The 54039-nt window shown below is 66.1% G+C and carries 62 protein-coding genes and 1 tRNA gene (1 of these 63 running past the window's edge); 45 read left to right on the top strand and 18 right to left on the bottom strand.

Going from position 1 to position 54039, the window contains the following annotated elements; translation table 11 throughout:
* On the top strand, positions 1-218 hold the final stretch of the coding sequence (locus ACVMK0_RS07690) for a carbohydrate kinase family protein (protein WP_250961084.1). The gene continues 670 nt to the left of window position 1, outside the view; only the last 218 of its 888 coding nucleotides appear in the window; its start codon lies off the left edge, out of view; the stop codon is at positions 216-218.
* A 37-nt stretch (positions 219-255) separates the two neighbouring features.
* Here the strand turns inward: ACVMK0_RS07690 and ACVMK0_RS07685 are convergent, their stop codons facing one another.
* The 3 genes from ACVMK0_RS07685 to ACVMK0_RS07675 all read right to left on the bottom strand — a co-directional run bounded on the left by ACVMK0_RS07685 (position 256) and on the right by ACVMK0_RS07675 (position 5074).
* On the bottom strand, positions 256-627 hold the full coding sequence (locus tag ACVMK0_RS07685) for a histone (protein ID WP_476463438.1): 372 nt from the start codon (positions 625-627) through the stop codon (positions 256-258).
* Between the two features lie 195 nt (positions 628-822).
* On the bottom strand, positions 823-1998 hold the full coding sequence (locus tag ACVMK0_RS07680; RefSeq protein ID WP_250961085.1) for a ribonucleotide-diphosphate reductase subunit beta: 1176 nt from the start codon (positions 1996-1998) through the stop codon (positions 823-825).
* Between the two features lie 133 nt (positions 1999-2131).
* Positions 2132-5074 carry a ribonucleoside-diphosphate reductase subunit alpha gene (locus ACVMK0_RS07675; RefSeq protein WP_476463437.1) on the bottom strand — a complete coding sequence of 981 codons (2943 nt, stop codon included), beginning with the start codon at positions 5072-5074 and terminating at the stop codon, positions 2132-2134.
* A gap of 271 nt (positions 5075-5345) precedes the next feature.
* Here ACVMK0_RS07675 and hisI point away from each other — a divergent pair, with 271 nt between their 5' ends.
* The 7 genes from hisI (at position 5346) to tatC (ending at position 8831) form a co-directional block, all read left to right on the top strand.
* Positions 5346-5774, top strand: a complete 429-nt coding sequence (gene hisI, locus ACVMK0_RS07670) for a phosphoribosyl-AMP cyclohydrolase (RefSeq protein WP_476463436.1) — start codon at positions 5346-5348, stop codon at positions 5772-5774.
* A gap of 14 nt (positions 5775-5788) precedes the next feature.
* A complete protein-coding gene (locus ACVMK0_RS07665; RefSeq protein WP_476463435.1) occupies positions 5789-6226 on the top strand; it encodes a phosphoribosyl-ATP diphosphatase in 438 nt (145 codons plus the stop codon).
* Entirely contained in the window at positions 6223-6597 is a 375-nt protein-coding gene (locus tag ACVMK0_RS07660) for a DUF4870 family protein (protein WP_250961089.1), read from the top strand. Before ACVMK0_RS07665 ends, ACVMK0_RS07660 begins: the two co-directional genes overlap by 4 nt.
* 30 nt (positions 6598-6627) lie before the next feature.
* Positions 6628-6987, top strand: coding sequence for a histidine triad nucleotide-binding protein (locus tag ACVMK0_RS07655; protein WP_476463434.1), 360 nt, complete (start codon positions 6628-6630; stop codon positions 6985-6987).
* 178 nt (positions 6988-7165) lie between these two features.
* Positions 7166-7432, top strand: a complete 267-nt coding sequence (tatA, locus tag ACVMK0_RS07650; RefSeq protein WP_045536053.1) for a Sec-independent protein translocase subunit TatA — start codon at positions 7166-7168, stop codon at positions 7430-7432.
* Between the two features lie 59 nt (positions 7433-7491).
* A complete protein-coding gene (tatB, locus tag ACVMK0_RS07645; protein WP_250961091.1) occupies positions 7492-8022 on the top strand; it encodes a Sec-independent protein translocase protein TatB in 531 nt (176 codons plus the stop codon).
* A 17-nt stretch (positions 8023-8039) separates the two neighbouring features.
* Positions 8040-8831 carry a twin-arginine translocase subunit TatC gene (tatC, locus tag ACVMK0_RS07640; RefSeq protein WP_476463433.1) on the top strand — a complete coding sequence of 264 codons (792 nt, stop codon included), beginning with the start codon at positions 8040-8042 and terminating at the stop codon, positions 8829-8831.
* A 30-nt stretch (positions 8832-8861) separates the two neighbouring features.
* On the opposite strand, the gene ACVMK0_RS07635 is transcribed toward tatC, so the two are convergent.
* Positions 8862-10025, bottom strand: a complete 1164-nt coding sequence (locus ACVMK0_RS07635; RefSeq protein ID WP_476463432.1) for a S1C family serine protease — start codon at positions 10023-10025, stop codon at positions 8862-8864.
* A gap of 109 nt (positions 10026-10134) precedes the next feature.
* Here ACVMK0_RS07635 and ACVMK0_RS07630 point away from each other — a divergent pair, with 109 nt between their 5' ends.
* From ACVMK0_RS07630 to ACVMK0_RS07560, 15 genes are all read left to right on the top strand, one after another.
* Positions 10135-10320 (top strand): DUF3149 domain-containing protein, encoded by a 186-nt coding sequence (locus ACVMK0_RS07630; RefSeq protein WP_045536045.1) that lies wholly within the window; start codon positions 10135-10137, stop codon positions 10318-10320.
* Between the two features lie 57 nt (positions 10321-10377).
* A complete protein-coding gene (locus ACVMK0_RS07625; RefSeq protein WP_476463431.1) occupies positions 10378-11178 on the top strand; it encodes a Nif3-like dinuclear metal center hexameric protein in 801 nt (266 codons plus the stop codon).
* Complete coding sequence (gene pdxA / locus ACVMK0_RS07620; RefSeq protein WP_476463430.1) at positions 11175-12197, top strand: 4-hydroxythreonine-4-phosphate dehydrogenase PdxA; 1023 nt, start codon at positions 11175-11177, stop codon at positions 12195-12197. The genes ACVMK0_RS07625 and pdxA overlap by 4 nt, the downstream gene beginning before the upstream one ends.
* A gap of 160 nt (positions 12198-12357) precedes the next feature.
* Complete coding sequence (gene petA, locus ACVMK0_RS07615) at positions 12358-12954, top strand: ubiquinol-cytochrome c reductase iron-sulfur subunit (RefSeq protein WP_045536039.1); 597 nt, start codon at positions 12358-12360, stop codon at positions 12952-12954.
* A gap of 20 nt (positions 12955-12974) precedes the next feature.
* The gene (locus ACVMK0_RS07610; protein ID WP_476463429.1) at positions 12975-14399 is read left to right on the top strand and encodes a cytochrome b; all 1425 of its coding nucleotides are present in this window, start codon (positions 12975-12977) and stop codon (positions 14397-14399) included.
* A gap of 37 nt (positions 14400-14436) precedes the next feature.
* On the top strand, positions 14437-15189 hold the full coding sequence (locus ACVMK0_RS07605; protein ID WP_476463428.1) for a cytochrome c1: 753 nt from the start codon (positions 14437-14439) through the stop codon (positions 15187-15189).
* A 119-nt stretch (positions 15190-15308) separates the two neighbouring features.
* Complete coding sequence (locus ACVMK0_RS07600; protein ID WP_045536033.1) at positions 15309-15920, top strand: glutathione S-transferase N-terminal domain-containing protein; 612 nt, start codon at positions 15309-15311, stop codon at positions 15918-15920.
* 12 nt (positions 15921-15932) lie between these two features.
* Positions 15933-16430: a ClpXP protease specificity-enhancing factor gene (locus ACVMK0_RS07595; protein WP_045536031.1), complete on the top strand. Its 498-nt coding sequence runs from the start codon at positions 15933-15935 to the stop codon at positions 16428-16430.
* A gap of 14 nt (positions 16431-16444) precedes the next feature.
* Positions 16445-16520: transfer RNA gene (locus ACVMK0_RS07590), tRNA-Thr, on the top strand.
* 73 nt (positions 16521-16593) lie between these two features.
* Positions 16594-16905 (top strand): 50S ribosomal protein L21, encoded by a 312-nt coding sequence (gene rplU, locus ACVMK0_RS07585; protein WP_029462341.1) that lies wholly within the window; start codon positions 16594-16596, stop codon positions 16903-16905.
* A 13-nt stretch (positions 16906-16918) separates the two neighbouring features.
* On the top strand, positions 16919-17194 hold the full coding sequence (rpmA, locus tag ACVMK0_RS07580) for a 50S ribosomal protein L27 (RefSeq protein WP_250961098.1): 276 nt from the start codon (positions 16919-16921) through the stop codon (positions 17192-17194).
* A gap of 167 nt (positions 17195-17361) precedes the next feature.
* The gene (cgtA, locus tag ACVMK0_RS07575) at positions 17362-18420 is read left to right on the top strand and encodes an Obg family GTPase CgtA (RefSeq protein WP_476463427.1); all 1059 of its coding nucleotides are present in this window, start codon (positions 17362-17364) and stop codon (positions 18418-18420) included.
* 48 nt (positions 18421-18468) lie between these two features.
* On the top strand, positions 18469-19650 hold the full coding sequence (gene proB / locus ACVMK0_RS07570) for a glutamate 5-kinase (RefSeq protein WP_476463426.1): 1182 nt from the start codon (positions 18469-18471) through the stop codon (positions 19648-19650).
* A gap of 290 nt (positions 19651-19940) precedes the next feature.
* The gene (locus ACVMK0_RS07565; protein WP_476463425.1) at positions 19941-20102 is read left to right on the top strand and encodes a DNA-binding protein; all 162 of its coding nucleotides are present in this window, start codon (positions 19941-19943) and stop codon (positions 20100-20102) included.
* Between the two features lie 11 nt (positions 20103-20113).
* Positions 20114-20275 (top strand): hypothetical protein, encoded by a 162-nt coding sequence (locus ACVMK0_RS07560; protein ID WP_476463424.1) that lies wholly within the window; start codon positions 20114-20116, stop codon positions 20273-20275.
* Between the two features lie 7 nt (positions 20276-20282).
* Here the strand turns inward: ACVMK0_RS07560 and ACVMK0_RS07555 are convergent, their stop codons facing one another.
* Positions 20283-20855 carry a CNP1-like family protein gene (locus ACVMK0_RS07555; protein ID WP_476463423.1) on the bottom strand — a complete coding sequence of 191 codons (573 nt, stop codon included), beginning with the start codon at positions 20853-20855 and terminating at the stop codon, positions 20283-20285.
* A complete protein-coding gene (locus ACVMK0_RS07550) occupies positions 20852-21577 on the bottom strand; it encodes an RNA pyrophosphohydrolase (RefSeq protein ID WP_250961110.1) in 726 nt (241 codons plus the stop codon). Before ACVMK0_RS07550 ends, ACVMK0_RS07555 begins: the two co-directional genes overlap by 4 nt.
* 156 nt (positions 21578-21733) lie before the next feature.
* Between ACVMK0_RS07550 and ACVMK0_RS07545 the strand changes: the two genes are divergently transcribed.
* The gene (locus tag ACVMK0_RS07545; RefSeq protein ID WP_476463422.1) at positions 21734-23479 is read left to right on the top strand and encodes a proline--tRNA ligase; all 1746 of its coding nucleotides are present in this window, start codon (positions 21734-21736) and stop codon (positions 23477-23479) included.
* 61 nt (positions 23480-23540) lie between these two features.
* A complete protein-coding gene (locus tag ACVMK0_RS07540) occupies positions 23541-24131 on the top strand; it encodes a lytic transglycosylase domain-containing protein (protein ID WP_476464663.1) in 591 nt (196 codons plus the stop codon).
* A gap of 32 nt (positions 24132-24163) precedes the next feature.
* Here ACVMK0_RS07540 and grxD read toward each other — a convergent pair whose 3' ends face one another.
* The 4 genes from grxD to ACVMK0_RS07520 all read right to left on the bottom strand — a co-directional run bounded on the left by grxD (position 24164) and on the right by ACVMK0_RS07520 (position 28048).
* On the bottom strand, positions 24164-24499 hold the full coding sequence (gene grxD, locus ACVMK0_RS07535; protein WP_476463421.1) for a Grx4 family monothiol glutaredoxin: 336 nt from the start codon (positions 24497-24499) through the stop codon (positions 24164-24166).
* 83 nt (positions 24500-24582) lie between these two features.
* Complete coding sequence (locus ACVMK0_RS07530) at positions 24583-25827, bottom strand: BaiN/RdsA family NAD(P)/FAD-dependent oxidoreductase (protein ID WP_045536012.1); 1245 nt, start codon at positions 25825-25827, stop codon at positions 24583-24585.
* Positions 25828-25858: 31 nt separating this feature from the next.
* Positions 25859-26815, bottom strand: coding sequence for an ornithine carbamoyltransferase (argF, locus tag ACVMK0_RS07525; protein WP_476463420.1), 957 nt, complete (start codon positions 26813-26815; stop codon positions 25859-25861).
* Positions 26816-26842: 27 nt separating this feature from the next.
* On the bottom strand, positions 26843-28048 hold the full coding sequence (locus tag ACVMK0_RS07520; protein WP_476463419.1) for an acetylornithine/succinylornithine family transaminase: 1206 nt from the start codon (positions 28046-28048) through the stop codon (positions 26843-26845).
* A 245-nt stretch (positions 28049-28293) separates the two neighbouring features.
* On the opposite strand from ACVMK0_RS07520, the gene ACVMK0_RS07515 reads away from it, so the two are divergent.
* Positions 28294-28638 (top strand): DUF3579 domain-containing protein, encoded by a 345-nt coding sequence (locus ACVMK0_RS07515; protein WP_476463418.1) that lies wholly within the window; start codon positions 28294-28296, stop codon positions 28636-28638.
* Positions 28639-28823: 185 nt separating this feature from the next.
* Here ACVMK0_RS07515 and rpsT read toward each other — a convergent pair whose 3' ends face one another.
* Positions 28824-29129 carry a 30S ribosomal protein S20 gene (gene rpsT / locus ACVMK0_RS07510; protein WP_250960108.1) on the bottom strand — a complete coding sequence of 102 codons (306 nt, stop codon included), beginning with the start codon at positions 29127-29129 and terminating at the stop codon, positions 28824-28826.
* A gap of 226 nt (positions 29130-29355) precedes the next feature.
* On the opposite strand from rpsT, the gene ACVMK0_RS07505 reads away from it, so the two are divergent.
* Together ACVMK0_RS07505 and ACVMK0_RS07500 are read left to right on the top strand one after the other, a co-directional pair.
* Entirely contained in the window at positions 29356-30498 is a 1143-nt protein-coding gene (locus tag ACVMK0_RS07505) for a fatty acid desaturase (RefSeq protein WP_476463417.1), read from the top strand.
* 150 nt (positions 30499-30648) lie between these two features.
* Positions 30649-32127 (top strand): DEAD/DEAH box helicase, encoded by a 1479-nt coding sequence (locus ACVMK0_RS07500; RefSeq protein ID WP_476463416.1) that lies wholly within the window; start codon positions 30649-30651, stop codon positions 32125-32127.
* A 12-nt stretch (positions 32128-32139) separates the two neighbouring features.
* On the opposite strand, the gene ACVMK0_RS07495 is transcribed toward ACVMK0_RS07500, so the two are convergent.
* A complete protein-coding gene (locus ACVMK0_RS07495; protein WP_476463415.1) occupies positions 32140-32979 on the bottom strand; it encodes a symmetrical bis(5'-nucleosyl)-tetraphosphatase in 840 nt (279 codons plus the stop codon).
* 11 nt (positions 32980-32990) lie between these two features.
* Here ACVMK0_RS07495 and ACVMK0_RS07490 point away from each other — a divergent pair, with 11 nt between their 5' ends.
* From ACVMK0_RS07490 to ACVMK0_RS07465, 6 genes are all read left to right on the top strand, one after another.
* On the top strand, positions 32991-34376 hold the full coding sequence (locus ACVMK0_RS07490; protein ID WP_476463414.1) for a hemolysin family protein: 1386 nt from the start codon (positions 32991-32993) through the stop codon (positions 34374-34376).
* A gap of 47 nt (positions 34377-34423) precedes the next feature.
* Positions 34424-35215, top strand: a complete 792-nt coding sequence (locus tag ACVMK0_RS07485) for an SDR family oxidoreductase (protein WP_045535994.1) — start codon at positions 34424-34426, stop codon at positions 35213-35215.
* A 127-nt stretch (positions 35216-35342) separates the two neighbouring features.
* Positions 35343-36359, top strand: a complete 1017-nt coding sequence (locus tag ACVMK0_RS07480; RefSeq protein WP_045535992.1) for an NADP-dependent oxidoreductase — start codon at positions 35343-35345, stop codon at positions 36357-36359.
* A gap of 87 nt (positions 36360-36446) precedes the next feature.
* Positions 36447-37274: an HDOD domain-containing protein gene (locus ACVMK0_RS07475; RefSeq protein WP_476463413.1), complete on the top strand. Its 828-nt coding sequence runs from the start codon at positions 36447-36449 to the stop codon at positions 37272-37274.
* 17 nt (positions 37275-37291) lie between these two features.
* Complete coding sequence (locus tag ACVMK0_RS07470) at positions 37292-38104, top strand: HDOD domain-containing protein (RefSeq protein WP_476463412.1); 813 nt, start codon at positions 37292-37294, stop codon at positions 38102-38104.
* Between the two features lie 11 nt (positions 38105-38115).
* On the top strand, positions 38116-39186 hold the full coding sequence (locus ACVMK0_RS07465; protein ID WP_476464662.1) for a phospholipase: 1071 nt from the start codon (positions 38116-38118) through the stop codon (positions 39184-39186).
* 16 nt (positions 39187-39202) lie between these two features.
* Here ACVMK0_RS07465 and ACVMK0_RS07460 read toward each other — a convergent pair whose 3' ends face one another.
* Complete coding sequence (locus ACVMK0_RS07460) at positions 39203-40354, bottom strand: iron-containing alcohol dehydrogenase (protein WP_476463411.1); 1152 nt, start codon at positions 40352-40354, stop codon at positions 39203-39205.
* 32 nt (positions 40355-40386) lie between these two features.
* A complete protein-coding gene (gene moaA / locus ACVMK0_RS07455; RefSeq protein ID WP_476463410.1) occupies positions 40387-41529 on the bottom strand; it encodes a GTP 3',8-cyclase MoaA in 1143 nt (380 codons plus the stop codon).
* Positions 41530-41755: 226 nt separating this feature from the next.
* On the opposite strand from moaA, the gene ppa reads away from it, so the two are divergent.
* From ppa to ACVMK0_RS07435, 4 genes are all read left to right on the top strand, one after another.
* Positions 41756-42295 carry an inorganic diphosphatase gene (ppa, locus tag ACVMK0_RS07450; protein ID WP_476463409.1) on the top strand — a complete coding sequence of 180 codons (540 nt, stop codon included), beginning with the start codon at positions 41756-41758 and terminating at the stop codon, positions 42293-42295.
* A gap of 93 nt (positions 42296-42388) precedes the next feature.
* Entirely contained in the window at positions 42389-44287 is a 1899-nt protein-coding gene (locus ACVMK0_RS07445) for an NAD+ synthase (RefSeq protein WP_476464661.1), read from the top strand.
* Positions 44288-44453: 166 nt separating this feature from the next.
* Complete coding sequence (locus ACVMK0_RS07440) at positions 44454-44792, top strand: P-II family nitrogen regulator (protein ID WP_045535980.1); 339 nt, start codon at positions 44454-44456, stop codon at positions 44790-44792.
* Positions 44793-45037: 245 nt separating this feature from the next.
* The gene (locus ACVMK0_RS07435; RefSeq protein WP_476463408.1) at positions 45038-45280 is read left to right on the top strand and encodes a hypothetical protein; all 243 of its coding nucleotides are present in this window, start codon (positions 45038-45040) and stop codon (positions 45278-45280) included.
* 73 nt (positions 45281-45353) lie between these two features.
* Here the strand turns inward: ACVMK0_RS07435 and ACVMK0_RS07430 are convergent, their stop codons facing one another.
* The 3 genes from ACVMK0_RS07430 to ACVMK0_RS07420 are packed head-to-tail and all read right to left on the bottom strand — an operon-like array spanning position 45354 to position 47016.
* Positions 45354-45980 (bottom strand): LOG family protein, encoded by a 627-nt coding sequence (locus ACVMK0_RS07430; protein ID WP_476463407.1) that lies wholly within the window; start codon positions 45978-45980, stop codon positions 45354-45356.
* 56 nt (positions 45981-46036) lie between these two features.
* Positions 46037-46444 carry a diacylglycerol kinase gene (locus tag ACVMK0_RS07425; protein WP_045535977.1) on the bottom strand — a complete coding sequence of 136 codons (408 nt, stop codon included), beginning with the start codon at positions 46442-46444 and terminating at the stop codon, positions 46037-46039.
* Positions 46445-46461: 17 nt separating this feature from the next.
* Positions 46462-47016 (bottom strand): RDD family protein, encoded by a 555-nt coding sequence (locus ACVMK0_RS07420; protein ID WP_476464660.1) that lies wholly within the window; start codon positions 47014-47016, stop codon positions 46462-46464.
* A 299-nt stretch (positions 47017-47315) separates the two neighbouring features.
* Here ACVMK0_RS07420 and ACVMK0_RS07415 point away from each other — a divergent pair, with 299 nt between their 5' ends.
* From ACVMK0_RS07415 to ACVMK0_RS07395, 5 genes are all read left to right on the top strand, one after another.
* Complete coding sequence (locus ACVMK0_RS07415; protein ID WP_476463406.1) at positions 47316-49094, top strand: acetolactate synthase 3 catalytic subunit; 1779 nt, start codon at positions 47316-47318, stop codon at positions 49092-49094.
* Positions 49095-49117: 23 nt separating this feature from the next.
* Positions 49118-49609: an acetolactate synthase small subunit gene (ilvN, locus tag ACVMK0_RS07410; RefSeq protein WP_045535975.1), complete on the top strand. Its 492-nt coding sequence runs from the start codon at positions 49118-49120 to the stop codon at positions 49607-49609.
* Between the two features lie 64 nt (positions 49610-49673).
* Positions 49674-50690, top strand: a complete 1017-nt coding sequence (gene ilvC, locus ACVMK0_RS07405) for a ketol-acid reductoisomerase (RefSeq protein ID WP_045535974.1) — start codon at positions 49674-49676, stop codon at positions 50688-50690.
* A 34-nt stretch (positions 50691-50724) separates the two neighbouring features.
* Positions 50725-51480, top strand: coding sequence for a ComF family protein (locus ACVMK0_RS07400; RefSeq protein WP_476463405.1), 756 nt, complete (start codon positions 50725-50727; stop codon positions 51478-51480).
* Between the two features lie 86 nt (positions 51481-51566).
* Entirely contained in the window at positions 51567-52076 is a 510-nt protein-coding gene (locus ACVMK0_RS07395) for a tRNA (cytidine(34)-2'-O)-methyltransferase (protein ID WP_045535971.1), read from the top strand.
* A 19-nt stretch (positions 52077-52095) separates the two neighbouring features.
* Here the strand turns inward: ACVMK0_RS07395 and ACVMK0_RS07390 are convergent, their stop codons facing one another.
* Positions 52096-52713, bottom strand: coding sequence for a ParA family protein (locus ACVMK0_RS07390; RefSeq protein ID WP_034110270.1), 618 nt, complete (start codon positions 52711-52713; stop codon positions 52096-52098).
* A 68-nt stretch (positions 52714-52781) separates the two neighbouring features.
* On the opposite strand from ACVMK0_RS07390, the gene ACVMK0_RS07385 reads away from it, so the two are divergent.
* Positions 52782-53420, top strand: a complete 639-nt coding sequence (locus tag ACVMK0_RS07385; RefSeq protein WP_476463404.1) for a trimeric intracellular cation channel family protein — start codon at positions 52782-52784, stop codon at positions 53418-53420.
* Between the two features lie 43 nt (positions 53421-53463).
* Positions 53464-53916, top strand: a complete 453-nt coding sequence (locus tag ACVMK0_RS07380; RefSeq protein ID WP_476463403.1) for a DUF1841 family protein — start codon at positions 53464-53466, stop codon at positions 53914-53916.
* Positions 53917-54039 lie beyond the last annotated feature (123 nt).

Raw genomic sequence — 54039 nt, 5'->3', positions numbered from 1 at the left:
GCTGCGACCTGTGGCAGCAGGGCCAGTGCAGCCGCGTACCCGGGGTGCCCGCGCGCGCGGTGCTGGACCCGACCGGCTGTGGCGACGCCTTGCGCGCCGGCTTGCTCTACGGCTTGGCGCAGGGCTGGGACTTGCGCCGCAGCGCCGAACTCGGCAACCGCATGGGAGCCGAAAAAATCGCCTCCCGGGGCGGCCAGAACTACCGCTTCAGCCTCTGAGAAGCTGAGCGCCGCCTCCCCGCCTCTCAGCGCTCGTTCAGGGTTTCTTGCCGGTGGGGAAGGGCCAAGCCGCCTTGGGGTTGGGTGCTGGCGGCTGGGCCAGCGGCTCTGCTTTGGGTGTTTTAGGGGCCTTCGAGGCTTTTTCAGCTTTGGGCTCGGTTGGCGCCGCCTTGACCACTTTCTCCGCCTTCAATGCCTTGGCGGGTTTGGCGGGTTTGGCGGGTTTGGCGGGTTTGGCGGCCGGCACCGCCTGATCGGTTGTTGCGCCAGAGGCCGGCTTTGCCGCTTTGTCCGCTTTGTCCGACTTATCGGATTTGACAGGCTTGTCGGACTTGGCTTTGGTTTTGGCGGCCGTTTTTTTGCTGGTTGCCGCAGCCAGTGCCCCCGTTGTGGCGGGTGCCGCTGCCACGCTGGCTTTGGGCACGGTTTTGCGCGCTGGCCGCGGCGCGCTGGCCGCAGGGGTCGCAGGTGCAGTAGGTGCCTCGGGTGCCGCAGCGGCGGTCTTTTTTGCAGGGGCCATTCTTTACTCCTCTTTGGTTTATTGCCGTTTGACTAGGGCGCTGCGCCTGCGGCGAACCGACGCAGCCAGCGGGCTAAAGCGGCGTCAATCCCACGACAGGGCGCCGCCCGTCTGGTACTCGATCACGCGCGTCTCGAAGAAATTGCGTTCCTTCTTCAAGTCTATCATTTCACTCATCCACGGGAAGGGGTTTTCTTCGCTGGGGTAGAGGGCATCGAGTCCGATCTGGGTCGCGCGCCGGTTCGCGATGTAGCGCAGGTAGCCCTTGAACATCGAGGCGTTGAGCCCGAGCACGCCGCGCGGCATGGTGTCTTCGGCGTAGCGGTATTCGAGCTCCACGGCTTGCTCAAACAGCGCCTTGATCTCGGCCTTGAAGGCTGGCGTCCAGAGGTGCGGGTTTTCCAGCTTGAGCTGGTTGATCAGGTCGATGCCAAAGTTGCAGTGCATCGATTCGTCGCGCAGGATGTACTGGTACTGCTCGGCGGCACCGGTCATCTTGTTTTGCCGCCCCATGGACAGGATCTGGGCAAAACCGACATAGAAAAACAGCCCCTCCATCAGGCAGGCAAAGACGATCAGGCTCTTGAGCAGCTTCTGATCCGCCTCGGGCGTGCCGGTGTGAAAGGCCGGGTCCATGATGGTGTCGATGTAGGGCAGCAGGAACTCGTCCTTGGCGCGAATCGATGGCACCTCGTGGTAGGCGTTGAAAATCTCGCCCTCGTCCAGCCCCAGGCTTTCGACGATGTACTGGTAGGCGTGGGTGTGGATGGCTTCTTCGAAAGCTTGGCGCAGCAAAAACTGGCGGCACTCGGGCGCGGTGATGTGGCGGTAGGTGCCGAGCACGATGTTGTTGGCGGCGAGCGAGTCGGCAGTGACAAAAAAACCCAGGTTGCGCTTGATGATGCGGCGCTCGTCCTCGCTCAGGCCCTTGGGGTCTTTCCAGAGGGCGATGTCGCGGCTCATGTTGACCTCTTGCGGCATCCAGTGGTTGGCGCACGAGGCCAGGTACTTTTCCCAGGCCCATTTGTACTTGAAGGGCACCAGCTGGTTGACGTCGGTCTGGCCGTTGATGATGCGCTTGTCGGCGGCGTTGATGCGCTGGTGCGTGGGGCGCTCGCTTGGGGCAGCGGGCTGCGCGGCCACGGCGGCTACCGCCGCTTCATAGAGGCTGGCTTTGGCCGCCGCCAGAACGGCGGGCTTGATGGGGGTGGATGGCACCGGCTGCAGCGCCACTTCGGGTTGATCGTCCCAGTTCAGCATGGGGTTTTCCTGTTTGGTGGATTATGAAAGGTTGAGCGAAAAAAGCAAGCGCCAACGCGGCTTTTGTGCACCACCGAGGCCGCCGTGTGGGGTCTGGGCATCGGCGTTGTCATCGGCGGCTGCATGGGCGGCCTCATTGGCAGGCTTCGCAGCCCGGGTCGTCGATGGCGCAGAACTTGACGTCGGTGACCGGGCCGGCCGCAGTCAAGGCGCTTGGGCCACCCAGCTCGGAGGCTTGGCCGCTGCCGTGCGCGCCCGCAACCTGCATCGACACCGCGCTCGACGCCGCGCTCGACACGGCGTTGAGCTGGCCCACGCGGCCGGTCGATTTCTCGGCCTGGGTGGCGCTGGTGGTGCGCAGGTAGTAGGTGGTTTTGAGCCCGCGCAGCCACGCCAGTTTGTAGGTCTCGTCGAGCTTCTTGCCCGAAGCCCCGGCCATGTAGAGGTTCAGGCTTTGCGCTTGGTCGATCCACTTCTGGCGCCGCGCGGCGGCATCCACCAGCCACGCCGGCTCCACTTCGAAGGCGGTGCGGTAGAGGTTTTTGAGTTCGGCCGGCACCCGGTCGATGGCCTGCAGCGAGCCGTCGAAGTGTTTCAGGTCGAGCAGCATCACCTCGTCCCAGAGCCCGAGGCGCTTGAGGTCGCGCACCAGGTAGCTGTTGACGATGGTGAACTCGCCCGAGAGGTTGCTCTTGACCGACAGGTTGCCAAAGCAGGGTTCGATCGAGGCATCGACGCCGACGATGTTGGAGATTGTGGCCGTGGGGGCGATGGCCACGCAGTTGGCGTTGCGCATGCCGTCGCGGGCGATTTTTGCGCGCAGCGCGTCCCAGTCCAGCGTCTGGCTGCGATCGACTTCGAGGTAGCCGCCGCGCGCCTGCGCCAGCAGCTCGAGCGAGTCCAGCGGCAGCACACCGCGCTGCCACAGCGAGCCTTGGTAGCTCGAATAGCGCCCGCGCTCGGCCGCCAAATCGCTGCTGGCCCAGTAGGCGTGGTAGCAGACGGCTTCCATGCTCTGGTCGGCAAAGGCCAGCGCCGCTGGGCTGGCGTAGGGCGTGCGCATTTGGTAGAGCGCGTCTTGAAAGCCCATGATCCCAAGCCCCACCGGGCGGTGGCGCAGGTTGGAGTCGCGCGCTTTTTTCACCGCGTAGTAGTTGATGTCGATGACGTTGTCGAGCATGCGCATGGCGGTGGCCACGGTGCGGCGCAACTTGTCGTGGTCGAGCACCCGGGTACCCGAGCCGTCGGCGGCGTCTTTGAGGTGTTGCGCCAAGTTGACCGAGCCGAGGTTGCAGACCGCGATTTCGCTGTCGCTGGTGTTGAGCGTGATTTCGGTGCACAGGTTGGACGAATGCACCACGCCCACGTGCTGCTGCGGGCTGCGCAGGTTGCACGGGTCTTTGAAAGTGATCCAGGGGTGCCCGGTTTCGAACAGCATCGACAGCATCTTGCGCCACAGGTCGGTGGCGGGCAGCTTTTTGTAGGGCGTGATCTCGCCGCGCGCGGCCTTTTCCTCGTAGGCCACGTAGGCGCGCTCGAACGCTGGGCCCACCAGATCGTGCAGATCGGGCACGCTGTGGGGCGAAAACAGGCTCCAGTCGCCCTTTTCCAGCACCCGTTTCATGAACAGGTCGGGTATCCAGTTGGCGGTGTTCATGTCGTGCGTGCGTCGCCGGTCGTCGCCGGTGTTTTTGCGCAGCTCCAGAAACTCCTCGATGTCCAGGTGCCAGGTCTCGAGGTAGGTGCAGACCGCCCCCTTGCGCTTGCCGCCTTGGTTTACCGCCACGGCGGTGTCGTTGACCACTTTCAAAAACGGCACCACCCCTTGCGATTCGCCGTTGGTGCCCTTGATGTGGCTGCCCATGGCGCGCACGCGCGTCCAGTCGTTGCCCAAGCCGCCAGCGAACTTGGACAGCAGCGCGTTTTCCTTGATTGCATCAAAGATGCCCTCGAGCTCGTCGGGCACCGTGCTCAGGTAACAGCTCGACAGCTGCGAGCGCCGGGTGCCGCTGTTGAACAGCGTCGGCGTGCTGCTCATGAAGTCAAAGCGCGACAGCACCTCGTAGAACTCGATCGCCCGCGCCTCGCGCTCGATTTCGTTCAGCGCCAGCCCCATGGCCACGCGCATGAAAAACACCTGCGGCAGCTCGATGCGGCGCTTGTGCTGGTGCAAAAAGTAGCGGTCGTACAGGGTTTGCAGGCCCAGGTAGTCGAACTGCAGGTCGCGCTCGGGCTTGAGCGCCGCCGCCAGCCGCGCCAAGTCGAATTGCAGCAGATCGGGGTTGAGCAGCTCAGCCTGCACCCCTAGCCGGATGCAAGCCGGGAAGGCGTCGGGGTAGTGGCTGGCCAGCTCGGATTGCCTCAAATCCTGCCCCAGCACCTCGAGGGCGATGGTGTGCAGCAGCAGCCGGGCGGTGGCATAGGTGTAGTCGGGGTCGGACTCGATGCGCGTGCGCGCCGCCAAAATGGTGGCTTTGTAAACCTCGTCCAGCGGCACGCCGTCGTAGAGGTTGCGCAGCGTTTCGGCCACGATCGGCTCGGGCCGCACCGCCTCGCCCAGTCCGGCGCAGGCGTTTGCCACCAAGGCGCGCAAGTGTTCCAAGTCCAGCGGTTGGCGCTGGCCGCCGATGCTCACGTGCAGCACCGGGGCCGCTGGCGCGGCGCTGGCTTGTTTGGCGGCACGCTCCTGGGCGCGGCGCTCGCGGTACAGCACATAAGCCCGCGCCACCTCGTGGTGGCCGCCGCGCATCAGCCCCAGCTCCACCTGGTCTTGCACGTCTTCGATGTGAAAGGTGCCGCCGGCCGGCCGCGAGCGCAGCAGCGCCCGCACCACGGCCTGGGTGAGTTGCTCCACGTCTTCGCGCACGCTGGCCGAGGCGGCTCCGTGGGCCCCGCGCACCGCCAGAAATGCTTTCATCAGCGCCACCGCGATCTTGCTCGGTTCGAACGGCACCACGGAACCGTTGCGCCGAATGATCTGGTAATGCGGCAGGCTGCCGCCTAGGGGGGCGCGGGTGGCCTCGGGGGCGGCGACATGGGGGCGCTCGGTGGATGCAGTAGAGGGGGCAATGGACATGGGTGTTCCTTGTGGGTGCGCAATGGGTGCAGCCGTGCGGCTGGCGGTGCTTGGGTGCGTAGCAGCCACTACCTGTAGTGTTAAATGGCCAAGCAAGACACTAGCGCTAGTGTAGCGGCGAAATTCGGGGCTCGGTCACCCAAACCCTAAATCTTGTGGTTATTGGCCTTGCAGTCTAGGGAAAACACCGATTCCTCTGGCTGTGCCAAAATGGGACACAGCCGCCCCCGCCACCGTGGCTGCGGCCCCTTTGAAACGGAGATTTGCGTATATGACCGATTGGCTCGACGCCGTGCGCTGGGACGCCCATGGGCTGGTGCCGGTGATTGCCCAAGAGGCCAGCAGCGGCGACGTGCTGATGCTGGCTTGGATGAACCGCGAGGCGCTGGCGCAAACCGCGGCCTTGGGGCGCGCCGTTTATTACAGCCGCTCGCGCGCCAAACTCTGGTACAAAGGCGAAGAATCGGGCCATGTGCAGCAGGTGCACGAAATCCGGCTCGACTGCGACGCCGACGTGCTGCTGCTCAAAGTCACCCAGCTCGGGCACGAGCCCGGCATCGCTTGCCACACCGGCCGCCACAGTTGTTTTTATCTGCGCTGGCAAGCGGCTGAGCTAGCGGGGCCGGGCGGGCAGGGCGGTGGCGGACGCTGGCTGACGGTGGAGCCGGTGCTCAAAGACCCCGAATCGATCTACCGCTAAACTCTATTTTGTACATGAGCACCACCCCTACCGCCTCCAGCCCGGCCCCGGCCCCCGCACCCGGCGCCGACGACACCCTGCTGCGCCTGGCCGCCCTGATCGAGACCCGCAAGCCCGCGCACGGTGGCGACCCGGCGCGCAGCTACGTGGCACGCCTGTTGCACCAGGGGCAGGATGCGATTTTGAAAAAAATCGCCGAAGAAGCCGGCGAAACCCTGATGGCGGCCAAGGACTTGCAGCACGGCCACGGCAGCGCGCAGGCGCTGGTGGGTGAAGTGGCCGATCTGTGGTTTCACAGCCTGATCGCGCTGGCGCATTTCGGCCTCTCACCCGCCGACGTAACGGCCGAGCTGGCGCGCCGCGAGGGCCTGAGCGGCCTAGAAGAAAAAGCGCTGCGCAAGCTGCAGCAGCGCCAGCAGGATGCGCACCAGCAACAAGGGGAAGCCGCTTGAACGACACCTTTGGTTTGGACACCGGCGGCCACCCCGGCGGCAAAACCCCCGACGAGCTCGCCAGCCTGCGCCAGCTCACGCTCATCATCTACGTCCTCTACGCCCTGTCGTGGTTGCTGGGGGTGACGGCGATCATCGCCATCGTCATCAACTACGTCAAGCGCGAAGACACCTTTGGCACCCTGTACGAGAGCCACTTCCGCTGGCAAATCCGCACCTTCTGGTGGGGCCTGTTCTGGTTCGTGCTGGGGGCCTTGACGATGGTGCTGCTGGTGGGTTTTGCCATCCTGTTTGTGGCCAGCGTCTGGGTCATCTACCGCCTGGTCAAAGGGCTTTTATACTGGAACGACCGCAAGCCGCTGCCGCTTTGAAGCCTACGCCCCCCACTGTACGCAAGCCCCATGAGCCACGACCCCAACTGCCTGTTTTGCAAAATCATCGCCGGCCAGATTCCCAGCCGCAAGGTCTATGAAGACGACGACCTGTACGCCTTCCACGACATCCACCCTTGGGCCCCGGTGCACTTCTTGATCGTGCCCAAGCTGCACCTGCCATCGATGGCCCAGCTCGGGCCCGAGCACGAGCGCCTGATGGGCAAAATCATGTGCCTAGCCCCCAAGCTCACGCTCGAGCAAGGCTGCCGCCCTTGGCCCGAAGGCGGCTTTCGCATTGTCTGCAACAACGGCGCCGAGGGCGGGCAAGAGGTGCAGCACCTGCACGTGCACGTCATGGGTGGGCCGCGCCCTTGGCGCAAGGGTTGAGCAGCAGGGCTCCGACCGTCAGCGCATTCAGCTAAGATTTACACCGTGTGACCTTGTGGTCTGGGCTTGGTCGCCCCCGATCGGCGACAATAGCCGTTTGGGCCGATGGTGAACCATCGGCCGGCCTTCTAATCAATCAAATCCGGGGCATTTTTTGGCCCCGACGCAGGAGTTTGCTATGGGTACCTTGTCGATTTGGCACTGGCTGATCGTTTTGCTGGTGGTGATCTTGGTGTTTGGCACCAAAAAGCTCAAAAACATCGGTTCCGACCTCGGTGGGGCCGTCAAAGGCTTCAAGGATGGCATGAAGCAGCAGCAGGCGGATGGGCCGGCCTCCGAAGACGGGGCAGGCGCTGCCGCCTCGACGACCACTGCGCAGGTCGGGCAGGCCCCGGCTGCAACCGACAAAAACACCATCGACGTCGAAGCCAAGACCAAGCTTTGATCAAAGCGCCGCGCCCGCCGTCGGCTTGGGTCTGCGGCAGGCTGCACTGAAAGCCCTGCATGCTGGATTTTGGAATTTCAGAGCTCGCCCTGATTGCGGTCGTGGCGTTGGTGGTCATCGGGCCCGAAAAGCTGCCCCGCGTGGCGCGCACCGTGGGCACCCTGCTGGGCAAGGCGCAGCGCTACGTGGCTGATGTCAAGGCCGAGGTCAACCGCTCGATGGACCTCGAAGAGCTGAAAAAAATGAAAGAATCGGTCGAGGGTGCGGCGCGCGAGGTGCAATCCGGCGTCGGCAGCTTCGAGAAAGATTGGATGGAGGCCACGGCGGGGCTCGAGGGCTCCGGTGCGCCTGAAGCATCCGAGACCACGCCGCGCATCGACCCCCACACCGCTTACTCGCTCGGGCACTCGGTCTATCCGCCGTTTTCGCGCCCCAAAAAGAGCTTCAGGTTGCGCCAGCAAGCGGTGCCCAAGTGGTACAAGGCGCGCACCGGCCAGCGCAGCTTCGTGCAGTCGGGCGCGGCGCGGGTGGCGCGCCACCGGCCCAAAACCTACCCAGTCGCCTCCAGCGCCATGACGCCCTCGCGTTGATCCCACTCGAGCACCCCATGGCAGACCCCACACCCAAGGCCGATGAGCTCGCCGGCACCGAACAACCCTTCGTGCAGCACCTGGTCGAGTTGCGCGACCGCATCCTCTACGGCTTGGCCGGCGTGGTGCTGTGTGCCATCGGGCTGGCGATCTGGCCCGGACCGGGTGGCTTGATCGACTTCATCGCCGTTCCCATCCGCAACCACATGCCGCCCGACGCCAAGCTGATCGCCGTCGGCGTCTTCAGCCCGTTCTTTGTGCCGCTCAAGGTGTTGTTGATGTCGGCCATGATCGTCGCCTTGCCTTGGCTCATGTACCAGATGTGGGCCTTTGTGGCTCCGGGTTTGTACAGCCACGAAAAGCGCTTTGCCCTGCCGCTGATCTTCATCGGCAGCATGCTGGCCTACGTGGGCATCGCGTTCGTGCAGTTTTTTGTGCTCGACCAGATGTTCTTTTTCATCCAGGGCTTCACCCCGGACAGCGTCGCCGCCACGCCCGACATCGCCTCCTACGTGCAGGCGATTTTGTCGCTCTACTTGGCCTTTGGGCTGGCGTTTCAGGTGCCGGTGGTGGTCATGCTGCTGGTGCGCTTCAACCTCGCGACCATTCAGCAGCTCAAGGATTTTCGCGGCTATTTCATCGTCTTGGCCTTTGTCATCGCTGCCATCGTCACACCGCCCGATGTGATTTCGCAACTGGCGCTAGCGATACCGATGTGTCTGCTGTATCAGGTGGGCATTTGGGCGTCGCACTGGTTCAGCAAGTTCAGTCGGGCGCCCGAAGAACCCGAGGCGGCGGACAAAACTTGAACCAAGCGAGCGGTACTTAGAGCGCCGCAGCTAGCGCGCATTGTCCGGTGCATTCGAAGCGGGCGGTGGAGGGCGCCGCCCCGGCGTCACTTGCAGTGCCAAGCGCTCGCCCCGTCGCTCAATTTCCAACTGCGCTGGCTGCCCCGGGGGCAAAGCCGCCACAGCCGCCAGCAAAGCCGCGACATCCGGCACCGGTTGCCCGGCCACGCTCAACACCACATCGCCGGGCCGCACTCCAGCTTGCGCCGCCGGGGCGTCGCGCAGCACGCCGATGATGATCACGCCGCGCTCCTGTCGCAGACCAAAATGCTGTGCCAAGTCCGGGGTGATGGCTTGCGGTTCGACCCCGATCCAGCCGCGCGTCACCGCGCCGTCGCGCACGATCTCCTTGAGCACATCGCGCGCGGTGGAGGTGGGAATGGCAAAACCGATGCCCATGAACCCGCCCGAGCGCGTGAAGATGGCGGTGTTGATGCCGATCAGGTGGCCTTGCACATCGACCAGCGCGCCGCCCGAGTTGCCGGGGTTGATGGCGGCGTCGGTCTGGATGAAATCCTCGAAGATGTTGATGCCCAGTTGCGTGCGCCCCAAGGCGCTGACGATGCCACTGGTGACCGTCTGCCCGACGCCAAAGGGGTTGCCGATCGCCAGCACCGCATCGCCCACGCGCAGCGCGTTGGAGTCGCCCAGCACCGCCACCGGCAACTCGGGCAGATCGATCTGCAGCACCGCGAGGTCGGTGTCGGGGTCGGTGCCCACCACCCGCGCAAAGGCTTGGCGGCCATCGCTGAGCTGGATTTCGATTTCCTCGGCCCCGTCGATCACGTGGTGGTTGGTGAGCACGTGGCCGGCGCTGCTCACGATCACGCCAGAGCCCAGCCCGGTTTGGGGCGAGCGCGGCGCCTGTTCGCCAAAAAAGAAGCGAAACCACGGGTCGTCGGCGTGCGGGTGGCGCTGTGGGGCCTGACGGGCGCTGATGCTCACCACCGCCGGCGCCGCCAGTTGGGCCGCAGCGCTCAGGCTGGCAGCGGCCACCGCTTCGCTGCGGGCCGCGCCGGGGGCGGCTTCGAGCAGCGGCACGGTGCGTAGCTGCGCCTGGCCCTGCAACCACTGCGGCTGCAAGGTGGCCACCACGAACCAAGCCGCCAGCAGCACGGTCACGGTTTGGGAAAACAACAGCCAGGTTTGTTTCATATTGGAATCGGTTTGTCTTTTGCGTACAGTTTGACCTGCGTCAAGGCGCCGGCGATCGAGCTGGCTTCCAATCGAAGCTGTCTGTTAATCCCGCATGAAAGGAGGGGTCATGGAGGCTTGGAATGAACTGTTCTCTACCACCTACGGTTTGCTTAGCATCGTCACCATCGTCGGTGTGATCGTCATGGCGGCGTGGTTTTACCGCTATTTTGTCACCAAGATGGACGAGTCGGAGCGCGAAGAAAAGCAGCGCCAAAAACAAAGCCCGCTGGGCCGCCCGTCTGGGCAGTCTTAAGCCCGTGCGCGGCTGGTGCGACAATCGGGCACCTTGTGTGTCCGGACGGGTTGCGCCATGCTTACATCTTTAGCTCCCAGCGCTTGCGCTGCACCGGCCGTCGAGCGCAGCGTGTTGCTGCAGCGCCTCGACGCCACGCTGCAACCCGAGCGCTTTCAAGACTACGGCCCCAACGGCTTGCAGGTCGAGGGTCGGGCGCAGGTGCGGCACTTGGTCAGCGGCGTCACGGCCAGCCGCGAATTGATCGAGCGCGCCATTGCGACCGGGGCCGACGCCATTCTGGTGCATCACGGCCTGTTTTGGCGCGGCCAAAGCGCCTGCGTCACCGGCTGGATGAAGCAGCGGCTGGCGCTGCTGCTGGCGCACGACGTGAGCCTGCTGGCCTACCACCTGCCGCTCGACGCCCACCCCAGCTTGGGCAACAACGCCCAGTTGGCGCAGCGCTTGGGCTTTAGCCCCCTGGCCGACGGCTGGGGCCGCTTTGGCGAACAAGATCTGGGCTTTGTGGGCCACACCGATTGCCCCGACGCCCTTTCCTTGGCGGCACACGTGCAGCAGCAACTGGGGCGGCCCGTGACGCTCATCGACGCCGCCCCCGGTCGCCCCTTGCGCCGCATTGCGTGGTGCAGCGGCGGGGCGCAAAGTTATTTCGAGGCGGCCATCGCTGCCGGGGCCGATGCCTTTATCACCGGCGAACTGTCCGAGCCGCAAACCCACCTGGCGCGCGAGTGCGGGGTGGCCTATCTGGCATGCGGCCACCACGCCACCGAGCGTTACGGCGCCCCGGCGCTGGGGGCGGCCGTGGCGGCCGAGCTGGGCCTGACGCACCAGTTCATCGACATCGACAACCCGGCATGAACGCGCCGCGCCCCATCGCCATAAGCATGGGCGACCCGGCCGGTGTGGGGCCGGAGCTGATCGCTCAGGTGTTTCGTTTGCAGCCTAGCTGGTCCAGCCGCTGCGTGGTGGTGGCCGATTTGGCCGTGATGCGCCGCGCCGTGGCCCTCAGCGGTGGCTTGTTGCCGCTGGCCGTGCTGGAGCACTGGCAGCAGGCGGCCGATCTGCCACCGCGCTGTGTGCCGCTGCTGCCGCTGCCGGCCATGGCCGAACTGCCGCCACTGGGGCAAGTGAGCGCTGCGGCTGGGCGCGCTGCGGCCAGAGCCGTCGAAGTGGCTACGGCGGCGGTGTTGCGTGGCGAGGCGGCGGCGCTGGTGACCGCCCCCATCCACAAAGGGGCGTGGCACGCCGCCGGCATCCACCACCCCGGCCACACCGAGATGCTGCAGGCGCTGGCGGCGGCGCACGTGGGCTGCACCGTGGCGCAGTTGCCGGTGCGCATGATGCTCTCCAACGCCGAGCTGCACACCGTGCTGGTGAGCGTGCACCTGCCCTTGCGCGCCGCCATTGACGCCGTGACCCACGCGCAGGTGTTGCAAACCCTGCAGCTCACGCACCGGCATTTTGCTCAAGTGCTCGGGCGCTCGCAGTGCCGCATCGCGGTGGCGGGCCTGAACCCACACGCGGGCGAGGGCGGGCTGTTTGGGCGCGAAGAGATCGAGCACATCGCGCCGGCCATCGCGGCCGCGCAGGCGGAGGGCATTGACGCCCAAGGCCCCTTTGCCCCCGACACCGTGTACATGCGCGCACGCCGTGGCGAGTTCGACGTGGTGCTGGCCATGTACCACGACCAAGGGCTGATCCCGGTCAAGTACCTGGGGCTGGAGCAGGGCATCAACACCACCTTGGGCTTGCCTTTTTTGCGCACCAGCCCAGACCACGGCACCGCCTTCGATTTGGCCGGCAATGGGAACGCCGACCCGTCCAGCCTGCTGGCCGCGCTGCGCGCCGCGCTGGCGCACCCAGACTGCCTCCCGTAGGCGGGTCCGTGCCATAGGCGGTCGGTCACCTAGTGCTGCCAAGGGTCTTGGGTGTGGGCTGGTTTCAATCCCTTACAATCCGGTGTGTTTTGGGGCGTTGAAGCGGCTGCGCTGGTTTTTCGCCCCGACTCCCGAGTCCTCACGTCACAGAAAGATTCCCATGAGCGAAGCCGCCGTAGACAACGGTCGCCGTGTTTGGCTGATTTCCACCTGCGCCATGGGCGGCGTGGGGGCAGCTGCGGTCGCCGTCCCCTTCGTCAGTTCCTTTCAACCCTCTGCGCGTGCGCGCGCCGCCGGGGCCTCGGTTGAGGTGGATATTTCCCGCTTGGCCCCGGGCGAAAAAATGGTGGTCGAGTGGCGTGGGCGCCCGGTTTGGGTGCTGCACCGCACGCCCGAAATGATCGCCTCGCTTGAGGTCGTCGAGCCGCGTCTGGCCGACCCCGAATCCGAGCGCCGCGTCTTCCCCACGCCCGAATACGCACTCAACCGGCACCGCTCGATCAAGCCCGAGTTTCTGGTGGCTGTCGGCGTGTGCACACACTTCGGCTGTTCGCCCACCTCGCGTTTTGCCACGGGCGACCAACCCGGGTTGCCGGCCGATTGGCCGGGCGGTTTTTTCTGCCCCTGCCACGGCTCGGCCTTTGATCTGTCGGGGCGCGTCTTTGCCAACATGCCGGCGCCCGACAACCTCGAAATCCCGCCCCACATGTACCTGAGCGACACCATGATTTTGGTGGGCGAAGACCAACAAGCCTGAAGGCGCGCACAAGGAAGATCATGGCTGCCGAATACAAAGAAATCTCCCCCAACGCCCCAGCGGGCGAGCAGTTGCTCAACTGGATCGACAACCGCTTTCCGCTGACCAAACTCTACAAAGAGCACCTGTCGGAATACTACGCGCCCAAAAACCTCAATTTTTGGTACTTTTTTGGCTCGCTGGCGCTGCTGGTGCTGGTGATCCAGATCATCTCGGGCATCTTTTTGGTGATGCACTACAAGCCCGACGCGACGCTCAACGCCGCCGGGGTGCCGGTGGCCTTCGCCTCGGTCGAGTACATCATGCGCGAAGTCGAGTGGGGCTGGCTGATCCGCTACATCCACTCGACCGGGGCCTCGTTCTTTTTCATCGTGGTCTATCTGCACATGTTCCGTGGCCTGATCTACGGCTCGTATCGCAAGCCGCGCGAGCTGATCTGGCTCTTTGGCTGCGGCATTTTGCTGGTGCTGATGGCCATCGCCTTCACCGGTTACCTGCTGCCTTGGGGCCAGATGTCGTTCTGGGGTGCGGCGGTGATCGTCAACCTGTTTGCCGCCATCCCCATCATCGGGCCCGATCTGGCGCTGCTCATCCGCGGCGATTTCGTGGTCGGCGACGCCACCCTTAACCGCTTCTTCAGCCTGCACGTGATCGCGCTGCCGCTGGTGCTGCTGGGCTTGGTGGTGGCACACATCATCGCGCTGCACGAAGTCGGCTCCAACAACCCCGACGGCATCGAGATCAAGAAGCACAAAGACGCCAACGGCAAGCCGCTCGACGGCATCCCGTTTCACCCCTACTACTCGGTGCACGACCTGATGGGCGTGGGCGTGTTCCTGATGATCTTCTCGGCCGTGGTGTTCTTTGCGCCCTCGGGTGGCGGCTTCTTCCTCAAGTACACCAACCTGATCCCGGCCGACCCGCTGGTCACGCCGGCGCACATCGCCCCGGTCTGGTACTTTGCGCCCTACTACTCGATGCTGCGCGCCGTGACCACCGAGTTCATGTACGTGCTCGTGGCCGGCGTCTGGTTGGCGGCCTTCATCGGCATCTTCCGCTCTGGTTTTGGCACGGTGGGCAAGGGCTTGGTGCTGGGTGGCGCCGTGGTCGGTACGCTGGCCATGCTGGGGCTCGACGCCATGTTCTGGGGCGTGGTGGTGATGGGCGCGGCGGTGGTGATCCTGTGCTTCTTGCCTTGGCTCGACCGTGCGCCCGTGGCCTCCATCCGCTACCGCCCGACCTGGAACAAGTACCTGTATGGCGCCTTTGTCGTCAACTTTGCCATCATGGGCTACTTTGGGGTGTTGCCGCCGTCGGTCATCAGCACCCGCTTCTCGCAGTTCGGCACCTTGTTCTACCTCGGCTTTTTCTTGCTGATGCCGTGGTGGAGCCGCTTGGGTGAGTTCAAGCCGGTGCCTAGCCGCGTCAGCTTTACCCCACACTGATCAGCCGATCCGTACGCATACGCTGGAGTCAACGAATATGAAAAAATGGATTGTGGCTGGCCTGTTGGCGTTTGGTCTGGTCTCGGGTGCGGTGGCGGCCAAAGGTGCCTTTCCGCTGGACCGTGCCCCTGACCTGAGCAACGACGTCGAGGCCTTGCAACGCGGCGGCAAATTGTTCGTCAACTACTGCCTGAGCTGCCATGCGGCCTCGTTCGAGCGCTACAAGCGTTTCAAAGAACTGGGCCTGACCGAGCGCCAGATTCGCGAGAACTTTCTGTTCACCGATGGCCGCGTGGGCGACCTTATGCAAGTCGCCATCAGCCCGGCTGACGCCAAGGTGTTTTGGGGCAAAGCCGCCCCTGATTTGACCATGATCACGCGCTCGCGCGCAGGTTCGGGCGGTACCGACTACATCTTTACCCTGCTGCGTTCGTACTACCGCGACGACATGATCGCCCATGGTTGGAACAACCTTGCATTCCCCAACATCGCCATGCCCAACCCGCTGTGGTACCTGCAAGGCGAGCGCCGTCCGATCATCGAAACCGTGGCCAACGCCGACGGCAGCAGCACGCAAGTGCTGCGCGGCTGGGAGCAGGTCACGCCCGGCACCATGAGCCCCGAGGAGTTCGATCGCTCGGTAGCCGAACTGGTGGCCTTCCTCGACTGGTTGGCCGAGCCGCACCAAGACCAGCGCCAGCAGCTCGGGATTTTTGTGCTGCTGTTCCTCGCCGGCTTCACCGTTCTGGCGTGGAAGCTGAACAAGGAATACTGGAAAGACATCAAGTAAATCCTGCATGCACGCCGCCCGCAGCCGGGCCTGCTTGTGACAGTGGTCTGCCTTGTCCCCGTTGGGGGCTCCAATGGGCACGCCACTGTTTGTTTTTTTGTATCTAGGATCTGACAACCATGATGGTTTTGTACTCGGGCACCACCTGCCCTTTCTCGCACCGCTGCCGTTTCGTGTTGTTCGAAAAGGGCATGGACTTTGAGATCCGTGACGTCGATCTGTACAACAAGCCCGAAGACATCGCACTCATGAACCCCTACGCGCAGGTGCCCATATTGGTCGAGCGCGACCTGATCCTGTACGAGTCCAACATCATCAACGAGTACATCGACGAGCGCTTCCCACACCCGCAGTTGATGCCCGGCGACCCGGTGGAGCGCGCGCGTGTGCGCCTGTTTTTGCTCAACTTCGAGAAAGAACTGTTCAGCCACGTCTTGGTGCTCGAAAATCGCAGCCTCAAGGCGGGCGACAAGTCAATCGACAAAGCCCGCAACCACATCCGCGACCGCCTGACCCAATTGGCCCCAGTGTTCCTCAAGAACAAATTCATGCTCGGCGACAACTTCTCGATGCTCGACGTGGCGATCGCGCCGCTGCTGTGGCGGCTGGACCACTACGGCATCGAGCTGAGCAAAAATGCCGCGCCGCTGCTCAAGTACGCCGAGCGCATTTTTTCGCGTCCGCCCTACATCGAGGCGCTCACGCCCTCCGAAAAAGTGATGCGCAAGTAAGCGCCCTTCGCTATGAGCCAGGACAACCCACCGCTGCCCTCAACCCGGCCCTACCTGATTCGGGCCCTGCATGAGTGGTGCAGCGACAACGGTTTCACTCCCTACCTGGTGGTGGCGGTGGACTCTAGGGTGCGGGTGCCGCAAGAGTTTGTGCAAGACGGGCAGATCGTGCTCAACACCAGCTACGAGGCCACCAGCCACCTGCAACTGGGCAACGACACGATCGAGTTCAAAGCCCGCTTTGGCGGGGTGCCGCGCGACGTGTGGGTGCCGATCGACCACGTGCTGGCGATTTACGCGCGCGAAAACGGCAGCGGGATGGCTTTTGATCCGCCCGAGCCTGAGCCCGAAGATCAAGCCGCACCTGCAGGCTCGGTGTCCGGGCTCAAGCTGGTGCCCTCGTCTGTGCCTGAGCCCGAAGGCGCTGCACCCAGCGAGGGTTCTGGCCCCCCCCCGTCTGGCCCCAAGCCGAGCAAGCCGCGCCAGCCCGTGCTCAAGCGCGTGAAGTAGAATACGCACCCATCGCCGCCTTAGCTCAGTTGGTAGAGCAACCGCCTTGTAAGCGGTAGGTCGTCAGTTCGAATCCGACAGGCGGCACCATCCCCACCCGTTTTTGGTACAATGCGCGATTCTTTGGGAATCAGCCCAGAGAAATCACCATTTGAGGTTTCCAATGTACGCGGTCATAAAAACCGGCGGCAAGCAGTATCGCGTTGCCGTTGGCGAAAAACTTAAAGTAGAACAGATTGCTGCGGACGTGGGCCAAGAAATCGTGATCGACCAGGTGTTGGCCGTCGGCAGCGGCGACAGCATCCAGGTTGGCACGCCCTTGGTCAGCGGCGCAACGGTCACAGCCACGGTGGTCTCGCACGGTCGTGGCGACAAAATCCGCATCTTCAAGATGCGCCGTCGCAAGCACTACCAGAAGCGCCAGGGCCACCGGCAAAACTTCACCGAGCTGCAAATCGGCTCGATCCAGGCATAAGGAGCGGCACACCATGGCACAGAAAAAAGGCGGCGGCTCAACCCGCAACGGCCGCGACTCACAACCCAAGATGCTGGGCGTCAAGGTCTTTGGTGGCCAAGAAGTTTCGGCCGGTGCGATCATCGTGCGCCAGCGCGGCACCAAATTCCACCCCGGCACCGGCACCGGCATCGGCAAAGACCACACCATTTTTGCCACTGTCGATGGCACGGTGGGTTTTGCGGTCAAGGGCGCCTTGAACCGCAAGGTGATCAGCGTCGAGGCTGCCGCAGCGCCCGAGACGGTCTGATCGGCTTGCTCGGTTTGCGCCAGCGGCCACGGCGGGCTTGCCCAGTTAGCTTAGCAGCGCAACGCCCCCACAGCCACCTAGAGGCCCGCTTGCGGGCCTTTGTTTATTGCCCATCATGTTGCCTACTTAGGCTCCGTTGACCCCACATTGGCCTCACAATTGCCCCCATGAAGTTTGTTGACGAAACCACGATCGAGGTGGCGGCGGGCGATGGTGGCAGTGGCTGCGCCTCGTTCCGGCACGAAAAGTACAAAGAATTCGGCGGCCCCGACGGCGGCGACGGCGGCCGTGGCGGCCACGTCTATGCCTTGGCCGACGAAAACCTGAACACGCTGGTGGACTTTCGCTACACGCGCAAGTTTGAGGCCCAGCGCGGCGAGCACGGCAAGGGCTCCGACATGTTCGGCCACAAGGGCGAAGACATCGTGCTCAAAATGCCGGTCGGCACCTTGGTGCGCGACGCCGACACCGGCGCCCTGTTGCACGAACTGCTGCAACCGGGCCAGCTGGTGCTGCTGGCCAAGGGCGGCGACGGCGGCTTTGGCAACCTGCGCTTCAAGAGCGCGATCAATCGCGCCCCGCGCCAAAAAACCCCAGGCCACCCCGGGCAGCGCTTCAACTTGCAGCTCGAGCTCAAGCTGCTGGCCGACGTCGGCCTGCTGGGCCTGCCCAATGCCGGCAAATCGACCTTCATCACCGCGGTGTCCAACGCCCGGCCCAAGATCGCCGACTACCCCTTCACCACCTTGCACCCCAATTTGGGTGTGGTGCGCGTGGGGCCTGAAAAGAGCTTTGTGATCGCCGACCTGCCGGGCCTGATCGAAGGCGCAGCCGAAGGCGCGGGGCTCGGGCACCTGTTTTTGCGTCATCTGCAGCGCACCCGGCTGCTGCTGCACGTGGTCGATCTGGCCCCCTTCGACGACGCGGTCGATCCGGTGGCGCAGGCGCGGGCGATCGTCAAAGAGCTGAAAAAATACGACCCGGCGCTCCACGCCAAGCCGCGCTGGCTGGTGCTCAACAAGCTCGACATGGTGCCCGAAGCCGAGCGGGCGCAGCGCGTGCGCGACTTTGTGCGCCGCTTTCGCCACAAGGGGCCGGTGTTCGAGATCTCGGCCCTCACCCGCGAGGGCTGCGAGCGCTTGGTGCAGCAAATCTACCAGCACATCGCCGCCAGCCAGCAGGCCGAACGGCCACCAGCCGAGGTCGATCCGCGCTTCGAGCCTTAAAACTGTCGCGCTGCGCCGCCTCATCCTGCCCGCTCATCTTTTTTACACATGGATCAACCAGCCAGCTTGGCGCCTGAATGGCGCGTCCCCGAGGCCGCCGTGGCCGAGCGGCTGCGTGCGGCGCGGCGCATTGTGGTCAAGGTCGGCTCCAGCCTGGTCACCAACGAAGGCCGCGGCCTAGACGAAGCCGCCATCGGGCAGTGGAGCGCGCAGCTCAGCAAGCTGGTGGGGCAGGGGCGCGAGGCGATCGTGGTCAGCAGCGGCGCCATTGCCGAGGGCATGAAGCGCTTGGGCTGGGCCGTGCGCCCCAAAGCCATCAACGAGCTGCAAGCCGCCGCCGCCGTGGGCCAGATGGGGCTGGTGCAGATGTACGAAACCAAGCTGCGCCAGTTGGGGCTGGGCAGTGCACAAGTGCTGCTCACCCATGCCGACCTGGCCGACCGCGAGCGCTACCTCAACGCCCGCTCGACCCTGCTCACGCTGCTGGCGCACCGGGTGCTGCCGGTGATCAACGAGAACGACACCGTGGTCACCGACGAGATCAAGTTCGGCGACAACGACACCTTGGGCGCGTTGGTGGCCAACTTGGTCGAGGCCGATTTGCTCGTCATCCTCACCGACCAAAAAGGGCTCTACAGCGCCGACCCGCGCCGCGACCCGCAAGCCCGCTTTGTCCAGGCCGCGCGCGCCGGCGACCCAGCGCTCGAAGCCATGGCCGGTGGGGCCGGCTCGCGCATCGGCACCGGGGGCATGATCACCAAAATTTTGGCCGCCAAGCGCGCCGCCAGTTCGGGCGCCAGCACCGTGATCGCTTGGGGGCGCGAGCCCGACGCGCTGTTGCGCCTGCTCGAGGGCGAGCCCATCGGCACCTGCCTGCTGGCCGATACGCCCAAGCTGCAAGCGCGCAAGCAGTGGATGGCCGACCACCTGCAACTGCGCGGCGCGGTGCGCCTAGACGCCGGCGCCGCCGCCAAAATCGTGCAAGAAGGCAAGAGCCTGCTGCCCATCGGCATGACGGCGGTCGAGGGCGAGTTTGCACGAGGCGACGTGATCGCCCTGCGCGGCCCCAACGGCAGCGAGCTCGCACGCGGCTTGGCCAACTACAGCGCCGCCGAAGCGCGCCTGCTGTGCCGCAAAGCCTCGACCGACTTCGAGCGCCTGCTCGGATACGCCGCCGAACCCGAAATGATCCACCGCGACAACCTGGTGCTGACGCAGCGCGGGGGGTGAGGGTGGCGTGGGGAACGCATGGGTAGGTGTGGCCGGCCCAAGATTGTGTGCCCTAGCTCACGCTTGCAGAAATATAATAGCTCCGACGAAAGCATTTATACTACGTAAACATCCTCATGGAGCTTTTATATGGACGAACCGTTGCCCCTTCCGGTCCAGCGTGCCATGCACAAGCTCGGCGCCGACATCTCGCTGGCGCGTCGTCGGCGCCACTTCACGCAGGCGTCGTTGGCCGAGCGCATGGGCGCCTCCCTGAGCACAGTACGCCGCATCGAAAAGGCGATGCGCGCGTGCCTATCCACTTTATCGCCCGGGCCTTGCACGTTTTTGGCGAGATCCAGGCACTCGAGAACCTGCTCGATAGCGCCCATGACGACATCGGCCTGACGCTGATGGACGCGCGCCTGCCCAAGCGCGTTCGCACCAAGCCCGGCACCTCGGGGGCGCTCTGATGGCCGCTGCAATGTCGCTTCGCCAGCAGGTGCAACTGTGCTTGGGCAAGGCCGGGCTGGCCGTCGGGGCGCTGGTGTACGTGCGCCAAGGGCGGCGCGAGTACAGCGCGGTCGCCTACGCCGAAAAGGTACATGTCAAGCAACTTGTCGCTTCATCAAGCAGCCGAGTCTAGACACCCCCTAGCGCTGCTGCCCCTGCGCCCGCAGCGCGCGCAGCATCTGCGCCGGGGTGCCGTTGGGGGCGGCGCCGTCGCACAGTCCGGCACGGGCCAGTGCCCAAGCGGGGCGGCCGGCGGCGTGGTCGCGCCAGTCTTGCCAAGGGGTTTGGCCGGCGCTGATCCACTGGCCGGCTTCGGAGTTGAAAGGGTTGCCTAGCGGCAGCTGCGCTGGCGACCAGCGCGCATAGGTGCGCGATTCGTTGCTGCGGCAGCGCAGGCCTTGGTGCATCACGTTCACGGCACCGCTGGCGCTTTGCGCCACCACCACGAAGCGAATCACGCCATCGGCCCCCAGTTGCAGCGTATCGGGTACGAGCGCAAAGCGCAGCGGCGAGTCCACGCCCACCTCGAAGGGCACCAGGCCCTGGGTGCTGAAGGCCGGCGGCGCCGGGACGGGCCCTTCCTGCCACTGCTCGCCATCGGTCAAAAACAGGGACTGCGCGGTGGCGGGTGCCACGGCAGCGAGCAGGGCCGCTGCCAGCGCTAGGGCGCCGAGCTGGCGTGCAACAGGGGTTGAGGGGCGCAGTTTGATCATGGAGGGGTGGGCCGAGCGGGCATGACAGGTGCAACAGGCGTTTGCACCGTGGTGTCAAACTGGGGGTTGGGCTCGAAGGTGGCGCCTGGGGGCAGCTCCATGTGTGCGGGCATATTCACAGGCATGTGCACGGGCATTGGGTGCGAGGCCGCGCCGGCGCCGCTGGCCGTGCTAGGTGGGGTGGGCCGGCCTACGCTGGCCAAGCTGGGGCGCGGGTGCAGCAAACCCCGCCCACTGCGGTGGCGGGTGTCGGCGGGCAGGTGGCGCGCCAGTTCGGTGAGCGCCATTTCATAGACGCCGCGTTTGAACTCGACCACCACGTCTAGGGGCACCCAGTAGTCGTGCCAGCGCCAAGCGTCGAACTCGGGGTGCGCGGTGGCGCGCAGGTTGAGCAGCCAGTCGCCGCCGAGCAGGCGCAGCAGGTACCAGATCTGTTTCTGGCCTTTGTAGTGGCCGCGTGCATCGCGGCGGATGTAGCGGTCCGGCACTTCGTAGCGCAACCAGTCTCGCGTGCGGGCCACGACGCTCACGTGCTCGGGCTTGAGCCCGACTTCTTCGTGCAGTTCGCGGTACATGGCTTGCTCGGGGGATTCGCCCCGGTCGATGCCACCTTGCGGAAACTGCCACGAATGGGTGCGTATGCGTTTGCCCCAGAACACCTGGTTTTTCTGGTTGAGCAGAATGATGCCGACATTCGGCCTAAAGCCGTCTCTGTCAAGCATAATCAACCCCAATTTTTAAACTGTCCCGATTATGCACGGTCTGCGCCCTTTTGTGGGCCTCGTGTGGGGTCTCTGCGGCCTTGGGCGCAAGCGTCAGCGGCGCCTAGGGTGGCCCCAGTGGGCTTGCGGGTGCCAATCGGGAACGCACGCACGCCCATGAAAGCCTCACAGTTCTTTATCTCCACCCTCAAAGAAGCCCCCACCGACGCCGAAGTGGCCAGCCACCGCCTGATGCTGCGCGCCGGCCTGATCAAAAAACTCGGGGCCGGCATCTACACCTACCTGCCCATGGGGCTGCGCGTGATCCGCAAGGTCGAGCGCATCGTGCGCGAGGAGATGGACGCCGCCGGCGCGATCGAGCTCACCATGCCGGTGGTGCAGCCGGCCGAGCTGTGGCAGGAAACCGGGCGCTTCGAGAAGATGGGGCCCGAGCTGCTGCGCATCAAAGACCGGCACGAGCGCGACTTTGTGGTGCAACCCACGAGCGAAGAGGTGGTGACCGACCTCGCGCGCCAAGAGCTGCGCAGCTACAAGCAGCTGCCCAAAAACTTTTACCAGATTCAGACCAAGTTTCGCGACGAGCGCCGGCCGCGCTTTGGCCTCATGCGTGGGCGCGAGTTCACTATGAAAGACGCCTACAGCTTCGACCGCGATCGCGACGCGGCGCAGGCCAGCTACCAAGCCATGGCGGCGGCGTACCGGCGCATATTTGAGCGCTTCGGGCTGCGCTACCGCGCCGTGGCCGCCGACAGCGGCGCCATTGGCGGCGACTTGAGCGAGGAGTTTCAGGTGATCGCCGCCACCGGCGAGGACGCGATCGTCTATTGCCCCCAGAGCGACTACGCCGCCAACCTCGAAAAAGCCGAGGTGCTGGCCCCAGCCGGCCCGCGCCCGGCCCCGAGCCAGCCGCTGACGCTCACGCCCACGCCGGGCCGCAGCACCTGCGCCGACGTGGCCGAACTGCTCGGGCTGCCGCTGGCGCGCACCGTCAAATCGCTGGTGCTGGCCACCGACGAGATCAACGAGCGCGATGAACTCGTGGGCAGCCGCATCTGGCTGCTGCTGCTGCGCGGCGACCACGACATGAACGAGGTCAAGGTGGGCAAGCTGCCGGGGCTCAACCTGGGCTACCGATTTGCCACCGAGGCCGAAATCATGGCCCACTTTGGCACCCGCCCGGGCTACCTAGGGCCGATCGGGCTCAAGCGGCCGGTGCAGGTGCTGGCCGACCGCGAAGTGGCGTTGATGGCCGACTGGGTCTGCGGTGCCAACCAAGCCGACCACCACCTCACCGGTGTCAACTGGGGCCGCGATTTGCCCGAGCCCGACCTGGTGGCCGACATCCGCAACGTGCTGCCCGGCGACCCTTCGCCCGACGGCGCCGGGGAACTGCTGATCGAGCGCGGCATCGAAGTCGGGCATGTGTTCTATCTGGGCACCAAGTACAGCCGCGCCATGAACGCCACTTTTCTAGACGAAGACGGCAAACCCAAACCGTTCGAGATGGGCTGCTACGGCATCGGCATCACGCGCTTGCCGGCGGCGGCGATCGAGCAAAACCACGACGAGCGTGGCATCATCTGGCCCGACGCCATCGCGCCGTTCACGGCGGTGATCTGCCCCATCGGCATGGAGCGCAGCCCGGCGGTGCGCGCGGCGTCCGAGCGGCTGTATGGCGAACTCAAGGCGCTGGGGGTCGATATGCTGCTCGACGACCGCGGCGAGCGCCCGGGGGCGATGTTTGCCGACTGGGAGCTGATCGGCGTGCCGCACCGCATCACGGTGGGCGACAAGGGCCTCAAAGACGGCCAGATCGAGTACCAGCACCGGCGCGAGGCGCAAGCGAGCAAGCTGGAGCTGGCGCAGGCATTGCCATGGTTGCGCGAGCGGCTGGGGGTGTGAGCGGGTGATGGCAGCGTGCGAAGCCAAGGACCGTTGGAGCCGGCGCCGCTGGACGGTGGCCATGGCTGGCGCTGCTGCAGCCTCGGTGGCCGCGTGGCCGCTGCGCCCGGCGGCGGCCAGCCAGCTCGAGGAGCCGCTGGCCGATTCGGTGCGCCACGCCTTGCGCGCAGCGGTTGAGTTCGCCGACCCGCTCGAGCCCGAGTTTGCCAGCACCGAGGCGCGCATGGCCTACCTGCGCTGGCTGACGCAAATCAGCCCGCGGCTGGCGCGGCGCAAGCCCGACTTGAACGAGCGCGTGGAGTTTTTGCAGACCGTGTGGTACGAGAGCCGCCGCGCCGGCCTCGATGAGTCGCTGGTGCTGGGCCTGATCCAGGTCGAGAGCGGCTTCAGGCAGTTTGCGATCTCGGTCGTGGGGGCTCGCGGTTATATGCAGATCATGCCCTTTTGGGCGCGCTTGATCGGCGATGGCGACGTGGGCGGCCTGTTCCACCTCAAAACCAACCTGCGCTTTGGCTGCGTGATTATGCGCCACTACCTAGACCGCGAACGCGGCGACCTGTTTATGGCGCTGGGGCGCTACAACGGCAGCCGCGGGCGCAGCCCCTACCCAAACGCCGTGTTTGCGGCGCAGCGGCGCTGGCAGATCGGTTAAAAGCGCTGGGACTGGGACTAAACCGCCGGGTTTCAGGCCTTGGAGGCGCTGGAGGAGGCAAGCACCTGCTGCAGTTCGCCCGATTCGTACATCTCCATCATGATGTCGGAGCCGCCGATGAACTCGCCGCGCACGAACAGCTGCGGAATCGTGGGCCAGTTGCTGTAGTCCTTGATGCCTTGGCGGATTTCGGGGTCTTCGAGCACGTTCACGGCCTTGACGGCGCTGGACTCGACGCCGCAGGCTTTGAGGATTTGCAGCGCACGGCCCGAAAAACCGCACATGGGGAAGGTGGCGGTGCCTTTCATGAACAGCACGACGTCGTGCGTTTTGACCAGGCTGTCGATGCGTTGTTGGGTGTCGCTCATGGGGGTGGGTGGGATGGCAAGGGGAAGGCTTGAAAAGTGACGGATTATCCCTCAGCTCCTGTTTTTCTGCAGCGCCTAAAACCCTACGGGCTGCAGTGGCTGGCTTGGGGCAACGCCAGTGCGCAGGCGTGGGCGCTGGCCCAGGCCCACTGGAAGTTGTAGCCGCCCAACCAGCCGGTCACGTCCACCACTTCGCCGATGAAGTACAGCCCGGGTTGGGTCGATTCCATGCTTTGCGAGCGCAGCTGGCGCGTGTCCACGCCGCCACGCATGACTTCGGCCTTGGCCCAGCCCTCGTCGCCGTGGGGCGTGGGTGCCCACTGGTGCAGGCTGGCCGCCAGCTGCGCCAGCGCCTTGTCGCTGCAATCGCTCACGGGGCGCTGCCAGTCGGGGCGGTGTTCGGTCCAGGTGTCGCACAGGCGCTGCGGCAGCTGCTGGGCCAGCTGGTTGGGCAGCCGTTTGCGCACGCCCGCTGCCTTGGCCGCCAGCAGCGTGGCTTCGAGCGGGGCTTGGGGGTGCAGGTCGATGCGCAAGGGCTGACCGGGGTTCCAGTAGCTCGAGATTTGCAGCCCTGCCGGGCCGCTCAAACCGCGGTGGGTAAAGAGCAGGTCTTCGTCAAAAGCCATGCCCTGTTTTTTGTTGCCGGTTGCAATGTGCACCGGCAGCGCCAAGCCCGCCAAGTGCGCGAAGGGGGCCCAGCCAGAGGGTTCGAAGGTGAGCGGCACCAGCGCTGGCCGGGGTGCGACGATGGGCAGCCCAAACTGCTGCGCCAGCCGCAAGCCCCAGTCGCTGGCGCCGATCTTGGGCACCGGCAGGCCGCCCGTAGCCACCACCACAGCGTGTGCAGCCACCGCGCCGCGCTCGGTTTCGAGCCGGTAGGAGGCGCTGCCCGGTGCGCCGTCGTGCCAGTGCACGGCGCGCACGCCGCAGGGCTGCCAGTGCGTCACGCCGCCGGCGCCGCATTCGTGCAGCAGCAGAGCGATCAGGTCTTGCGCCGAGCGGCTGCAAAACAACTGGCCTTTGTGTTTTTCTTCGAAGGCCACGCCGTGGCGCTGCAGCAAGGCGATGAAGTCGGCCGGGGTGTAGCGCGCCAGCGCCGAGCGGCAAAAGGCCGGGTTCTGGCTCAGGAAGTGGCGCTGCGGCTGGCGCGGGTCGAGCTCGCGGTTGGTGAAGTTGCAGCGCCCGCCGCCCGAGATACGGATTTTTTCGGCCACCTTGGGCGCGTGATCGAGCAGCAGCACGCGCAAGCCGCGCTGGCCGGCGATGCCGGCGCAAAACAGGCCCGCCGCGCCCGCGCCGACGATGACGACGTCAAAAACCGGGGTCATGCAAGCAGTCGGGGGTGCGCGGGCTTTGGGCTCACTGCCGGCCCAGCAGCAGGTATTCCATCAGGGCTTTTTGTACGTGCATGCGGTTTTCGGCCTCGTCCCAAACCACGCTCTGCGGGCCGTCGATCACTTCGGCCGCCACTTCTTCGCCGCGGTGCGCGGGCAGGCAGTGCATGAACAGCGCCTTGGGGTGGGCCTGCGCCATCAGCTGTGGGGTCACGCACCAAGCGCCAAAGGCGTGCTGGCGTGCGGCGTTTTCGGCTTCAAAACCCATGCTGGTCCAGACGTCGGTGGTCACCAGATCGGCGCCGGCGCAGGCCTGCAGCGGGTCGTCAAACACCTGCCAGCAGTTGGCCGCAGCGGCCACGCCCGCGATTTCGGGTTTGACCTCGTAGCCGCTGGGGGTGCTCACGCGCACGCCAAAGCCCAGAATCTGTGCCGCCTGCAGCCAGGTGTTGGCCATGTTGTTGCCGTCGCCCACCCAAGCCACCGTCATGCCGCGCAGCGCGCCCACGTCGAGCGTGCCGTCGGCGCGCCGGCCGCGGTGCTCGAGCCAGGTAAACAGATCGGCCAGAATCTGGCAGGGGTGGAATTCGTTCGTCAGGCCGTTGATCACCGGCACGCGCGAGTGCGCGGCAAAGCGCTCGATCTTGCTCTGCTCGTAGGTGCGGATCATCACCAAGTCGGTCATGCGGCTGATGACGCGCGCGCTGTCTTCGATCGGCTCGGCGCGCCCAAGCTGGCTGTCGCCGGTGGTCAGGTGCACCACGCTGCCGCCCAGCTGGTACATGCCGGCCTCGAAACTGACGCGGGTGCGCGTGCTGGCCTTCTCGAAAATCATGGCCAGGGTACGGTCGCACAGGCTGTGGTGCTTTTGGTAGGTTTTGAACTTGTGCTTGATCAGCCAGGCGCGCTCAAACAGGTAGGCGTACTCGGCGGCCGTGAAATCCTTGAACTGTAGGTAGTGCTTGATGGCGGTGGCTGACATGGAGGGCGCTCTGAAGGGTGGGTGGGTTTAGGCGGCCAGGGGCTCAGCCAGCAGTCGCTTGATCTGGGGCACGAGCAGGGCCACGATCTCGTCGGCCTCGGCGCCGCTCAAAATCAGCGGCGGCACCAGCCGCACCACGCGCTCGGCGGTGACGCTGATGAGCAGCCCGGCTTCGGCGCAGCGCTCGACCAGCACGGCGCAGGGGCGATCGAGCTCGATGCCGACCATCAGCCCCTTGCCGCGCACCGCGCGCACGCCGGGCTCGTGCATGAGCTGGGTGCTGAGCAGGGTCTGCAACTGAAAACCGACCTTGGCCGCGTGCTCGAGCAGGCCGTCTTCTTCCATGATGCGGATGGTCTCGATGCCGGCGCGCAGCGCCAGCGGGTTGCCACCAAAGGTGCTGCCGTGGTTGCCGGGCTGGAACAGCTGCGCGGCTTTGGGGCCCGCCACCACGGCGCCGATCGGCACCCCCGAGCCCAACCCCTTGGCCAGCGGCATGACGTCGGGCAATATGCCGGCCCACTGGTGCGCAAACCACTTGCCGGTGCGCCCCATGCCGCACTGCACTTCGTCGATCATCAGCAGCCAGTCGTTGGCGTCGCACAGGGCGCGCACCTGCTGCAGGTAGTCGGCGCTGGCCGGGTGCACACCGCCTTCGCCCTGAATGGCCTCGAGGAACACCGCCACCACGTTCGGGTTGCCAGCGGTGGCGCGGCGGATGGCCTCGGCGTCGTTGAGCGGCACGCGGATGAAGCCCTCGACCAGCGGTTCAAAGCCGGCCTGCACCTTGGGGTTGCCGGTGGCGCTCAAAGTGGCGATGGAGCGTCCATGAAAAGCCTTTTCATAGACCACGACCTCGGGCCGTGCGATGCCTTTGTTGTGACCAAATTTGCGCGCCAGCTTGAGCGCGGCCTCGTTGGCCTCGAGCCCGCTGGAGCAGAAAAACACATTGCTCAGGCCCGAGCGCTCGACCAGCAGCCGCGCCAGCTGCTCGGTGTAGCGGTGGTGGTAGTAGTTGCTGATGTGCATCAGGGTGCCGATCTGCTCTTTCAAGGCTGGCACCAGCTTGGGGTGCGCGTGCCCGAGCGTATTGACGGCAATGCCGCCCAGCGCATCGAGGTAGGCCTTGCCGTGCACGTCCCAGACGCGGCAACCCTTGCCGTGCGAGAGCTCGATCGGCAAGCGGCCGTAGGTGTTCATGACGTGCGGTTGCACCGGGGCGGCTGGCAGCATGGATCGAGTCCTGATCGAAAAGTGGGTGAGAAGAAGAAAGCAGGGCGATGCCCGGCCCTCGGCACTGCCAAGGATTAAAACGAACATTGTAGGCGCAGCTTGAGGGGCAGAGGCGGGGAAGCCGCGCACAAGTCTTATATAAGATAGAATACTTGCATCCACCCATCGGTCTCTACCGGTTCTCCACGTGCAGCGAGCGATCCTCGGCGGCCGCTGGCGAGCCACCCTTTAAGGCCTGAACCCAAATGGTCTCCCCGAGCGCCAATGAAGTCTTCATTCAGGGCCGCACCCGCAGCGGCAAACCCTTTCGCCCCAGCGACTGGGCCGAGCGCTTATCCGGGGTGATGAGCCCTTTTCACCCAGCAGGGCGGATGCCGGGCGCGCACTTGGGCTACTCGCCTTGGTGCAATCCGAAGGTGATCAACGGCGTCAAGTGCGTGGTGCTCAACACCGCCTTGCGCGACTACGACCCCATGGCCTGGGACTTTGTGATTGGCTTCGCACGCGACAACGAGCTGGAGGTGGTGGAGGCGTGTTTGCTGCCTGATGAGGGGTCTATCGGCCCAATACCTAGCGTTCCGACCCCATAAGCCAGACCTCGAGCGCTGCAGCGCCGCCAGCCCATGGCGGACAGGCGTTTGGCAAAACAAAAAACCGCCTTAAGAGGCGGTTTTTTGTTGGTGAGCGGGATTTGCTGGCAGCGCACCCGGTTCAAACGGCAGGCGGTGCGGGGGTTAAGCAGCCCCCGAGCCTGGGCGGTCGGTCTGGCTGGTGCTCAGGCCGCTGCGGCGCTGGTGGCCAGGGCCTTGACTTTGGCCGACAGGCGGCTCTTGTCGCGGGCGGCCTTGTTTTTGTGGAAAATGCCTTTGTCGGCGACCGTGTCCACCACGCTTTGCATCTGGGCAAAGAGCGCGCTGGCTTGGCTCTTGTCGCCAGCCAGCACGGCCTTCTCGACCTTCTTGACGGCGGTGCGGTACTTGGAGCGCAGGGAGGTGTTGGCGGCGTTGAGTTTGACGTCTTGGCGCGCGCGTTTGCGGCCTGAGGCCAGACGGGGGTTCTTTTTCTTCGGCTTGGTGGCCATGTGTGGGTTCCTTAAGTGGTTTGTGGATGTTGCCAGCAAAACCCTGCATTATAGGCCTCTGCCACCGCTTGGGGCTAGGAATAGACTGCTGTTTTTTGCAGTCTTTGATCGCGGTCAAGCTGCTGTAAGGGCGGGCAGGATAGAATATTCTGGTGCAGTTTTTGGCTGCCTGCAAATGTGTCTGCCACGGCCTGTGTGCTGACATTTTTATCCCTTGCTTTCCTCGATGCACACCACACCAGACCCCCTAAGCGGCGTGCAGCCGCTCCCAGCCGCAGCCTCTGCTGCCCCTGAGCGCCCGGTTCCTGCTGGGGCCCCGCTGCCGCACCGCAAGGTCATCCGCGGCTGGATCACGCCGTTGGCCGAGCGCCGCACCGCCATCGCGGTGGCGCTGCTGGTGCTCGATTGGGCCATTTTTGCTGCCCTGATCGCCGGCACCATTTTGCTCCAGGCTTGGTGGGCCAAGCTGCTGTGCGCGCTGGCGGCGGGTTTCGTGATCGGGCGCCTGTTCATCATCGGGCACGATGCCTGCCACCAGAGCTACACCCCGCACCGCGGCCTGAACCGGGTGCTGGGGCGCATCGCCATGATCCCCTCGCTCACCCCCTACAGCCTGTGGGAAGTGGGCCACAACGTGGTGCACCATGGCTACACCAACCTCAAGGGCGTCGATTTCGTCTGGGCGCCGCTGACCAAAGCCGAGTTCGAAGCGCTCTCGCCTGGCCGCCGCGCCCTCGAGCGCATCTACCGCAGCGGCTGGGGCCCGGCGCTGTACTACCTGATCGAAATGTGGTGGCTGCGCATGTTTTTCCCGCGCAAAACCTACATGGGGACGCAGCGGCGCGAGTTCATTTGGGATGGGGTCTTCGTTTCGGCGGTGGCGCTGCTGTGGATCGCCGGCCTCGTGTGGGCGGCGCTGGCCACCGGGCAGGCGGTGTGGCTGCTGGTCGTCATGGGCTTCGTGGTGCCGTTCCTGTTTTGGAACGCCATGATCGGCTTCGTGGTCTATGTGCACCACACCCACACCAGCGTGCAGTGGCACGACGACAAACACCTCTGGGCCAAGGCCGCACCCTTCGTTTCAACCACCGTGCACCTGAAGTTTCCCTACCAAATCGGTGCGTTGGTGCACCACATCATGGAGCACACCGCGCACCATGTGGACATGAGCGTGCCGCTGTACAAGCTCAAAGAGGCGCAGCAAAAGCTCGAAGACATGCTGCCCGGGCGCATCATCGTGCAGCAGTTCAGCTGGCGCTGGTACTTCGAGACCGCGCGCAAGTGCAAGCTCTACGACTTCACCCAGCGCTGCTGGACCGACTTCCAGGGCCGCCCGACCAGCGCGCAGGCGCCTTCGTACGCCGTTTGAGCCGAGCCGCCGTTTTCTTGAGCCCCTTCTCTGGCGCGGCTCAGTTACGGTTGGGTTGAGGTTGATCGTCCTATCGCGTTGCGGCCGCGCAACATCTCGCCCGTTTGCGTTTTTTGCTTTGTCACGATGTGGTGCGACAATCCGCCTTAGATGAATCCTGCTTTTTTTGAACTCTCGCTGGCCGAGCCGCTGGCCCGTGCCGTAGCCGAACTCGGCTTCACTTCCATGACGCCGATCCAGGCGCAGGCCATTCCGGTGGTGCTGCAAGGCCGTGACGTGATGGGCGCGGCCCAGACCGGCACCGGCAAAACCGCCGCCTTCTCCTTGCCGCTGCTGCAGCGCCTGCTCAAGCACGCCAGCGCCTCCACCTCGCCGGCGCGGCATCCGGTGCGGGCACTGGTGCTGCTGCCCACGCGCGAGCTGGCGGTGCAGGTGGCGCAACAGATTGAGCTCTACGCCAAATACACCGATCTGCGCAGCACGGTGGTGTTTGGTGGCATGGACATGAAGCCGCAAACCGCCGAACTCAAGCGCGGCGTCGAGGTGCTGGTGGCCACGCCCGGGCGGCTGCTGGACCACATCGAGGCCAAAAACTGCGTGCTCAACCAAGTGGAATACGTGGTGCTCGACGAAGCCGACCGCATGCTCGACATCGGCTTCTTGCCCGACTTGCAGCGCATCCTGTCGTATTTGCCCAAGCAGCGCACCACCTTGTTGTTCTCGGCCACTTTCTCGACCGAAATCAAGCGCTTGGCCTCGAGCTACCTGCAAGACCCGGTGACCATCGAGGTCGCGCGCTCCAACGCCACCGCTGCCACCATCGAGCAGCGCTTTTACCGCATCGAAGAAAACGACAAGCTGCAGGCGCTCAAACAGGTGCTGCGCGAGCGCGAGATCGGCCAATCGTTTGTGTTCGTCAACAGCAAGCTCGGCTGTGCGCGGCTGGCGCGCACACTCGAGCGCGACGGCTTCGTGACCACGGCGCTGCACGGCGACAAGAGCCAAGACGAACGCCTCAAAGCCCTCGAGGCCTTCAAAAGCGGCGCGGTGCAGCTGCTGGTGTGCACCGATGTGGCGGCACGCGGGCTGGACATCAAAGACGTGCCGGCGGTGTTCAACTTCGACATCCCCTTCAACGCCGAAGACTACGTGCACCGCATTGGCCGCACGGGTCGTGCTGGGTCGTCTGGGCAGTCTTTTTCTTTTGTCAGTGGGCGCGATGCCAAGTCGCTGGCCGACATCGAAAAACTGCTCGGAAAAAAGATCGAAATCGAGCCGCTGGAGCTCGAATCCGACCGTCGCCGCTTCGGTGGCGAGCCGGGCCGCATCAACGACGGCCAGCGCCTCTGGCACGACCCGCGTGGCAGCAGCGAGGTGCGCGCCCTGCGCCCGCAGCGGGCAGCGCGACCGGCCGCCGACCCGTTCTTTGAGCAGCCCTACCAGCCCAAGCTGGCACCCGAGGCCAAGCCCGAGTGGGAGCTGCAGTCTGCCAAGGCAGGCACGGGGGCGCGCACCGGTTCGCCGTTCATCCGCTCCAAACGCAAGGTGGCGGCTTTGTTCAAGGCTGCGGTTGTGGTCGAGTCTGGCGCTGCATGCGAGCAACTGCCCAATCCCGAGCCGGTTTCCTGAGCGGCCGGGTTTTCAGCGCCCCGGCTTTTGTTCCTGCGGGCATTGCACCTTGATGATTTGCGGCGTATGCGTCGAAGCGGCTGCGGACAACCGGGCCGCGCTCAGGCAGCCGCCCCAGACGCAGCCGGTGTCGAGCGCCAGCAAATCGGGCCGCTTCAGCGGCCCCAGCGTGGACCAATGACCGAAAGCGATCGGGGTGCCAGCCGTCAGGCGGCCCGGCACCTCGAACCATGGCAGGTAGCCGTCAGGCGCGGCGGCGGAGCTGTCTTTGCTGGCGAACTCCATGCTGCCGTCGGCGCGGCAAAAGCGCAGCCGCGTGAGCGCATTCACCACCACGCGCCAGCGCTCAGTGCCTTGCAGCTCGTCGCTCCAGCGCTCGGGCTGGTCGCCGTACATGTGCTGCAAAAAATGCCCGAACTCGGGCCCGGCCAGCTGCTGCGCCACCTCGGCGGCCAGCGCCAGCGTCTGCGCTGCCGTCCACTGCGGCAGCACGCCGGCGTGCACCAGCAGCCAGCCCTGCACCTGCAGGGCCAGCGGGCGCTGGCGCAGCCAATCCAGCAGGGCGTGCACGTCGCTGGCTTGCAGCACGTCGCCAAAGCTGTCATGGCGGCTGGCGCGTCGCACCCCGTGCGCCACCGCCAGCAGGTGCAGGTCGTGGTTGCCCAGCAGGCAGTGCGCGGCGCCTTCGAGGGCGCGCAGGCGCCGCAGCACCGCCAGCGAGGCCGGGCCGCGGTTGACCAGATCGCCCAGCAGGTAGAGCGTGTCGCGGCTGGGCGAAAAATCGATTTTGTGCAGCAAGCGCTGCAAGGCGGCGTCGCAGCCCTGTACGTCGCCGATCAAGTAATTAGGCATAAACCGCGATTATGGACGCCCTGCTGATCCTGTTTTTGATTCTGCTCAATGGCGCTTTTGCCATGTCGGAGCTGGCCTTGGCCTCGAGCCGCAAGGCGCGCCTGCTGGCGCTGGCCGAAAGCGGCGACCGCGGCGCCCAGACCGCGCTCAACCTGATGGACAACCCGACCCAGTTTTTGTCCTCGGTGCAGGTGGGCATCACCTCGATCGGCATGCTCAACGGCATCGTGGGCGAGGCCGCGTACAGCGACGACTTGGCCGCCGTCCTGCTTGGCTGGGGCTTGTCCGAGGGCACGGCCAGCGTCACCTCGACGGTGCTGGTGGTGTTGGTCATCACCTTCATCACCATCGTCTTTGGCGAACTGGTGCCCAAGCGCATCGGCCAAATCTACCCCGAAACCGTTTCGCGCTGGATCGCGCGCCCCATGACGCTGGTGGCCCAAGCGACCAAGCCCTTCGTCTGGCTGCTCACCCACACCACCCAGGCCACGCTCAAGCTGCTGCGCATCGACAACGCCGCCGTGCAGCAAGTCACCGAGGCCGAGATCGACGCCAGCCTGCAAGAGGGCGTGGGCGCCGGCATCATCGAGGCCAACGAGCACCAGATGGTGCGCAACGTCTTTTTGCTCGACGACCGGCCGCTGACCTCGATCATGGTGCCGCGCCCCGACGTGCTCTGGCTCGACGTGGCCGCGCCGCTGGCCGCAGCGCTCGATGCGGCGCAACGCGGCGGCCATTCGTGGTACCCGGTCTGCCGCGGCGGCCTGCACGAGGTGCTGGGCGTGATCCACCTGCCGCAACTGGTGGCGCTGGCCTTCGCCGAACAGGGTTTGGGCGCTGGGCTGGGCGCCGGGGGCGCGGCTGGTGGCGATGAAGCCGTTGCGGCGGGTGCGGCTGGTGCGACTGCTGCGGCGCCGCACTGGGCCAGCCAAGCGCGCGCCCCGGTGTTCGTGCCCGAAACCCTGAGCGGCATGGAAATGCTCGAGCAGTTCCGTGCGCGCGCCACCCGCATGGCCTTTGTGGTCGATGAGTACGGCGAGGTGCAGGGCGTGCTCACGCCGCTGGACTTGCTCGAAGCCATCACCGGCGAGCTCTCGCCCGAGACGCCGCTCAAGGCTTGGGCCACGCCGCAGCCGGACGGCTCGTGGCTGGTCGATGGCGCCATGCCGGCGCACGAGCTCAAGGTGCGCCTAGACATCGACGCGCTGCCCGACGAGGACAAAGAGCGTTACAACACCGTCGGCGGCCTGATGCAGACCGTGGCCGGCGAGCTGCTCAACGAGGGCGAAGCGGTGCAGGTGGCCGGCTGGCAATTCACCGTGCAGCGGCTCGATGGGCGCCGCATCGACGAGGTGCGGGTGCGCCGTGTCGTGCAGGTGTCAGCTTCCGGCGCCTGATTGGGTTAGGGTCGGAGCCTCGATCAACGACCCAGGAGACTCCACCCATGACACGCACGGTGCAACAACTGTTCGACCTCAGCGGCCAGACGGCGCTGGTAACCGGGGGCTCGCGCGGCCTCGGGCTGCAAATGGCCCAAGCCCTAGGCGAGGCCGGTGCGCGCGTGCTGCTGGTGGCGCGCAAGCGCGATGAACTCGACGAAGCGGCGCAGCGGCTCCAGGCGCAAGGGGTCGAGGCGCAGTGGATCGTGGCCGACTGCGCCCAGCAGGCCGATCTGCAGCGGCTTGGCGCCGAGGCGCTGCAGCGCCTGGGCGCGGTCGATGTGCTGGTCAACAACGCCGGCGCCGCCTGGGGCGCACCGGCCGAGGAGCACCCGGTCGAGGCCTGGGACAAGGTGATGAACCTCAATGTGCGCGGCTATTTTCTGCTGAGCCAATACCTGGCCCGGCACTGCATGATCGCGCGCCGCCGCGGCAGCATCATCAATCTGGCGTCGATCGCGGGCCTGGGCGGCAACCCGCGCGGCATGAACACCATCGCCTACAACACCTCGAAGGGCGCGGTGCTCAACTTCACCCGCGCGCTGGCGGCCGAGTGGGGCCCGCATGGCATCCGCGTCAACGCCATTTGCCCGGGCTTCTTCCCCAGCCGCATGACGCGCGGCACGCTGGAGGCGCTGGGCGAGGAGCGGCTGGCCGGGCACGCGCCGCTGGGCCGCTTGGGCGACGACGAAGACCTCAAGGGCCTGACCGTGCTGCTGGCGTCGGCCGCGGGCAAGCACATCACGGGCCAGTGGCTGGCGGTCGATGGCGGCGTGAGCGCCGTCGTCGGGGGCTGAAGTGAAACTGGCCCCCACGCTCGCTGCGCTCGCTGCCCCCCCAAGGGGGCGCTTCAGTGGCTTCGGGCGGCCGGGCGCCACTAAGAGGCTGACACGCTCACACGCAACCATCACAAGGAACATTGCCATGACCACCAACACCCGCATCGTGCTCGCTGCGCGCCCGCAAGGCCAAGCCGGCTTGGAGCATTTCAGGCTCGAAACCGTCGCCCTCGAACCCTTGCAAGAGGGTCAGGTGCGGGTGCGGCACCATTACCTGAGCCTCGACCCCTACATGCGCGGGCGCATGAACGAGGGCAAGAGCTACGCCGCGCCGCAGCCGCTCAACGAGGTGATGATCGGCGGCACGGTGGGCGAGGTGATCGAGAGCCGCCACCCGCGCTACACCCCCGGTGACTGGGTGGTCGGCATGGGCGGCTGGCAACAGATCGGCGTGGTCGATGCCAACCAGGTCGGCGCCCTGCACAAGGTCGATCCCACCCACGTGCCCCTGAGCCACTACCTGGGCGCGGTGGGTATGCCGGGCGTAACGGCTTGGTACGGGCTGGTGCGCATCATCGACCCCCAGCCGGGGCAGACGGTGACCGTGAGCGCGGCCAGCGGCGCCGTGGGCAGCGCGGTGGGGGTGCTGGCCAAGGCGCGCGGCTGTCGCGTGGTGGGCATTGCGGGCGGCCCGGACAAATGCGCCTACGTGCGCGAGGAACTCGGCTTTGACGACTGCATCGACCACCGCCGCTACCCCGATTACCTCGCGCTGGCGCAGGCGCTCAAGGCCGCCTGCCCGCAGGGCATCGACGGGCATTTCGAGAACGTGGGTGGGGCCGTGCTCGACGCTGCGCTGCTGCGCAGCAACGCCTTTGCCCGCTTTGCCATCTGCGGCATGATCGCAGGCTACGAAGGCCAGCCGCTGCCGCTGCTGAACCCGGCGCTGATCCTGGTCAACCGCCTGCGCGTGCAGGGCTTCATCGTGAGCGAGCAAATGCAGGACTGGCCGCCGGCGCTGGCCGAGCTCGGGCAACTGGTGGGCAGCGGGCGTTTCCGGCCGCGCGAGACGATCGCCCAAGGCATCGAGTCGGCCCCGGCGGCCTTTCTGGGCCTGCTCAAGGGCCACAACTTTGGCAAGCAGTTGGTGCGGCTGATTTGATGAAGGGCAGGGCAGGGCAAGGCCGTGGGGCCTGGCGCACTGGCTCCACTATACTGCCCAGTCTAGATCCCCCTACCCAGCGCCCCCATGCAACTCGACGAACTTCTGGCGCAAGCCAAGGCACTGCCCAGCATCCCGCGTGTGGTGTCCGAGGTGTCGGCCGAGCTCAACACAGAGGAGCCCGATGCGCGCCGCATCAGCGAGGCGATCGGCACCGACCCGGCCCTCACCGCGCGGCTGCTCAAGTTGGCCAATTCGGCTTTTTTTGGCCTGTCGCGCGAAATTCTGAGTGTGCAAGACGCCGTCAACATCCTGGGCTTTAGCCAATTGCGCACCACGGTGCAGGCGGTGGCGCTGGGGCGCAGTTTCAAGGCAGTGCCTGGCGTCAATCTCGAGCAGTTCTGGCGCTACAGCCTCAACAGCGCCAAAATCTGCCGCACCCTGGCGCGCAGCATGCGACTAAACGAGGGCGCGGCTTTCACCGCCGGCTTGGTGCACGCGGTGGGCGATCTGGTGCTGCACATCGGCCTGCCCGAGGTCGTCGCGCGCATCGACTGGAGCGTCTCGCCCTTCGACATGAAACGCGCCGAGGCCGAGCGCGCCGTGTTGGGCTACACCTACGCCGACGTGAGCGCCGCCTTCGCCGCCAAGTGGGATTTTCCCGATTTGATCGTGCGTGCGCTGCAGCACCAGTTGCTGCCCTTTGAGGGCGATGTGTACGAACCGCTGGCCGGCATCGTGCACATGGCGGCATGGCGCGCGCGCGCGCAAGAGATCAACCTCGACCGCGAGGGCCTGGCCGCCACCTTCCCCGAAGTGGTGGCGATTCTGCTCGGGCTCGACCTCGACATGGTGCTCGACAAAGACCCGAGCGAATGGACTTCGGCTGGCGAACTGTCGGCCTTTTTGGGCTGATGAGGCTTGAGCACCCGATGCGACTCGATGAACTGCTGCGCCAACCCCAAAGCCTGCCGGTGGTGCCCGAGCTGGCGGCCAAGCTGATCCAGACCTTCGAGTTCGACGAGGTCGATTTCGACGCTCTGGCGCGCGACATCGAGCACGATCCGGTGCTCACGGCGCGCCTGTTGCGGCAGGCCAATTCCTCCTTTTTTGCCCTGCTAAACCCGGTCGGCACGGTGCGCGAGGCGATTGCGGTGCTGGGGCTCAACAAGGTGCGTGCGCTGGTCATCGCTGCGGCCCTGAATGCCAGCTTTCACGCCGTGAGCGGCATCCACCTCGACAAATTCTGGCATTTCAGCTTTGCCGCCGCCACCGTGGCCCGGCTCCTGTGCACCCCGCGCCGGCTCGATGCCAACCTGGCCTTCACGGCGGCGCTGTTGCACGGCGTGGGCGAGTTGGTGCTGCACATGGGCATGCCCGAGGCCATGGCCAGCCTGAACCGGCGCTTGGACGTGTTTGCGCTCGAGCGCGCCGCAGTCGAGCGGCTGGCGCTGGGCTACAGCTACGCCGAAGCCGGTGCCGCCTTGGCTCAGCACTGGCGCCTGCCGCGCCTGCTGGTGACGGCCATCGCGCAGCACACCGAGCCGTTGGCGCCAGCCGAACAGGAGCCGCTGGCGGCGGTGGTGCACCTGGCCAGCTGGCGCGCGCGCCTGCTGCTGGCGGGCAACCGCGCCAACGAGCTGATCGACCACTACCCGGACGACGTGGGCGAGGCGCTGGGGCTGGACCCGGACCTGCTGGTGGCGCCCGACGTGGCCGGGCTGGACCGCTTGCCGGCGCTCTGATGGCGGCCGGTTTGCAGGCCTTGCGCCTCTACGCCGGCCCGGCGGCGCTGCGTCATCTGCACGCCCAAGGTTTGCAGGCGCGCGACGTGGGCATCGTCGCTGGGGCCGCCGGCGGCCCCAAGGGGCTGATTTTGGGGCCGCTGGACCGCTTCATCTTTGGCCATTGGCTGGCGCAGAGCACGCAGCCCATCGACCTGGTGGGCGCCTCGATCGGGGCCTGGCGCATGGCGACGGCCTGTTTGGACGATTGTGCGGCCGCCTTCGAGCGCTTCGAGCACGGCTACATCCGCCAGCAGTTCGAGCTGCCAGCGGGGCGCAAGCGGCCCACGGCGGCGCACGTGAGCGAGCGTTTTGCACACAACTTGCAGCTGTTCTACGCCGGCCGTGCGCAGCAGGTGCTGGCGCACCCACGCTACCGGCTGCATGTGCTCACGGCCCGCGGCCGCCACCTGCTGCGTCGCGAGGGGCGCTGGCGCACCCCGGCGGGCTATCTGGGCGCTTGGCTGAGCAACGCGCTGCACCGCCCGGCCTTGGGCGCTTGGCTGGAGCGGGTGGTGTTTTCGACCCCGGGGGCGGCCTTGCCCTTTGGTCGCACCGACCTGCGCACGCGGCAGGTTTGGCTCGACGAGTGCAACTGGCTGCCCGCGCTGCAAGCCAGTTGCTCGGTGCCGTTTGCCATGCAGGCGGTGCCCGACATCGCCGGCGCGCCCCCGGGCGCCTATTGGGACGGCGGCATCACCGACTACCACCTGCACCTGGACTGGCAGCGTGCGCCCGGCCTGGTGCTGTACCCGCATTTTCAGCGCCAACTGGTGCCTGGTTGGCTCGACAAGGCGCTCAAGTGGCGCCACCGCAGCACGGCGTTCCTAGACCGCACCCTGGTGCTGGCGCCGGACCCAGATTGGCTGCGCACGCTGCCCGATGGCAAGCTGCCCGATCGCAGCGATTTCGAGCGCTACGGCAGCGACCTGGCGGCGCGCATGCGCGCTTGGAGCGCAGCGGCGGCGGCGAGCCAGCAGCTGGCCGACGAATTCGCCGCCTGGCTGCAGCGGCCCGATCCGTCTGTGGTGCAGCCGCTGTAGCGCCTAGGCTGCGGTTTTACATCGATGCCTCGAGCAGGGCGCGGTAGTCGTCGGGGCTGGCCAAGCGCGGATTGCTTTGGTGGCAGTGGTCGGCCAGGGCGCCTGCGATCACGCGTTCGAACACCTCCGGGCCCACGCCGAGCGCCGCCAGTCCGCTGGGCAGGCCCAAGCGTGCATTGAGGGCGCGGATTGCCGGCCCGACGGCCTGCGGGTCGGTGCCCAAACCCATGGCCTGCGCCATGCGCTCCAACCGACGCTCTTGCTGCACCGCTTCGGCGCTGGCGTTGAAAGCCAGCACGGCGGGCAGAAACACCGCATTCAGGGTGCCGTGGTGCAGCCGCGGCAACACGCCGCCCAGGCTGTGGCTGAGCGAATGCACGCAGCCCAGCCCCTTTTGAAACGCCAGCGCGCCCTGCATGCTGGCGCTCATCATCTGCAGCCGCGCTTGGCGGTCGTGGCCGTCGCGGGTGGCGCGCTCGATGTGCGCCCAGCCGCGCGCCAGCCCGTCGAGCGCGATGCCGTCGGCCGGTGGGTTGAAGGCGCTGGCCATGAAGGTTTCCATGCAGTGCGCGATCGCGTCCATGCCGGTGGCGGCGGTGAGCAGCGGCGGCAGGCCGAGCGTGAGTTCGGGGTCGAGGATGGCCGCCTTGGGCAGCAGGTGCCAGCTGTGAAAGCCGAGCTTGCGCCCGTCATCGACGATCAGGATGGCGCCACGGGCCACTTCGCTGCCGGTGCCGGCGGTGGTGGGCACGGCGATCAGGGGTGGCAGCTGGGCGCTGATTTTGGCCGAGCCGCCCTCGATGGTGGCGTAAGCCTTGAGCGGCCCCGGGTGCGCGAGCGCGATCGCCACGCCCTTGGCACAGTCGATGGCGCTGCCGCCGCCGAGCGCGATCAGGCCGTCGCAGCGCTCCTGTCCATACACCGCCGCGGCGGCGCGCACGGCGGCCTCGGTCGGGTTGCTGGGGGTGGCGTCGAACACCGCGTGCGGCAGGGCAGCGCCGCCTTGGCCCAAGGCCACCACGGCGCGCTCCAGCAGCCCGGCGGCGCGCACCCCGGCGTCGGTGACGATCAGCGGTCGCTGGATGCCCACGCGATCGCACTCGTTGGCCAGCAGGCGCAGGGCACCGAGCTCGATCTGGATCTGGGTCAGGTAAAAAATCTGGGCCATGGGGGTGGTCTCCCGGGTGGTGTGGGGGCCCGTCAGCCGCCGATGTAGCTCATTTCGATGCGCTTGCCGGCCTCGGGCGCGCGCGCGGCTGCGGGCAGGCTGGCACGCAGCTCCGAGTAGCGCTCGCGCCGCGGCTGCCAGATCGCGGCGATGGCGTGGGCCAGATCGGCGTCGCTGGCGCCGGTGCGCAGCAGGGCGCGCAGGTCGTAACCTTGGTTGGCAAACAGGCACAGATAGACCTTGCCCTCGGTCGAGAGGCGGGCGCGGTTGCAGTCGCGGCAGAAGGCTTGGGTGACGCTGCTGATGAAGCCCACCTCGCCCAGCGCCGGGTCGTGGCGCCCATCGGGCCCGGCATGGCCCCAGCGTTCGGCGGTCTCGCCGGCGGCGCTGGCCGGCAGCGCCAGCAGCGGCAGCTCGGCCTCGATCAGCTGGCGCGCCTCCGCGCTGGGCAGCACCTCGTCCATCTGCCAGCCGTTGCTGCAGCCCACGTCCATGTATTCGATGAAGCGCAAGGCCAACGGGCGGCCGCGGAAGTGGCGCACCAGCGGCAAAATCTGGTGCTCGTTGGTGCCGCGCTTGACCACGGTGTTGATCTTGATCGGCCCCAGCCCGACGGCCTCGGCGGCATCGATCCCGGCCAGCACCTCGGCGACCGGAAAATCGGCGTCGTTCATGCGCCTGAACACCGCGTCGTCGAGCGCATCGAGGCTGATGGTGATGCGGCTCAGACCGGCGGCCTTGAGGCTGCGCGCCTTGCGTTGCAGCAAACTGGCGTTGGTGGTCAGGGTGAGGTCGAGCGGCAGGCCCTCGGGGGTGCGCAGTTGCGCCAGTTGCTCGATCAGGGTTTCGACGTTTTTGCGCAGCAGCGGCTCGCCGCCAGTCAGGCGCAGCTTGCGCACCCCGTGCGCCACAAAGAGCCGCGCCAGCCGGGTGATTTCCTCGAAGCTGAGCAGATCGGCGTGCGGCAAAAAAGCGTGGTGGCGGTCGAAGGTTTCGCGCGGCATGCAGTAGCTGCAGCGAAAGTTGCAGCGGTCCGTGACGCTGATGCGCAAATCGCGCAACGGCCGCCCAAGGGCGTCAAGCAACTCGCCGCTGGGCGCCACGGCGGGGCCGCCCGTGCGCACAGGCAGGCCGGGGTTGAAAGCGTTGACCAAGGGGATGATGCGCTCTGACATAAGTGCCTAGCGTACACCAAGTGGCAGGGCGCTTGACAAGGCGGCGGGGGCTGGTTGCGCTGGCGGTAGGGGGATGTGTCCTGCAAGTGTGTGCTGCAAGTCAGTTTTGCGAAGGTAAAATCGGCTTCAATGCTGCGTGGCAGCAGGCGCTGTCGGCTGGCAGTGTCTCGCGTGGCCGCTTTGTTTGCTTCCCCCATTCCTTTCTTCCTCACAGGCCGTTTCACCTATGTCACTCGACCACGTCACCCCCGGCAGCAAGGCTCCCGCCATCTTCAACGTCATCATCGAAATCTCGATGAACGGCGACCCGATCAAGTATGAGGTGGACAAGGCCTCGGGCTGCATCTTCGTCGATCGCTTCATGAACACGGCGATGCACTACCCGACCAACTACGGCTACGTGCCCAAGACCATCTCGGGCGATGGCGACCCGGTCGATGTGCTGGTGATTACGCCGGTGCCGCTGCCGCCTGGGGTGGTGGTGCCGTGCCGCGCGCTGGGGATTCTGAAAATGGAGGACGAAGGCGGCGTGGATGGCAAGGTGCTGGCGGTGCCGACCGAAAAAATCCTGCCCCTGTACTCGCACTGGCAAAGCTTGCAGGACCTGAACCCGATCAGCCTCAAGGCGATCGAGCACTTTTTTGAGCACTACAAAGACCTCGACCCCGGCAAGTGGGTCAAGGTGCTGGGCTGGGACGGGATCGAGGCCGCGCACCAAGAAATCCGCGACGGCATCGCCGCCTACGAAAAAGAGCGGCAGGGCTGATCAGCTGATCGGCTGAGAGGCTGAGGCCGCACACTGAATACTGCCGTGGCCGCTGCCTTGCCCACCGATCTGCCTATCGCTTTGGCTACCGATCTGCCGAGCCACCCGGGCGCGGCCACGCTGACGCTCTGTGTGGCGCAGCTCAACGTCGTCGTCGGCGACTTGGCGGGCAACGTGCGCCAGATCGCGGCGGCGGCGCAGGCGGCGCACGCCCAAGGTGCGCAGCTGCTGCTCACCCCCGAGCTGGCGCTGTGCGGCTACCCCGCCGAAGACCTGCTGCTGCGGCCGGCCTTCGTGGCCGACTGCGAGGCCGCGCTGCAGGAGCTCGCGCGCCTGAGCGCCAGTTGGCCGGGGCTGCACCTGGTGGTGGGGCACCCGGCGGCGCTGGGGCCTTGGGTTGAGGCGGGTGCTGAGGCTGAGGCTGGAAAGCGGGCCAACCCAGCGGTCTGCCCTGCGGTCAGCCCCGCCTACAGCCTCACGGCCAGCCACGCAGATGGCCCCCCTGCCAGCGGCCACGGCCGCACACGCTGCCTCAACGCCGCCTCGGTGCTGGCGCACGGGCGCGTGCTGCTGCGCTACGCCAAACGCGAGCTGCCCAACTACCAGGTGTTCGACGAGCAGCGCACCTTCGTGCCGGGCCAGGGCGTGGGCGTGTTCGATCTGGCTGGCAGCGCCGGGCAGCGGCTGCGCTTGGGGCTGCTGATCTGCGAAGACGCTTGGTATCCCGAACCTGCCGCGCAGTCCCAGGCCGCTGGCGCCGAGCTGCTGCTGGTGCTCAATGCCTCGCCCTTTCACTGGGGCAAGGGCGCGCAGCGCGAGCAGGTGATGCGCCAGCGCGTGGCCGAGACCGGCTTGCCGCTGGTCTATGCGCACCTGGTGGGGGCGCAAGACGAGGTGGTGTTTGAGGGCCGCAGCTTCGCCCTTGGGTCCGACGGCCGCCTAGCCGCGCGCGCCGCCAGTTTTGTGCCCGAGTTGCTGCGCATCAACCTGTGGGCAAGCGACGCTGCGCCCACACCCACGTCCAGCGTCGGCGCCCCATCTCCACCATCCCCATCCCCATCCCAAGCTATCGCCGCCAACGCTGCGCTGCCCGAGCCGTGGCGCCTCAGCGGCCCGGTGGCCCCCGAGCCCGAGCCGCTGGCCGAGCTCTGGCAGGCGCTGGTGCTGGGCTTGCGCGACTACGTGGACAAAAACGGCTTTCCGGGGGCGCTGTTGGGCCTCTCGGGCGGCATCGATTCGGCGCTGGTGTTGGCGCTGGCGGTCGATGCCTTGGGGGCTGCGCGCGTGCGCACGCTCATGCTGCCCTCGCCCTACAGCGCCGACATTTCGCTCATCGACGCGCGCGATATGGCCGCGCGCCTGGGCGTGCGCCACGAGGAACTGTCGATCCAGCCGGTGTTCGAGGCGCTGCTGCACACGCTCGAGCCCCTGTTCGAGGGCCGTGCCCCCGACCTCACCGAAGAAAACCTGCAGGCGCGCATCCGCGGCATGTTGCTCATGGCGCTGTCCAACAAGTTCGGCGCCATCGTGCTCACCACCGGCAACAAGAGCGAGCTCGCCACCGGCTACTGCACCCTCTACGGCGACATGGCCGGCGGTTTTGCCGTGCTCAAAGACGTGCCCAAAACCCGGGTGTTCGAGCTGGCGCGCTGGCGCAACGCCCACGACCCCTTTGGCCGCGGCGCCAACCCCATCCCCGAGCGCATCATCACCCGGCCCCCGAGCGCCGAGCTGCGCCCGAACCAAACCGACCAAGACAGCCTGCCGCCCTATGAAGTGCTCGACGCCATCGTCGAGCGCTACGTCGAGCAAGAGCAGAGCGCGGCCCAGATCGTCGCTGCTGGCCTGCCCGCTGCAGCGGTGGAGCAGGTGCTGCGGCTGCTGCGCCTGAGCGAATACAAGCGCCGCCAAGGCCCGCTGGGTACGCGTGTGACGCCGCGCAGCTTTGGCAAAGACTGGCGCTACCCCAACACCAATCGCTACCGCGGCTGAACGCCGCCGAGCGCCGTTCGCCGTTGTGCGCTGTCGCTAGGCCCTTGGTCTGCTGGGGCAGTGGGACAAGGGTTGTGTGCACGCCGATCACGCCAAGCCGCGCACTGCGGCACTACAATGCAAAGTTGTAGCCAGAGCCCTTTGCAACCGATTTTTGTAGCCCACCATGAAACAAATCACCGCTGTCATCAAACCCTTCAAGCTCGAAGAAGTGCGCGAGGCCCTGGCCGAGCAGGGCGTGACCGGCTTGACGGTGACCGAGGTCAAAGGCTTTGGGCGCCAAAAGGGCCACACCGAGCTCTACCGCGGCGCCGAGTACGTGGTCGATTTCCTGCCCAAGGTGCGCATCGACGTGGTGCTCAAGTCCGAAGACGTGGAGCGCTGCGTCGATGCCATCATCCGCGCCGCCCGCACCGGCAAAATCGGCGATGGCAAAATCTTTGTCAGCCCGGTCGAGCGCGTGGTGCGCATCCGCACCGGCGAGCAGGACGAAACCGCGATTTGAGCTTGCAGCAGCTGCACCAGCCGCGCCAGCGCCCACAGGGCTTGGGGCCGCTCGGGGTGCTGCGTCTTGCTGCATTTTCATTGCTGGCAATGCTGGCGCTGGCCTTGGCTGCATGCGAGCGTCCGCATACCGGGGCGCCGGTGGCTGTGCCTGCAGTCGCACCCGCACCCGCACCCACGCTCGCGCCCACACATCCCCCCGCAGCCCACATTCCCAGCGAGGCTGCGCCCATACCCCCTACGCCCATGCAGCGCGCGCACTTCGCTTGCGCCGACGGGCTGCGCGTCGAGTGGCGCTACTTTCCGTTGCAAGGGGTGGCGGTGCTGGTGCGCGCTGGGCGCAACCACGAGTTGCATCCGCCACCGGGCGGCTCGGCGGGCGTTTTCGCGCAGCCGGGTCTAGAGGTGCAGCTGGGTGCTGAAAGTCTGCGCATCCGCCTAGGCGCTGGCCCGGTCATCGACTGCCAGCGCGTTGCTGCTGCGTCTTGAGCTTTGAAGGTTTTTGCGGTCAGGCTGCGGCAAGCTTGCGCTCGCTGGCTGGATGCCGGGGGGCCTTAGCCCCTCAGATCTGCTCGAGCCGATCGGGCGGGGCGAAGCCGGCGTTTTGCACCAGCGCGGGCAGCAGGGTGTCGATGCTGGAGGAGATCTGGATCAGGTCGAGCTGCCAGTTATCCATAAAACCGGCTTGGGCCGACTGGCCCAGCGCGCCCAAGAGCGCGTCGTAGTAGCCGCCGACGTTGAGCACCCCGATGGGCTTGTCGTGGTAGCCGAGCTGGCGCCAGCTCCAGACTTCGAACCATTCTTCGAGCGTGCCGATGCCGCCGGGCATGATCAAAAAAGCGTCGGCGCGTTCGGCCATGAGCTGCTTGCGCCGGTGCATCGAGGGCACGACGTGCAGTTCGGTGCAGTCGCGCTTGGCGTGTTCTTTGATTTCGAGGCTTTGCGGGATCACGCCCACCACTTGGGCGCCGGCCTCAAGGGCGGCGTCGGCCAGCAGGCCCATGAGGCCGTTGCTGCCGCCGCCATACACCAGCTGGCCGCGGTGGCGGCCGATCCACTGCCCCACGGCTTGCGCGGCTTGGGCGTGCAGCGGGTCGGTGCCGCTGCGCGAGCCGCAAAACACGCAGAGGCTAAACGTGGGCGCCAGCGGCGCGGCTGGGCTGGCCGGGGAGGGGTGTGGGCTGTTCATGGCCGTTATTCTGGCATGGCTGGGCGCCACGGCGGTGCCCGCTGGGTTGTGGCTTTTTAGCCGGCAATGAAGCGCGCGTGCAGCGCCCCCAGCCACACGCCGCCGCACAGCAGCAGGCTAAGCAGCACGGCGGCGCTGCCCATGTCTTTGGCGCGCTTGGACAGGTGGTGCCACTGCGGTCCGATGCGGTCGATGGCGGTCTCGATGCCGGTATTGAGCAGCTCGACGATCATCACCAGCAGCACCGTGCCCACCAGCAGCCCAACCTCGAACCAGTTTTGCCCGACCCAGAAGGCCGCTGGCACCATGACCAGCGCCGCCAGCGATTCTTGGCGAAAGGCCGATTCGTCCCAGGCGGCGCGCAAGCCCATGAGCGAGTAGCCCATTGCGTTCCAGAGCCGCAGGATGCCGCGGCGTTTTTGTTGCGTGACGGGGTCGAGGTGCGGCAGGGTGGGGTCGGGCATGGGGGTAGGGCAGGGGCTTAGGGCGTGTCGGCGGGGGGTGGGGCGTGGATCAGTTGCGTGCCCGCCCAGGCGTCGTGCCAAAACTGGCGCTGCGGGTGCAGCCGCGCCAGCAGCGCGTACAGCGGCACCCAAAGCAACATCATCCACAAAATCCATGACGCATGCAGCTGCAACAAGGAGCCCAGCAGCATCGGGGGCGCAAACCAAATCCAGCTCAGCACGTAGCGCCACAGCGCGTGCGCCAGCCGCAGCGGTCGCCCAGCGTGGTCAACGACGCGGATGTGCCAGGTTTTCATGGCCAGCGTCTGCCCCTTGTGCCAAAACCAAGCGAAGTACAAGCCCGCCACCACGAACAAAAAGCCTTGCAGGGCGTGGCGGTTTTGCATCGGCTCGCGGCTGTCGGTGAGCACGCCAAAGGCCAGCGCGGCAATGAAGATGACGCCAAACATCAGCGTGCCCTCGTACAGCCAGCAGGCCATGCGCCGGCGCAGCGAAGGGGTAGCAGCGGGCGCAGCAAGGGGGGTGGCAGGCTGTGCGGGCGTGGCAGAGGCGGCAGGGCGGTTTTTGCTCATGTGCAAGGCGGGCAGGTGGCAGGGTGGCGTGGTCAGCGTGGTCAGCGTGGTCAGCGTGGTCAGCGTTTTGGCGCGCATTGTCGCACCCAGCGCGCAGTGCCGGTGTTGCAGGGCAACAAAGCCCAAAGATCGTGCCATAATGAGCGCTTATCCCAATTCAATCCGGCAAACGGGTCAAGGTTGCGCGGCGTTAAGCCGCCATGGCTTTGGCCTCAAGTCTCGCAGCGGCCCCACAAGGGCTGGCTCAGAGGCACCCAAGGTTTTTCGTCAGAGAAATACCCGAAAGGTTCATCATCATCATGGAAATCAAAACATCCGCATCCGCCCCCGCATCCAGCGCGGGCCACCCCAGCACGCCCGAAGAGCTCATGGGGGGCGAAATCCTCGTGCGCGCCCTGCAGGCCGAAAACGTGCGCTACCTCTGGGGCTACCCTGGCGGCGCCGTGCTCTACATCTACGACGCGCTTTACAAACAAGACACCATCCAGCATGTGCTGGTGCGCCACGAGCAAGCCGCGGTGCACGCCGCCGACGGCTACGCCCGCGCCACCGGCGACGTGGGCGTGGCGCTGGTCACCTCGGGGCCGGGCGTGACCAACGCCATCACCGGCATCGCCACCGCCTACATGGACAGCATCCCGATGGTGATCATCACCGGTCAGGTGCCCACGGCGGCGATCGGGCTCGACGCCTTCCAAGAGTGTGACACCGTGGGCATCACGCGCCCGATCGTCAAGCACAATTTTTTGGTCAAAGACGTGCGCGATCTGGCGCTCACGCTCAAAAAGGCCTTTTACTTGGCGCGCAGCGGCCGCCCGGGCCCGGTGGTGGTCGATATCCCCAAAGACGTGTCGTTCAAGAAAACCGCTTGGAACGGCTACCCAGAATCGGTCACGATGCGCTCCTACAACCCGGTGCGCAAGGGCCACGGCGGCCAGATCCGCAAGGCGCTGCAGCTGCTGCTGACGGCCAAGCGGCCCTACATCTACACCGGTGGCGGCGTGCTGCTGAGCAACGCCGTGCCCGAGCTGCGCACCCTGTGCGATCTGCTGGGCTTCCCGGTCACCAACACCCTGATGGGGCTGGGGGCGTTTCCGGCCACCGACCGGCGCTTTTTGGGCATGCTCGGCATGCACGGCACGCTCGAGGCCAACAACACCATGCAAAACTGCGACGTGCTGCTGGCGGTGGGCGCGCGCTTTGACGACCGGGTGATCGGCAACCCCAAGCACTTTGCGCAAAACGAGCGCAAGATCATCCACATCGACATCGACCCCTCGAGCATCTCCAAGCGCGTCAAGGTCGATGTGCCGATCGTCGGCGACGTGCGCGAGGTGCTGACCGAGCTCATCGCCATGCTGCAAGAAAGCCCGCTGCGCCCCGACGGCCGCGCGCTGGCCGACTGGTGGCAGACCATCGAGGGCTGGCGCAGCCGCGACTGCCTGAAGTACGACGACAGCAACCCGGACGTGATCAAGCCGCAGCGCGTGATCGAAACCCTGTGGAACCTGACCCGCGACGCCGACGCCTACGTCACCTCCGACGTCGGGCAGCACCAGATGTGGGCGGCGCAGTACTACAAGTTTGACCGCCCGCGGCGCTGGATCAACTCCGGTGGCCTGGGCACCATGGGCGTGGGCATCCCCTACGCCATGGGCATCAAGCTGGCGCGGCCCGAGAGCGAGGTGTTCTGCGTCACCGGCGAAGGCTCGGTGCAGATGTGCATCCAAGAGCTGTCCACCTGCTTGCAGTACGAAACGCCGATCAAAATTTTGTCGCTCAACAACCGCTACCTCGGCATGGTGCGCCAGTGGCAAGAGATCGAATACTCGGGCCGCTACAGCCACAGCTACATGGACGCGCTGCCCAACTTCGTCAAGCTGGCCGAGGCCTACGGCCACGTCGGCATGCTGATCGAGCGCCCACAAGACGTGGAGCCGGCGCTGCGCGAGGCACGCGCGCTCAAGGACCGCACGGTGTTCATGGACTTTCGCACCGACCCGACCGAAAACGTGTTCCCGATGGTCAAGGCCGGCAAGGGCATCACCGAAATGCTGCTCGGCAGCGAAGACCTTTGAAGCCCGGAACTGGAGTGCAGAGCATGAAACACATCATTTCCGTTTTGCTGGAAAACGAAGCCGGCGCGCTGTCGCGGGTGGTGGGGCTGTTTTCGGCGCGCGGCTACAACATCGAGTCGCTCACCGTGGCCCCGACCGAAGACGCGTCGCTGTCGCGCATGACGATCCAGACCGCCGGTTCCGACGAAGTGATCGAGCAGATCACCAAGCACCTCAACCGCCTGATCGAAGTGGTCAAGGTGGTGGACCTGACCGAAGGCGCCTACACCGAGCGCGAGCTGATGCTGGTCAAGGTGCGCGCGGTGGGCAAGGAGCGCGAGGAGATGAAGCGCATGGCCGACATCTTCCGCGGCCGCATCATCGACGTCACCGACAAAAGCTACACCATCGAACTCACCGGCGACCAAGGCAAGAACGACGCCTTCTTGCAGGCGCTCGAGCGCAGCGCGATCCTCGAGACCGTGCGCACCGGCCCCAGCGGCATCGGCCGCGGCGAACGCATTTTGCGGGTCTGAACAGCCCGCTCCAACCCTGTATCACCCCGTATCATCAACCCCCTTTTCATTTGGAGCCTCGAGCATGAAAGTTTTCTACGACAAAGACTGTGACCTCAGCCTGATCAAGGGCAAGACCGTGGCCATCATCGGCTACGGCAGCCAAGGCCACGCGCACGCGCAAAACCTCAACGACAGCGGCGTTAAAGTGGTGGTGGGCCTGCGCAAGGGCGGTGCCTCGTGGGACAAGGTCGGCAAGGCCGGCTTGCAAGTGCAAGAAGTGAACGCGGCCGTGGCCGCCGCCGACGTGGTGATGGTGCTGCTGCCCGATGAGCAGATCGGCGCCGTCTATAAAAACCAGATCGAGCCCCACATCAAAAAAGGCGCTTCGCTGGCTTTTGCCCACGGCTTCAACGTCCACTATAACCAAGTGAACCCGCGCGCCGACCTCGACGTCTGGATGGTCGCCCCCAAAGCCCCCGGCCACACCGTGCGCAACACCTACACCCAAGGCGGCGGCGTGCCGCACCTGGTGGCGGTGCACCAAGACCCATCCGGCAAAGCGCGCGATCTGGCGCTCTCCTACGCCATGGCCAACGGCGGCGGCAAGGCCGGCATCATCGAAACCAGCTTCAAAGAAGAGACCGAGACCGACCTCTTTGGCGAGCAAGCCGTGCTCTGCGGCGGCGCGGTCGAGCTGGTGAAAATGGGCTTCGAAACCCTGACCGAAGCCGGCTACGCCCCCGAGATGGCCTACTTCGAGTGCCTGCACGAGCTCAAGCTGATTGTCGATCTGATGTACGAAGGCGGCATCGCCAACATGAACTACTCGATCAGCAACAACGCCGAGTTCGGTGAATATGTCACCGGCCCCGAAGTCATCAACGAGCAGTCGCGCGCGGCCATGCGCAATGCCTTGAAGCGCATCCAAAACGGCGACTACGCCAAGATGTTCATCCAAGAAGGCAGCCTGAACTACCCGAGCATGACGGCGCGGCGGCGCAACACGGCGGCACACCCGATCGAGGTCGTGGGCGGGCAACTGCGCGCCATGATGCCCTGGATCGCCAAAAACAAGCTGGTGGACCAGAGCCGCAACTAAAGTCTAGTGGCTTCGGGCTTGGGGCCAGCCGACCATGCTGCGCTTGTTGCACCGGCTGCCCCTACCCACCCTGTGCGCCGTCTGCCGCACGTGGGGCCGCGAAGCCGTCTGCCCCGACTGCTGCGGCCAGTACGCGCGCTTGCTGCCGCGCTGCCCGCAATGCGCCTTGGCGCTGGCACCGGGGCTGGCGCTGTGCAGTCGCTGCACCGAAGCCGGCCCGGGCCCGCTGGCGCAGTGCGTGGCGCGCGTGAGCTACGAGTGGCCGTGGGTCGATGTGGTGGCGCAGTTCAAGTTTCGCGCCCAACCCGCCTGGGCCCATGCGCTGGCGCAGCTGATGCTGCAAAACCCGCTGGCGCACGATCTGCTCACGCAGGCCGACGGCCTGCTGCCCATCCCCCTCAGCCCGGCCCGGCAGGCCGAGCGCGGCTACAACCAGGCGTGGGAGCTGGTGCGCGAGTTGCAGCGCGCAAGCGGCCTGCCGGCCTTGCCCACGGCCCTGCTGCACCGCGAGACCCAGCAGGTGCAGCACGAACTGGGCCGCGCCGCGCGCCTGGCCCATGCGCAGCAGGCCTTTGCCGTCAACCCGCGCCAGCGCAGCGCGCTCAAGGGTGGGCACTGGGTGCTGGTCGATGACGTGCTCACCACCGGGGCCACGCTGCAAGCCGCCGCCCGGCACCTGCTCGACGCCGGCGCCGCCCGGGTCAGCGCCTTGGTGTTTGCCCGCACCCCGGCGCCGCTGCAAGGGGGCGACGAAACCCAGGCCGAAGCCGAGCTCAACCGCCTTGATTAAGAGGCAATCGCTCATGTGCTCCCTTTGGGTGCGCTCAATTGCCGCCCGGCCTCTGAAGTGAGCAAACCTCAGCCCTACGCACCCCCATGTTCAACCTCGTCCTGGTTCACCCCGAAATCCCGCCCAACACCGGCAACGCCATCCGCCTGAGCGCCAACACCGGCTGCGCCCTGCACCTGATCGAGCCGCTGGGTTTTGCCATGGACGACAAGCACCTGCGCCGCGCCGGGCTGGATTATCACGAGTACGCCGCCGTGCGCCGCTATGCCGACTGGGCCGCGTTTCTGGCGCAGCAGCAACCCGACCCGCAGCGGCTGTTTGCGTTCAGCAGCCTGGCGCAGCGCTCGGCCTTCGAGCCGCGTTACGCGCCCGGCGATTGCTTCGTGTTTGGTTGCGAGACGGCCGGTTTGCCGCCCGAACTGCTGGCGCAAATCGCGCCGGAGCAGCGCCTGCGCCTGCCGATGCGGCCGGGCCAGCGCAGCCTGAATTTGTCCAACGCGGTGGCGGTGGTGGCCTTTGAGGCCTGGCGCCAGCAGGGTTTTGCTGGCGGCGAGCCGGCTGCCGCTGTACCCGGTCCAATCCCCGCGCCCGGCTGAAAGCCAACGGCTGGGGCGCCTATTGCTCCAGCCAGCGACAGATCGGCAGCCACTGCTCGAGGTCGCGCTGCACCCGCCCGGGTGCCACGTCGAACAGCGTCAGCCCTTGGCCGGCGAGGTTGATGTAGTTTTGCGTGTCGCGCAGATAGGTGAGCACCGGCAGCTCGAGCCCTTGCACGAAGGCGCGCAGCTTTTCGGCCGAGAGCGTGCGCGCATCGACCCGCATCCCCACCACCCCGATCGGCAAGCCCACGCTGCGCCGGCGCTCTTGCAGCTCGGCCACGAAGTCTTGCGTCGCCATGATGTCGAACACGCTCGGTTGCAGCGGAATCAGCAGCTTGTCGGCGCGCTTGAGCACCTCTTTCAGGTCGCGCCCGTGCAGGCCGGCGGGGGTGTCGAGCACCACGTGGGTGGTGCCGGGTGGCGGTTTCAGGTTGTCGTTGTGGCTGGCGTCCCATGTCACAATAGGCCGCGCCTGCTTGGGCCGCAAGGCGAGCCAGCGGCTGGCCGACTGCTGCCGGTCCGAGTCGCCCAGCAGCACCGTGTGTCCGCGCCGAGCCAGATAGCCCGCCACTTGGGTGGACAGAGTGGATTTGCCCACTCCGCCCTTGGGGTTGGCGACGACGATCACGGTCATGCGGTTGCTCCAAACGTATGCGGTTGGCCGACTCTACCACCAGCACCCCCCTTCACTTCACCCTCCCCATGCAAGAGCTGCTGCACTGGTTTCAACATTTGAACGTCGTGATCGAGTCTGGGGCCGTGCTGGCCGGGGCCCTGTCGGGCTTGCTGGCGGCGGCGCACAAGCGGCTCGATCTGGTCGGGGTGTTCACGGTGGCCTTTCTGACCGCTTTTGGCGGCGGCACGTTGCGCGATTTGCTGCTCGATCAGCGCCCGTTCTTTTGGGTCGAGCATCAGCATTGGCTCTGGGTGCTGCTGATTCTGTGCCTGTTGGCGGTGCTGTTCATGCGCCAGCGCCATTTTGCGCCCACCGAGCGCGCCATGCAGTGGCCCGACGCGCTGGGGCTGGGCTTGTTCGCTGCCATCGGCGTGAGCAAAGCGCTGGCCGTGGGCATGCCCGAGCTGGTGGCCGTGCTCATGGGCGTGGTCACGGGCGTGTTTGGCGGCGTGCTGCGCGACGTGGTGTGCAACGAAATCCCCAGCGCCTTCAACGACCACAAACCCTATGCGATCTGTGCCTTCGTGGGTGGCTGGGTCTATGTGGGTTGGTGGCACTGGAGCGGTTCGTCCGAGCAGGCGATGCTGCTGTGCGTGGTGGTCACTTTTGGCCTGCGCGCGCTGGCGCTGTGGCGCAATTGGGTGGTGCCGCCTTGGAAAATCTGAAGGCGCCGCTGCATCCGGGGTGAGCAGGGGCGACAATCGGGCGATGTTTGAACCCTCACAAGCCGATGTGCGGCGTTTTTTTTGCGGCGTCTATGCCAAACTGGGCCAGCAAGCGGCGCTCGAGCCGATCGAGGTGCTGGCCGGCCAGTGGATCGAGCGCCACCCCGAGTACCACGCCGAGCTGGCCGACCTCGATGCCGCCTTGCAGGCCATGCAGGGGCCGGGGCCGGGGCAAGTTCAGGTGCCGCCGCGCGACAACCCCTTTTTGCACTTGTCCATGCACCTGAGCATCAGTGAGCAGTGCTCGATCGACCAGCCACCGGGCATCCGGCAGGCGGTGGAGCTGCTGACGGCGCGCCGGGGCAGCGTGCACGCGGCTCAGCACGAGGTGATGGAGTGCCTGGGGCGCATGCTCTGGGAGAGTCAGCGCAGCGGCCGCCCACCCGATGGCGCCGCCTACCTCGACCACGTGCGCCGCCGCGCCACGGCGGACTGAGCGCGGGCCATAAATTTCGGGCTATTAAGCGCTGGCCCCAAACGCAAACGGCCCCGGCAGGCTGCACCCACCGAGGCCGTTGGGCCGAAGACACTTCGAGCCCGGTGACGCGGCGGAGTGTGT

This window comes from Serpentinimonas sp. SSL01 (assembly GCF_056323735.1).
Note: the sequence above shows the minus strand (reverse complement) of the source record. Positions and strands in the feature narration are given on the sequence as shown.

Coding starts and splice junctions, on each gene's coding strand:
- ACVMK0_RS07415 (WP_476463406.1), top strand. CDS start 47,316: ATGGAAATCAAAACATCCGCATCCGCCCCCGCATCCAGCGCGGGCCAC.
- ACVMK0_RS07680 (WP_250961085.1), bottom strand. CDS start 1,998: ATGCTGAACTGGGACGATCAACCCGAAGTGGCGCTGCAGCCGGTGCCA.
- ACVMK0_RS07425 (WP_045535977.1), bottom strand. CDS start 46,444: ATGCCCGACCCCACCCTGCCGCACCTCGACCCCGTCACGCAACAAAAA.
- ACVMK0_RS07390 (WP_034110270.1), bottom strand. CDS start 52,713: ATGACCGTGATCGTCGTCGCCAACCCCAAGGGCGGAGTGGGCAAATCC.
- ACVMK0_RS07475 (WP_476463413.1), top strand. CDS start 36,447: ATGCAACTCGACGAACTTCTGGCGCAAGCCAAGGCACTGCCCAGCATC.
- grxD (WP_476463421.1), bottom strand. CDS start 24,499: ATGAGCGACACCCAACAACGCATCGACAGCCTGGTCAAAACGCACGAC.
- ACVMK0_RS07540 (WP_476464663.1), top strand. CDS start 23,541: ATGGCTGGCGCTGCTGCAGCCTCGGTGGCCGCGTGGCCGCTGCGCCCG.
- tatC (WP_476463433.1), top strand. CDS start 8,040: ATGGCAGACCCCACACCCAAGGCCGATGAGCTCGCCGGCACCGAACAA.
- ACVMK0_RS07560 (WP_476463424.1), top strand. CDS start 20,114: ATGTCGCTTCGCCAGCAGGTGCAACTGTGCTTGGGCAAGGCCGGGCTG.
- ACVMK0_RS07440 (WP_045535980.1), top strand. CDS start 44,454: ATGAAACAAATCACCGCTGTCATCAAACCCTTCAAGCTCGAAGAAGTG.
- ilvN (WP_045535975.1), top strand. CDS start 49,118: ATGAAACACATCATTTCCGTTTTGCTGGAAAACGAAGCCGGCGCGCTG.
- ACVMK0_RS07495 (WP_476463415.1), bottom strand. CDS start 32,979: ATGCCTAATTACTTGATCGGCGACGTACAGGGCTGCGACGCCGCCTTG.
- ACVMK0_RS07460 (WP_476463411.1), bottom strand. CDS start 40,354: ATGGCCCAGATTTTTTACCTGACCCAGATCCAGATCGAGCTCGGTGCC.
- ACVMK0_RS07550 (WP_250961110.1), bottom strand. CDS start 21,577: ATGCTTGACAGAGACGGCTTTAGGCCGAATGTCGGCATCATTCTGCTC.
- tatA (WP_045536053.1), top strand. CDS start 7,166: ATGGGTACCTTGTCGATTTGGCACTGGCTGATCGTTTTGCTGGTGGTG.
- ACVMK0_RS07470 (WP_476463412.1), top strand. CDS start 37,292: ATGCGACTCGATGAACTGCTGCGCCAACCCCAAAGCCTGCCGGTGGTG.
- ACVMK0_RS07610 (WP_476463429.1), top strand. CDS start 12,975: ATGGCTGCCGAATACAAAGAAATCTCCCCCAACGCCCCAGCGGGCGAG.
- ACVMK0_RS07420 (WP_476464660.1), bottom strand. CDS start 47,016: ATGAGCAAAAACCGCCCTGCCGCCTCTGCCACGCCCGCACAGCCTGCC.
- ACVMK0_RS07490 (WP_476463414.1), top strand. CDS start 32,991: ATGGACGCCCTGCTGATCCTGTTTTTGATTCTGCTCAATGGCGCTTTT.
- hisI (WP_476463436.1), top strand. CDS start 5,346: ATGACCGATTGGCTCGACGCCGTGCGCTGGGACGCCCATGGGCTGGTG.
- petA (WP_045536039.1), top strand. CDS start 12,358: ATGAGCGAAGCCGCCGTAGACAACGGTCGCCGTGTTTGGCTGATTTCC.
- ACVMK0_RS07530 (WP_045536012.1), bottom strand. CDS start 25,827: ATGACCCCGGTTTTTGACGTCGTCATCGTCGGCGCGGGCGCGGCGGGC.
- ACVMK0_RS07605 (WP_476463428.1), top strand. CDS start 14,437: ATGAAAAAATGGATTGTGGCTGGCCTGTTGGCGTTTGGTCTGGTCTCG.
- moaA (WP_476463410.1), bottom strand. CDS start 41,529: ATGTCAGAGCGCATCATCCCCTTGGTCAACGCTTTCAACCCCGGCCTG.
- ACVMK0_RS07480 (WP_045535992.1), top strand. CDS start 35,343: ATGACCACCAACACCCGCATCGTGCTCGCTGCGCGCCCGCAAGGCCAA.
- ilvC (WP_045535974.1), top strand. CDS start 49,674: ATGAAAGTTTTCTACGACAAAGACTGTGACCTCAGCCTGATCAAGGGC.
- argF (WP_476463420.1), bottom strand. CDS start 26,815: ATGTCAGCCACCGCCATCAAGCACTACCTACAGTTCAAGGATTTCACG.
- ACVMK0_RS07625 (WP_476463431.1), top strand. CDS start 10,378: ATGCTTACATCTTTAGCTCCCAGCGCTTGCGCTGCACCGGCCGTCGAG.
- ACVMK0_RS07400 (WP_476463405.1), top strand. CDS start 50,725: ATGCTGCGCTTGTTGCACCGGCTGCCCCTACCCACCCTGTGCGCCGTC.
- ACVMK0_RS07500 (WP_476463416.1), top strand. CDS start 30,649: ATGAATCCTGCTTTTTTTGAACTCTCGCTGGCCGAGCCGCTGGCCCGT.
- ACVMK0_RS07665 (WP_476463435.1), top strand. CDS start 5,789: ATGAGCACCACCCCTACCGCCTCCAGCCCGGCCCCGGCCCCCGCACCC.
- ACVMK0_RS07545 (WP_476463422.1), top strand. CDS start 21,734: ATGAAAGCCTCACAGTTCTTTATCTCCACCCTCAAAGAAGCCCCCACC.
- ACVMK0_RS07435 (WP_476463408.1), top strand. CDS start 45,038: ATGCAGCGCGCGCACTTCGCTTGCGCCGACGGGCTGCGCGTCGAGTGG.
- ACVMK0_RS07600 (WP_045536033.1), top strand. CDS start 15,309: ATGATGGTTTTGTACTCGGGCACCACCTGCCCTTTCTCGCACCGCTGC.
- ACVMK0_RS07430 (WP_476463407.1), bottom strand. CDS start 45,980: ATGAACAGCCCACACCCCTCCCCGGCCAGCCCAGCCGCGCCGCTGGCG.
- ACVMK0_RS07380 (WP_476463403.1), top strand. CDS start 53,464: ATGTTTGAACCCTCACAAGCCGATGTGCGGCGTTTTTTTTGCGGCGTC.
- ACVMK0_RS07395 (WP_045535971.1), top strand. CDS start 51,567: ATGTTCAACCTCGTCCTGGTTCACCCCGAAATCCCGCCCAACACCGGC.
- ACVMK0_RS07635 (WP_476463432.1), bottom strand. CDS start 10,025: ATGAAACAAACCTGGCTGTTGTTTTCCCAAACCGTGACCGTGCTGCTG.
- ACVMK0_RS07655 (WP_476463434.1), top strand. CDS start 6,628: ATGAGCCACGACCCCAACTGCCTGTTTTGCAAAATCATCGCCGGCCAG.
- ACVMK0_RS07385 (WP_476463404.1), top strand. CDS start 52,782: ATGCAAGAGCTGCTGCACTGGTTTCAACATTTGAACGTCGTGATCGAG.
- ACVMK0_RS07520 (WP_476463419.1), bottom strand. CDS start 28,048: ATGCTGCCAGCCGCCCCGGTGCAACCGCACGTCATGAACACCTACGGC.
- rpsT (WP_250960108.1), bottom strand. CDS start 29,129: ATGGCCACCAAGCCGAAGAAAAAGAACCCCCGTCTGGCCTCAGGCCGC.
- ACVMK0_RS07515 (WP_476463418.1), top strand. CDS start 28,294: ATGGTCTCCCCGAGCGCCAATGAAGTCTTCATTCAGGGCCGCACCCGC.
- ACVMK0_RS07595 (WP_045536031.1), top strand. CDS start 15,933: ATGAGCCAGGACAACCCACCGCTGCCCTCAACCCGGCCCTACCTGATT.
- ACVMK0_RS07630 (WP_045536045.1), top strand. CDS start 10,135: ATGGAGGCTTGGAATGAACTGTTCTCTACCACCTACGGTTTGCTTAGC.
- tatB (WP_250961091.1), top strand. CDS start 7,492: ATGCTGGATTTTGGAATTTCAGAGCTCGCCCTGATTGCGGTCGTGGCG.
- proB (WP_476463426.1), top strand. CDS start 18,469: ATGGATCAACCAGCCAGCTTGGCGCCTGAATGGCGCGTCCCCGAGGCC.
- rpmA (WP_250961098.1), top strand. CDS start 16,919: ATGGCACAGAAAAAAGGCGGCGGCTCAACCCGCAACGGCCGCGACTCA.
- pdxA (WP_476463430.1), top strand. CDS start 11,175: ATGAACGCGCCGCGCCCCATCGCCATAAGCATGGGCGACCCGGCCGGT.
- rplU (WP_029462341.1), top strand. CDS start 16,594: ATGTACGCGGTCATAAAAACCGGCGGCAAGCAGTATCGCGTTGCCGTT.
- cgtA (WP_476463427.1), top strand. CDS start 17,362: ATGAAGTTTGTTGACGAAACCACGATCGAGGTGGCGGCGGGCGATGGT.
- ACVMK0_RS07485 (WP_045535994.1), top strand. CDS start 34,424: ATGACACGCACGGTGCAACAACTGTTCGACCTCAGCGGCCAGACGGCG.
- ACVMK0_RS07675 (WP_476463437.1), bottom strand. CDS start 5,074: ATGTCCATTGCCCCCTCTACTGCATCCACCGAGCGCCCCCATGTCGCC.
- ppa (WP_476463409.1), top strand. CDS start 41,756: ATGTCACTCGACCACGTCACCCCCGGCAGCAAGGCTCCCGCCATCTTC.
- ACVMK0_RS07555 (WP_476463423.1), bottom strand. CDS start 20,855: ATGATCAAACTGCGCCCCTCAACCCCTGTTGCACGCCAGCTCGGCGCC.
- ACVMK0_RS07505 (WP_476463417.1), top strand. CDS start 29,356: ATGCACACCACACCAGACCCCCTAAGCGGCGTGCAGCCGCTCCCAGCC.